The sequence below is a fragment of the Quadrisphaera sp. RL12-1S genome (assembly GCF_014270065.1).
GTDB lineage: Bacteria > Actinomycetota > Actinomycetes > Actinomycetales > Quadrisphaeraceae > Quadrisphaera.
In genome coordinates this window covers 56,230-113,900 of the sequence record NZ_JACNME010000011.1, presented here as the reverse complement: position 1 = coordinate 113,900, position 57,671 = coordinate 56,230, and the positions used below count along the sequence as shown (strand labels likewise).

Below are 57,671 nucleotides of genomic sequence, written 5' to 3'. Positions count from 1 at the left end.
CTGCGGGCGTCGTGGGAGGACGTGCTGCTGGCGGTGATGGCGCCCCGGGCCGGCAAGACGACGACGCTGACGGTGCCGATCGTCCGTAACGCCCCTGGCCCGGTCCTGGCGACCTCGATCAAGCCGGACCTATGGGAGGCCACCGCCGCCGAGCGGGCCGCCTAGACCGGTGAGCGGGTATGGGTCTTCGACCCCCAAGGCGTGATCGGGCAGACGCAGGCGATGTGGTGGGACCCTCTGCGTGGGGTCACCACCGTCGAAGAGGCGACCCGGCTGGCCGGGCACTTCATCACCGAGATCCGCGGTGACAACGACGGGCGCGACCTCTGGTCCAGCGCAGCCCGCGACCTGCTCGCCAACCTCCTGATGGCTGCTGCCCTGTCAGAGCGATCGCTGCCGGAGGTCTACGAGTCACTCACCGAGCCCGCCGTCTTAACGGCGGCCAACCTCCTGCGCGCGCACGGCCACCATGCGGCGGCCGCTGCGGTCGTCGGATGGCAGAACGGCGCCGTCGAGACCCGTGACGGGGTCTATGAGACCGCACGCACCGCTGCCTCCGCGCTGCGGGACCCGGTCATCATGCGCTGGTTGGTGCCACCACGGATTAGCGGCGCCACGGGGGGCGAGGAGTTCAACACCGCTGCGTTCGTCACGTCGCGGCAGACGCTGCATCTATTGTCCAAGAACGGTGCCGGGACCGCGGCGCCGCTGGTGGCCGCGTTGGTGGACCGGCTGATGCACGACGGCATCCGCGCTGCGGAGCGGTCCGCCGGTGCGCGACTCGATCCGCCGCTGGTCGTCGTGCTGGATGAGGCGGCGAACATCTGCAAGATCGCCGACCTGCCGGACCTGTACTCCCACCTCGGGTCGCGCGGCGTGGTGCCACTGACGGTGTTGCAGTCCTACCGCCAGGGCGTCCGCGTCTGGGGCGAGGCCGGCATGGACTCGCTGTGGTCGGCGGCCACGGTGAAGCTCGTTGGTGCAGGGATCGATGACGCCAAGTTCGCCGAGGACGTCAGCCGCCTGGTGGGTGAGCACGACGTCGCGGTGCGCTCCTACGCCGACGGCGGCGGAGACGGACGTCAGCGCGCATCGCGGTCGGTGACGACCTCCCTGCGCCGCCAGCGGCTACTACCTCCTGAGGACCTGCGGGCGATGCCGAAGGGGACGGCGCTCCTGCTGGCCACCGGCCTGCGGGTGGCCCAGGTGCGTCTGGAGCCCTACTACGAGGAGTCGGCTCGCCGAGGCGACCGATGACCGATGTGCACAGTGAGCGGTGGCAGGCCGAAGTCGACTCCCGGCTGGCACGGCTGGAGCTTCGCGCAGACGAGGCCGCACTCACCGACGCCAGTCTCGGCGGCCGCTCAAGCGTTGCCGCAACGGGCGAGCAGGACTACCCCGACCTTGACAGCTGGGTCCATGACTACTTCTGCGCCACCTTCTGGCGCCCGCTGGGTGGAGAGTTTCGATGGTGCTCCAAGTGGCAAGAGCACCGCGAGGCCGTCGTGCGGCTCGATGCTCTGTGGTGCTCGTGGAAGGCTCTCCGCCGCGACCCGGCGCTCGGGCTCTCCACCTGGTTCCACAACTTTCTTGATCCCCAACTGCTTGTCCTGCTCGGAGCAAGAGGGCCGTTCGTGAGTTGCTCACCAGAGCGCCACGAGCTCTAGGGTCCTCGTGCGGTGGTCAGGCGGGCGTCGAGGGCCGCCAGGAAGAGCCACTGGGCCCTCGAAGCCACTCGCGCCCCGGCGCAGTCAGTGCCCGTCGATAGGGTCGCGCCAAACGCTAGGAGGGGAGACATCATGGCGCTGACGACCTCCCTCGCGGGCCGTGTTCGCAACACGAGCCTGCCGAAGAGCCACGCCCTCCTTCCCCTCCAAGAGGCGATCGTGAACGCCATCCAGGCGATCGACGCTCGACCAGAGGGGGCGGCTACACCGGGGCACATTGAGGTCCAGGTGCACCGTGATCTTCAAGACGAGCTCGACCTCGGCCAGACCGGCCCTGGGCGCACCCCGTTGAAGCCGATCACAGGCTTCAGTGTTCAAGACGACGGGGTCGGATTCACAAGAGAGAACATGCTGTCTTTCGAAACACTCGACAGTGACTTCAAATCGAACCTTGGTTGCCGAGGAGTAGGGCGCCTTCTGTGGCTCAAGGCCTTTGATAGGGTTTCAATCCACAGCACTTTCAAAGACGAGAGCGGCAGCCTCAAAGGACGGCGGTTCCGCTTCTCTATTGAGCGGGAGGTGGAACATGACAGTGAGATCGACGCACTCACACAGCCAGGAACGGTCGTAAGTCTTGACGGCTTCAAGAAGTCGTTTCAGCAGCAGGCCCCCAAGGGGGTTGACGCTATCGCGCGCGAAGTCTTCGAGCACTGCATTTGGTACTTCCTGCGGGCTGGCGGTGCGCCTACGATGGTCATCAAGGATGACGACGAGTCGATTGCTCTTGTTGATCTAATGGATGACTTCGTCGATTCAGACTTCTCTCGTTCGAGAATTGAGGTGGGGGAGCGGGCTTTCGAGATGCTCAACCTCCGACTCAAGCCGTCGACTCGAAATGCGCTGCCGCGTCTTTATTGGTGTGCGGGAAGTCGGGTGGTGCTTGATGAGAGTCTCAACGGCAAATTGCCGGGCCTCCATGGAAAGCTCAAGAATTCTAGATCTGGTGACTTTGTCTATGCCTGCTACCTGACTTCTGACTACCTTGACGGGCGCGTACGTTCGGACAGGACGGCCTTCGACATCGCGGACCGCGTCGCCGGTCAGGCTTTTGCGGGCGATCCGACTCTAGAAGAGATTAGGGCCGCCGTTCTTCTTGAGGTTGGCGATATTTTGCAGGAGTCTCTGCGCTTGGCTAAAGAGCAGGGAAAGGAGCGTGTCCATGCTTATGTTAGTCAACGGGCGCCGCGGTATCGGCCAATCTTGAGGCAGATCGAAGAGCGTGGGGTCACCGTAGATCCGGCGATCAAAGATCATGAACTAGAGATGCAGCTGCATGGGCATCTGCAGAGAATTGAATCTGAGGCTTTGGCTCGCGGACAGGAAATTTTCGCTGAGGCGGATGCCGGTGCTAGCGAAGATTATCCGGAACGCTTGGCGGACTATCTCTCGACGGTTAGTGAAATCAATCAGTCGGACTTGGCTGCCTACGTGTCACGACGACGCACGGTTCTTGACCTCCTGGCGAGGTTGATCCGGGCCGATCAAGAGGGTAGGTACAGCCGTGAAGACGCGATCCACTCACTCATCGTTCCCATGCGGAAGGACTCCAGTGAGTTCGCTATGGATGGTTCGAATCTATGGATTGTCGATGAGCGACTGGCCTTTCACGACTACCTCGCGTCAGATAAGACGCTTCGCAGCATGCCCATCACCATGTCGGACTCCACAACCGAACCTGACATTGTGGCCACGAGATTAGTCGATGCGCCAGTATTGGCAGCCGAGGGTCAGAGGCTGCCGCTAACTTCAATTGTAGTCGTTGAGATCAAACGTCCAATGCGCAAGGATGCAACTGAGGACAAGAACCCCATTACGCAGTGCCTGGACTACGTGAAAAGAATTCGAGAGGGTGGAGTAAAGACGGCGGCGGGCAGGCCCATCCCGCCGACGCATGAGCCCCCCGCTTTCTGTTACATCATCGCGGACCTTACCGAGAAAATGATCGAGAGGTGCGACGTGTCAAATCTGCGCCCTACTCATGACAATCTCGGCTACTTCGGATTCAATGATCGCCACCGCGCCTACATTGAAGTGATCAGTTTCGACGGGCTCGTTAACTCAGCGACTGAGAGGAATAGGGCCTTTTTCGACAAGCTGGGCTTGCCTATATTGGCGGCGCTCGTCAACGAGTAGCATTGCAACCTATTTGCTAAACCCCGACGGATAGGGAGTCTCGAGAATGCCGACCGTGCGCGCGGATCAGCAGCTCCGAGAATGGATTCGGCGCGCGCAATTTGCCGACTACTCGGGAGGGAGCGCCAACTGGATTCATCAATTTCAGCGAGAGTTGCAGACTGTTGGCATCAATTCTCTCCCCCCCGGCCTCCGAAGTCGACTGTCACCCCTAGTGAGTCAATCGCATCCCCCCATCCAGGTCGTTTGGCCCAACCCCCTGCGGGCCAAGACGCTTACCTCCGCCCCAGGTGCTGCGGCCAGGTTCCTGAGGCAGGCCCGTGACGAGAGCACCAAGTTGGGTGGGCCGGCTGCCGGATCAAATTATCCAGAGGTGTTATCTGAACACGTCCTCGTGGGTTCCTTGGCTGAGGACGTCGTGCAAGGTTTCATTCGAGGCCAAGACCCAGGGTTCGTGACGGGCCACATTCATCTTGGCGCGGAAATTCAGGGAGATGTTGGCTTGGTCGTCGCAACCGCAAGGGTGGCGTCCGTACTTATCCTGGCCCGGCGCGCTCAGGCGGATGGCGAAGCGGGGCCGCGCGGCTTCGAGCACCTGATTGACAGTCAAGGATTTGACGCGATATTGGAAACGGCAGGAGATGCTTGGCCGGCTGATTCGTATAGTTATGCCGAGGCGGTGATGGCTTGCCATAAGGCACATCAAGAGTCAGCCTTGTCGGACTCGCTTGGCCTGGTTGAGTACGAGCAGAACCTCTGGCTACGTGTACTCATTACCACCCGCAACCAGGTTAGCCATCTACGCAATTTGCTTGCGCAGTATGTCCCTCATCATGTATTGGTCGAGGGTGACCTCGACTACAGGAGTCATGATTCGGCCGAGGATCGCGACTATTGGATCCTTGGCGCGGAGGACCGCGAAATGGTGCCGCCGCCCGGCCAGGGGGGACTTAAGAAATTTTGCGTTGATCATCTCTCGAGGCTTCGTGGCACGCAAGGTCCGGAGCGGGCGGCGGGTCGTCGATTCGATGTTATGCTCGCCTCATATGGAAATGTTTCCAGGGTGCATCTAATTGAGTTTAAGAGCACCAGCGGAAAGGCCTGTCCGGACAAAAAGTACCTATCGCAGATGAAGGCCTATGAGGATTTTCTGAAGCGATATGCAACAAGCGACTATGGCTCGGCCGAGTTGAAGCATGTTAGTTCGATGACAACTCCCTCAGACGTCGCTTGCGCCTGCCAACGTCTAGAGCATTGAATGTTCTGCCGGCCATCTCGGCGGGATGCCTGGTGAGAAAGTTTCTCTTGGTCAGACTCGCCACACCTTCGGCTTTATCGTGTTTCTTGACCGATGAAGGGGTCATCATTGCCGACGACGCAGGGCGCCGGACCTGAGGAGCGCTGTAGCGGCCAGGGCTGAGCCTGCAGCGAGATTGCCACGTTCAGCGCTCGCCACGACCTGCGACGTAAGCTTTAAAACCCTAGCCAGTGATAGGTCGCGACGCTGCAGTGTCGTGGAGACTGTCGGTGTCGTCACTAGCGGGACTGTGTTCCAACTCGAAACAAGACGACGTAGGGAAAGGTGCGGCGCCAGCTTGCCGCCGCCGAACCAGACAAGGTCGCCGGCTGCCGTCTGGTTTCCTGGATCCGCAACGGAGTAGCCCGTGACCGTGGTTGGGTCCAGCCCGCTGTGGCGCAGGCGGACCTGCAGCCCTGCCGCCTCCAGCTGCTGGAGGAAGCCGCCAAGGTCACTGCTGCCCAGCGCCGCCCTCCGGACTTCCCGACGCAGCCGCTGCCGCGGCGTCTCCGCGCGCCCTTGTCTCGCAGCCTTCTCGTTCTCCGCCCGCGTAGGCCGCTTCGGTGCCGTCCGGTCCCGGGCCGGTGTCACCGTCAGCCCGTACCGCTCCTCCACCGTCCGGCACGCCGCGCCGAGCCGCGCGTAGTCATGGGACGCGCGGGCCCGCCGTCCGTCCTGCCGCGCGAGCGTGACGGCGAGGTGGATGTGGTCGTCGGCATGGCGAACAGCCACCCACCGGCATCCGGTGAGGTCACCCCGAGGGGCCAGACCCGTCTGGTGCAGCACCTCGGCAGCCATGTCAGCCCACTCAGCCTCCGTCAGCTCTCGATCTCCCGGGGCCGTGCGCAGAGGGCAGTGCTACACCGCGGGTGAGGGGCGGTTGTCGAGCGCGGCCAGGGGCTGCTCTAGCAGGGCCGTCAGGCGCTTGAGTCGCGGGTCGTTCCCCGGAGTGTGGGCGGCGACCACGCCGTCGTCCCATGCCGCCACGACATGGGGGTTGATGTGCTCGTCGGCCCGGCCGGGACCGAACAGGTAGCGCAGCAGCCCGCCGATGTCGTTGCCGCGGACGACCTTGCCAATCACGCCCCCTCCCGTGCGGTCAGCGCCAGCGGGGGAGCGGTCGCCGAGCGCTGAGAGCGTCGCGCGGCTTGGACCAGCTCGGCAGCCGCCCCATCGAGGCGCTCAACGGCGCGGTCGGTGATGGTGACCGCGGCGGCCAGCCACTCCGGCGCTTCTCCCGTGGCGTTCAGCACCCTGACGGCCTGGTTGACGTTCACCGCGACCCGGCGCACCTGCGTACGGGCGGCCATGAGCTCCACCAGAGCTTCACGGACCGGAGTCAGCGACGGTGCCCGCACACCCCGGGCAGCGGCCAGTGCTGCCTCGGCGGCGTACCCCGATGGCGTCAGTCCCGCCGAGCGAGCGGCCTCGGTCAGCAGCGCGTACTCCTCGGCCGTGGCCCGGAACTTGACCTGCCGGTCGCGGGCGCGGGTGTACCGACGTGCCCGACCAGGACGCTGCAGGTCGGCGCTCACCGCGCGCACCTGCCCCACCCGGCGCTAGCCCATGACGACGACCGCGCCCGGTCGACGTCGCCCCCGCTGGGGCCCGCGAGGCGCGGCGAGCGGACCCCGGCGCGGCAGCGACGACGCATCTGGGTACCAGATGCATATCTTGCTCCCGCCCTTCCGACGCCAGCAGCGGCCGCCGGCTCCGGCCGACAGGGCAGGGCCATGAGCGCTGCCGGGGCGCTCATGAGGCCGCCCGCCGATCGAGGATCTCGCAGGCGCGACGCAGCACCGTGGTGCGCGTCAGCGGCATGCTCTCCTGCGTCAGCTCGGCGCGAGCCTGCTGCTGCAGCGCCATCCGACCACCGTCGAGTGCCTGCAGCCGGGCTTCGAGGGCGTCGACGTCCTCGGCGCTGAGGCCGGAGGCGTGCTCGGGCTTGGACGCCTCGTCCCACCACGGTCCCGCCTCGGCTAGGCGCATGGGGGAACGGGTGGCCGGGTCCGCTGCGACTTTCAGCAGCGCCGTGGCGGCGAAGCGCGCCGGCCACAGCCGCCGTCGCACGGCGAGTTCCAGGGCGGCGAGCAGGTGCGGCGCCTGCCAGCACGCGGTGCCGAGTCCGTGGGCGGTGCGGGACGCTGCGCACATCTCGACGATGACGTCCAGGCCTCCCTGGGGGTCGATGTTGAGGCTGTGGAGGAACTCCACCTCCTCCTCCCGCGCAGCGCGCTGGGAGGCGCTCGGTGCGGGGGATGGAGGGGGAGGAGGAGAACTTCTCTGGGTAGAGATCTCTGGGTCGGGCCGCAGATCTGCGGCCACCCCCGCCGCAGTTTCGCGGCCAGTAGCCGCAGAAGTGCGGCCACCCCCTGCTGTGACCGGCGGGTTCTGCCGCGGGGGAGTGGCCTGATCGCCAGACGTACTGGGAGGAGTGGCCGCAGAAGAGCGGCTACCCCCCTCTCCATCAGGCCCGTCGACGGCAGCAGGGCGAGCGGTGCGCAGGTAGTAGAGGTTGGAGAGGTTGACTCCGCCGCGGCGTCGCCGCTCGATGACGACGAGGCCCTTCTCCTCGAGGTTGCGCAGCGCGCGGTCGACGGCGTCCGTGGAGCGGTGCAGCCGCTCAGCGAGGGTGGCGCGGGAGGGCATGCGGACGCCGCTGCCGTTGCCGTACCGGAGCAGCAGGGCGTAGAGACGGAAGGCGGGGTCGCTGATGTCGGCCTCGATGACCCACTCAGGGACGATCGAGAAGAGCTGGTCCTCGACGACGAGGGCGTCGACGGCGGGCTCGTTCGGTGGGGCTGGTTCGGTCGACCGGTCGGTCATGAGGGCTCCTGGCGCGGTGGGATCGGGGCAGGCGTCATCGCCACCACCGACCGCGGGGGAGGGGCTCGTGCGCTCACACCGCGCCAACATCAGCCGCGGACGTGCGCGCACGAGCCCTCACCAGGTGGACCAGGCGGACGGTGGCGCGAGACGAAACCGCTGCTCAGGAACGTGCGCCATCTGGCCGGACGTGACCGGACACCAGGCGTCATCCCTACGGATCAGAAGGTTGCAGGTTCGAGTCCTGCCGGGCCCGCTCGTTGAGACAGCGACGCACAGGCCCCCGACCAGCTCTACGGCTGGTCGGGGGCCTTTGCGTCATGCGCCAGTCGGTGGCCTCGAGCCACGTCACGACCGCGGCGCCCTACAGCGCGGCCCGGCGCTGCCGATGACAGGTGCGGAGGGCTGGAGCGACAGCCCCGAGCGACGTCGAAGGCAGGGCGGTCACTGTGCGCGGCATCCGGGGACAGCTCGTCATCCGCTTCATGGCGATGACGGTGGTCATGCTGGCGGCGCTGGTCACGGTCGTGGCCCTGCGCAGCACCGCGCTCGGGCGCGAGCAGGCCCAGAGCTACACGGACGCGCTGGCGGCCCAGAGCGCCGCCGGCGTCCAGCGGGACCTGGTCGGTGCGGTGCAGGTGGTCAGCGACCTGGCCGGCACCATGCAGACGCTGCACGCCGACGGCAGCGCCACCCGCCAGGGCCTGTCCCAGGTGCTGGACACCACGCTGGCAGCCCACCCGACGTTCTTCGGGATGGGAACCGGCTGGGAGCCCGGAGCCTTCGACGTGGACGCCCAGCACGTCACGGACCCCCAGAGCGACGCCACGGGCCGGTTCATCCCGTACCGGTTCCGCGACGGCGACAAGATCTCCGTGACGCCGCTGACGGACTACCAGGACCCCAGCAAGTCCAGCTGGTACTGGATCCCCAAGAAGACTCTCAAGCCGTACGTCACCGAGCCCTACAGCTACGCGGTCGGCGGCAAGGACGTCCTCATGATCACCGCTGCAGCTCCCATCCTGCAGGACGGGAAGTTCCTCGGCGTGGTCACCGCGGACCTGGCCCTGACCGACCTCTCTGCGCGGCTGAACGCCATCAAGCCCTACGGCGACGGCTACGCCACGCTCGTCACCGACCAGGGCACCGTGGTCACCAGCCCGCAGGAGGCCGCCGTCAACAAGCCGGCCGCGGGCATGGCCGCCCAGCTGGCGAAGCGCGCCGTCACCACCGGGCGCGCCGCGCAGGGCACCGACACCGACGCGACGCTGGGCACCACCGCCCTGGCCGTGGCGGCCCCGGTGGTCATCACCGAAGGGCAGACGTGGTCGCTGGTGGTAGCGGCTCCGGAGAGCTCCGTCATGGCCGGGGTGACCCGCCTCACCTGGACCATCGTGCTGGTGGGCCTGGTCGCCGTCGCCCTGGCCGGCGCACTGACCTGGTGGATCGGCGGCGGACTGGCCCGCCCCGTGCGCGCCCTGCGCGACAGCCTCGTCGACATCGCCGACGGCGACGGCGACCTCACCCGCCGCGTGGACGCCACCCGCCGCGACGAGCTCGGCCAGCTCGCCGCCGCCTTCAACCGCTTCACCGACACCATCGCCACCACCGTGCGCGACATCACCACCGAAGCCAGCGCCCTGCACCGCGCCGCCAGCGCCCTGGACACCACCAACCGCGCCCTGACCACCGACATCGACGCCTCCGCCACCCGCTGCACCGACGTCGCCGACCAAGCCGGCGCCGCCAGCGCCGAAGTCACCACCATCGCCGCCGCCGCCGAAGAGATGGGCGCCTCCATCGCCGAGATCGCCCGCGGCACCCACGAAGCCGCCCGCATCGCCGGCGAAGCCGTGGAGGTCTCCACCTCCACCGAAGCCGTCTTCGAGGCCCTGTCCACCAGCTCCACCGAGATCGGCGCCATCGTGGCCACCATCACCGGCATCGCCCAGCAGACCAACCTGCTGGCCCTGAACGCCACCATCGAAGCCGCCCGCGCCGGAGAGGCCGGCAAGGGCTTCGCGGTGGTCTCCGGAGAGGTCAAGGACCTGTCGGTGCAGACCTCCCGAGCCACCGACGACATCGAACAGCGCATCACCCGCCTGCTCAGCGACGTCGGCTCCGCCTCCACCTCGGTGACCACCATCGGCACCGTGGTCGGCACCCTGGACGGCATCCAGACCACCGTGGCCAGCGCCGTGGAAGAGCAGACCGCGGTCACCGCCGAGATCGCCACCGGCGTCACCCGCGCCGCCTCAGCCACCCGCGCCATCGCCGACACCATCCAGGAAGTGGCACGCGCCGCCGAGAGCATGCGCGCCAGCGCCGCCCAGACCGCCACCTCCGTCAGCCAGGTCAGCGCCACCGCCGACCGCATGCAGGACCTGGTCGGACGCTTCACGGTCTGACGCCCTGCACGCGTCCTGAGGGCGCCCTGACCGCGTCGCGGTACGGACGACTGTTCTCCAGAACCGGTCAGAACAGACTCTTGTGCTGCGAGACGGGACGCTGCCACAGTGGTCCCCGAGCGCGGCGCACCCCGGTCGCCGCGCGGTGCGCGAGGGGTGTGCGAGGTGGGCGTGCTCGAGGACGAGCCGGCTGGGTCGAGCGCCGGGCTGCCGCTGGACGGCGTGCTCGTCGCGGACTTCTCCCGCGTCCTGGCGGGACCGCTGGCCACGATGCACCTGGCCGACCTCGGCGCCCGCGTCGTCAAGGTGGAGCGCCCGGGCGCCGGTGACGAGACGCGCCGGTGGGGGCCGCCCTTCAGCGCCACGGGCACCACGTACTTCGAGAGCGTCAACCGCAACAAGGAGTCGCTCTGCCTCGACCTGGCCGACCCCGGCGACCAGGGGCTCGCCCGCGAGCTCGCCCTGCGCGCCGACGTCCTGGTCCAGAACTTCACCCCCGGCGCCCTCGACGGGCTCGGCCTGGGCCTGGAGGGCCTCCGTCGCGCCAACCCCCGCCTCGTCACCGTCTCCATCAGCGGGTTCGGGACGGCGGGCGGGGCGGCGGTGCCCGGCTACGACTTCGTGGTCCAGGCGCTCGGCGGCCTCATGCACATCACGGGCGAGGCCGACGGCCCGCCCTCGAAGGTCGGCGTCGCCGTCGTCGACGTCCTGTGCGGCAAGGACGCCGCCCTCGGGGCCCTCGCGGCGCTGGTGCGCCGGGGCGTCACGGGCCGCGGCGGGCACGTCGAGGTCGACCTGCTGTCCAGCCTGCAGGCGGCCCTGGTCAACCAGGTGCAGTCCTTCGTCGGGGCCGGTATCGACCCGGTGCGCAGCGGCAGCCACCACCCCTCCATCGCCCCCTACGAGCTGCTCGACTGCGCCGACGGCCCGCTGGCCGTGGCCTGCGGCACCGACGCGATGTTCAGCAGGATGGCGGCCGAGCTGGGCCTGCCCGGGCTGGCCGACGACCCCCGGTTCACCACCAACGCCGACCGCGTCCGCCACCGCCCGCAGCTGCGGGCGGTGCTCGAGGAGCGGCTCGCGCGGGAGCCCGCCGCCGCTTGGGAGCAGCGCCTCGTGGCGGCCCGCGTCCCCGCGGGCCGGGTGGCCACCGTCGCCGAGGGGCTGCGCCTGGCCGAGCGCCTCGGGCTCGAGCCCGTCCTGGACGTCGTCGACGACGACGGTCGCGTGGTCGGCCGCCAGGTCCGCGCGCCGGTGCGGGTGAGCCCCTCGCCGCCCCAGCCCCGCCGCGCGCCACCCGCGCTCGGCCAGCACGACGCCGCCCTACGGGCGTGGCTCGCGCCACCCGTGCACAGCGTTCCCACCGACCCCCTGGAGCCGTGATGAGCAGCACCCTGGACCGTCCCGCCACCTCGACCACCGGCGCCGCGGCGACGCCGCCCGGGCCGCGCCCGCACCTGCTGGGCCTGGAGGGGCTGCTCTCCCCAGAGGAGCGCGCCGTCAGCGAGCGCGTGGCCGCGTTCGTCGACGCCGAGGTGCGCCCCCACATCGCCGAGTGGTTCGAGAACGCCCACTTCCCCCGCGAGCTCATGCCCCGCCTGGGCGAGCTCGGCCTGCTCGGCATGCACCTGCGCGAGGAGGGCTGCCCCGGGCGCAGCGCGGTCGAGTACGGCCTGGCGGCCCTGGAGCTGGAAGCCGGCGACTCCGGGTTGCGCACCGCCGTCAGCGTGCAGGGCTCCCTGGCCATGAGCGCCATCGCCAAGCACGGCTCGGCCGAGCAGAAGGCCCAGTGGCTGCCCGGCATGGCCGCTGGTCGCCTCATCGGCTGCTTCGGCCTCACCGAGCCCACCGCCGGCTCCGACCCCGGATCCATGAAGACCTCCGCCCGCCGCGACGGCGCCGGCGAGGGGGCTGACTGGGTCCTGAACGGCGCCAAGCGCTGGATCGGCCTGGCCAGCATCGCCGACGTCGCCGTCGTCTGGGCCGCCACCGACGAGGGCGTGCGCGGCTTCCTGGTGCCCACCGACACCCCCGGCTTCACCGCCACCCCGATCCCGGCGAAGCTGTCGATGCGCGCCTCGGTGCAGTGCGACCTCACCTTCGACGACGTCCGCCTGCCCGCGGACGCCCTCCTGCCGGGCGCCCGCGGACTGTCCGGCCCGTTCTCCTGCCTCAACGAGGCCCGCTACGGCATCTCCTGGGGCGTGCTCGGTGCCGCGCGGGACAGCTACCTGGAGGCGCTGCGGTACTCCCTGCAGCGCCAGCAGTTCGGCAAGCCGCTGGCCGGGTACCAGCTCACGCAGAAGAAGCTCGCGGACATGGCCGTCGGCATCGAGAAGGGCTGGCTGCTGGCCCTGCACCTGGGCCGCCTCAAGGACGCCGGCGCCCTGGAGCCGCACCAGATCTCGGTGGGCAAGCTGGACAACACCCGCACCGCCATCGAGGTCTGCCGCGAGGCGCGCACCGTGCTGGGCGGCAACGGCATCACGCTCGACCACGCAGCGCTGCGCCACGCGAACAACCTCGAGAGCGTGCGCACCTACGAGGGCACCGACGAGGTGCACACCCTCGTGCTCGGACAGCGCATCACCGGCATCCCCGCCTTCCGGTGAGCCGGACGGGCGGGGCGGAGGCGCACGGGTGGACCTGCGCTGGCTGAGGACCTTCGTGGCGGTGGTCGAGCAGCAGCACTTCGCCCGCGCCGCCGAGGGCCTGCAGACCGCCACCTCGAACGTCAGCGCCCAGGTCAAGGCCCTGGAGGAGCACCTCGGGGTGCGGCTGCTGGAGCGGGGACGCCGCGCCACCCCGCGGCTGACCGCCGCCGGTGAGGTGTTCCTCCCGGAGGCGCGGCGGGTGCTGCTCGCCGTGGAGCAGGCCGAGGCGGTCGGCCGCGCCGCCGGCGAGGGACGCCTCGGCAGGGTCCGGGTCGGCTACGTCGCCTCCGCCGCGTGCTCGGGCGTGCTCGCCGACACCGTCGCCCACGTCGCCTCCGCGCCCGAGGTGGAGGTCGCCGTCGAGGAGATGGCCACGCCCGAGCAGGTCGAGGCGCTGCAGGTGGGCCGGATCGACGTCGGCCTGCTGCGGGAGCGGCCCGAGCTGCCCGCCGGCCTGGTGGGCCGCGTGGTCCTCACCGAGGACGTGGTGCTCGCCGTCCCGGTGGGGCACCGCGGCACCGGGCCCGTGGCCGCGGCGGCGCTGGCGGGGGAGCGCTTCGCCGTCCCGTCGTTCGGGGAGGCGCACGACGCCCGCGACGAGGTCACCGCGGTGGCCGCGGCCGGGGGCCTGGCGCCGCCGCGCGTGGTCGCCGTGCGCGACTACCTCGCGGCCCTCGCGCTGGTCGGGGCCGGTACCGCCGTGGCCCTCGTGCCGGAGAGCGTCGCGGTCCTCGCGGTGCCCGGCGTCCGCTTCACCAGGCTCGCCGACGTCGCGCTGCAGACCCGGCTGCTGCTCGTCCACAGGTCGGGCGAGCAGGCGCCCGCCGTCCTGCGCGTCCTGGCCGGTGCCCCGGCGGTGGCCGACCGGACGTGAGCCGCCCGCCCGCCGGCGGGCGTCAGCGGGTGTCGGCCGGCGCGGAGCGCCGCGGCTCGTCGTCGAGGAGGACGGCGGTGGTGGGCTGGGCGCGCAGCGCCTCGCGGCGCGCCGCCACCGTGCCCTCCTCCCAGCGGGGCGCGCCGTCGAGCACGCGGTACCCGTCGTGCGCCCCGCCCGACGCGTCCACCCAGCGCACCGCTCCGGTGCCGGCCGTGGGCGTCTCGTGCACGAAGAAGGCGCCGTCCACGAAGGGGTCGGGCGTCGCGAACAGCTCGGTGCTCACCGGCACCCGGTCGCGCAGGCGCACCGCCTCCACCGCGGCGGCGTAGCGCGCCCGGGCCCACCGCAGCCGCGGACCCGCGCCGGGGCCCCGGCCCGGGGCGCCGTCCGCGGCCACCACCTCTCCTGACATGCCCACCCAGTACCGCGGGTGGGAGTGGTCGTCGCGGACGTCCACGAAGTTGGCGCCCGGCGCCCTGGCGTCGGGGTGCGGCTCCAGCGGGGCGTCCGCGGGCACCTCGGGCAGGGCGTGCACCTTGCGCACGGCCTCGGCGGCCATCCGGGCCGAGAGCTCGCGCGGCTCGCGGCCGGTGGTGGGGACGCCGAGGGTGGCCGCGGCGTCGAGGACGGGCTCGGCCGGGTCGCTCACGCCGATCACGGTAGGTGCGGGGCGGTGACCGGGGAAGGGCGGCGCGCGTCCTCCTCCCGGGGGGCCGTGCGGAAGCCGTGCGGGAGCCGTGCGGGAGTCGTGCGGGAGTCGTGCGGTCACGGGGAGTCCACCCCGAGGTCGACCTCAGATCTTGACTCGTTCAGGAACGGTGGCCAGGATCGGTGCTGTGCCGACCGACGGGGATCGCGAGCGTGGGCCGGGTGAGCGCACCCTGCGCGACGCCGGGCTGCGCGTGACGCGGCCGCGGCTGGCCGTGCTCGACGCCGTCGGGGACCACCCCCACGCGACCACCGAGACCCTCATCGCCGCGGCGCGCACGCGGCTGCCGTCGCTGTCGCACCAGGCCGTCTACGACGCGCTGCGCGTGCTGGCCGACGCCGGCGTGGTGCGGCGCCTCCAGCCGCGCGGCTCCGTGGTCCGCTACGAGGCGCGGGTCGCTGACAACCACCACCACCTCGTGTGCCGGACCTGCGGGTCCATCACCGACGTCGACTGCGTCCTCGGCGAGGCCCCCTGCCTCCTGCCGGGGCCCTGCGCGGACGGCACCGACCCGGCCGCCGGCTACCTGCTCGACGAGGCCGAGGTCACCTTCTGGGGGACCTGCCCGACGTGCGCCGCCGCCGGCCGCGCCGAACCGGCGAGCACCCCCACCACCGCGTCCAGGCCACAGCAAGGTCCCGCCACCAGAGAGGCACACCGTGACTGACACCGCGCAGGAGAAGGCGAACACCGCCAGCACCAGCGAGAGCGAGAACCCGGCCATCAAGCCGCCGACGCCGGTGACGGACCACCCGCGCCGCGTGCAGGACTGGTGGCCAGACCAGGTCGACCTGTCCGTGCTCAACCGGACGGCCCGCGAGTCCGACCCGCTCGGCGCGGACTTCGACTACGCCGCCGAGTTCGCGAAGCTCGACGTGGCCGCGGTCAAGCGCGACCTCGCCGAGCTCATGAAGACCTCCCAGGACTGGTGGCCGGCGGACTGGGGCCACTACGGCCCGCTGTTCATCCGCATGTCGTGGCACGCCGCCGGCACGTACCGCATCGCCGACGGGCGCGGCGGCGGCGGCCAGGGCGCGCAGCGCTTCGCCCCGCTCAACAGCTGGCCCGACAACGCCAACCTCGACAAGGCCCGCCGCCTGCTGCTGCCGATCAAGCAGAAGTACGGCCGCAAGCTCTCCTGGGCCGACCTGCTGGTGCTCGCCGGCAACGTCGCCCACGACGACATGGGCCTGCCGACCTTCGGCTTCGCCTTCGGCCGCGCCGACACCTGGCAGCCCGAGGAGACCTTCTGGGGCCCCGAGGACGACTGGCTGACCAACGACCGCTACGCCGGCCCCGACACCCCGCTCGACCTCGAGCAGGGCCCGCTGGCCGCGGTGACCATGGGCCTCATCTACGTCAACCCCGAGGGCCCGCAGGGCCAGCCCGACCCGCTCGGCTCGGCCCACGACATCCGCGTGACGTTCGGTCGCATGGGGATGAACGACACCGAGACCGTCGCGCTCATCGCCGGTGGCCACACCTTCGGCAAGGTGCACGGCGCCGGTGACGCCGCCCTGGTGGGCAAGGAGCCCGAGGGCTGCCCGGTGCACGGGAACGGGCTGGGCTGGAAGAACCAGTTCGGGACCGGCAAGGGCGCCGACACCATCACCAGCGGCCTCGAGGGCGCCTGGACCCCCACGCCCACGCAGTGGGACAACAGCTACGTCGAGACGATGTTCAGCTACGAGTGGGAGCTCACCGAGAGCCCCGCCGGCGCCAAGCAGTGGAAGCCCAAGGACGGCGCCGCGGCGGACCTCGTGCCGGACGCCCACGTCCCGGGCAAGAAGAACAACCCGATCATGCTCACCAGCGACCTCGCGCTCCTGGCCGACCCGGCCTACCACGAGGTCATGGTGAAGTTCCGCGACGACCCGGCCTACTTCGCCGACCAGTACGCCCGCGCCTGGTTCAAGCTGCTCCACCGCGACATGGGCCCGCGCACCCGCTACCTGGGCCCGGACGTCCCCGCCGAGGAGCTGCTCTGGCAGGACCCGGTGCCCGCCGTCGACCACGAGCTGGTCACCGACGCGCAGGTCGCCGACCTCAAGGCCCGCCTGCTCGGCTCCGGGCTGAGCGTCTCCCAGCTCGTGCACACCGCCTGGTCGGCCGCGGCCTCCTACCGGGACACCGACAAGCGCGGCGGTGCGAACGGCGCCCGCATCCGGCTGGAGCCCCAGATCAGCTGGGCCGTCAACGCCGGCGTCGCCGAGGTGCTGCCGGTGCTCGAGCGCGTCAAGGGCGAGTTCGAGCAGGCCACCGGGGCGAAGGTCTCCCTGGCCGACGTCATCGTGCTCGGCGGCACCGCCGCCGTGGAGAAGGCCGCGGCCGACGCCGGCGCGCCGGTGTCGGTGGGCTTCACCCCCGGCCGCACCGACGCCAGCCAGGAGCAGACCGACGTCGAGAACTTCGCGTGGCTCGAGCCCCGGGCCGACGGCTTCCGCAGCTGGATCGACCCCCGCACCAAGGTGCACGCCGAGCACCTCCTCGTGGACAAGGCCTACCTGCTGGGCCTGACCGCCAAGGAGCTGACCGTGCTCGTCGGCGGCCTGCGCGTGCTCGGAGCGAACACCGGTGGCACCCAGCACGGCGTGTTCACCGACCGGGTGGGCGTCCTCTCGCAGGACTTCTTCACCACCCTGCTCGACCTGGGCGTGCAGTGGCGCACCTCGAAGGACGCCGAGGGCGTCTACGAGGGCGTCACCGCCGACGGCTCCGTGGCGCGCACCGCCACCGCCGCCGACCTGGTCTTCGGCTCCCACTCCGTGCTGCGCGGCATGGTCGAGGTGTACTCCTCCGACGACGCCGCGGAGCTGTTCGCCGCGGACTTCGCGAAGGCCTGGCAGAAGGTCATGGAGCTGGACCGCTTCGACCTGCACGCCTGACGGCGAGCCGCTGCGCACCCGCAGCGGCCCACCAGCGCACCGCGCCCCGGCCACCCGGCCGGGGCGCGGTCGTGCTCCACCGGCTCGGTCGACCGCCCGTCAGCGGCCCAGGTCGAGGTCGTCCAGGTCGAGCCGGCCGGCCAGGACGTCGGCGGCGACCTCGTGGATGGTCGTGCCGGCGGCGAAGGCGTAGCCGCGCACCAGCGCGAGGGCGTCGGCCTCGTCGACGGTGAGGCGCACCCGCAGCATGCCGAGCAGCACCGGCAGGTCGTCGGGGGCGACGTCGACGAGCAGGTCCCCGCGCGAGCTGCGGGCCAGCAGCAGCCGCGCCAGCACGTCGGCCAGGCGCTGCAGGACCCCCACCTGCTCGCCGGTGAAGGGCGCCACGCGGTCCCTGCCCACCGACAGCACGCCCAGCGCCACCCGTTCCGGGCCGGGACCCAGCAGCGGCAGGGACGCGGTGGAGCGCACCGGGAAGTCCGCCGGAGCGCAGCTGAGCAGCAGCTGCCAGGGGCTGCCCCCGGCGCGCAGGTCGTCCACCAGCACCGGCGCGCGGCACTGGAGGGCGTCGCTGCACGGACCCTGCGCCAGGCTCTCCTGGAAGTTGTTGAACCGCTGCAGCGCGATGTCCGAGCCCGTCAGGGGGAGCCGGCGCTGGTCGTCGACGACGACGGAGACGGTGACGCGGTCCCACCCGACCACCGGTTCCACCGCGGCGCACAGGGCCAGCTCCGGTGAGGTGGCGCTGCGCTGCACCCCTCCACCCTGGCACCCGTTGTCACCGGGGGCCGACCGGCCTACCGTGGGCCGAGGTCGACGAAACGGCCCAGGACGACCCCCCCCGGCGAGGCCCGCGTGGCGCACCTGGACAGCACACCCCCCGACCGTCCCCGCTCTCTCCCGACCGGTGCCGGTGGAGGTCGCGTCGCCGCGCCCACGGTCGTCCTCCGCTGGTCCGCCGGCCGCCCGGTCGTCGTGCTGAGCGGTGAGGTCGACGTCTCCGCCGCAGCGCAGCTGCGGTCGGTGCACGGCCTGCTCGACCGCCACGGGCAGCGCGCGACCGTCGAGGCCGCCGGCGTGACCTTCGTGGACGTCGCCGGGCTGCGCGCCCTCCTGGAGCTGGCCAGTCCCGCGGGGTCCCTGCTGGTGGTGCACCCGAGCGCCGCGGTGCTGCGCCTGCTCGACCTCCTGCGGTGCAGCGGGCTCGGACCCCAGGAGCTGCGGGCCGGGCCGCGCGAGGAGGCGGTGCTGCTCCGCGAGCCGGGTGTCGCAGCCCCGCCCACCCCCTCGACGCCCGGGCGGCCCGCAGCTCGATGAGGAGCGGCACCGCCCGGGGGACGGGTCAGTCCCGTCGGCCGGCGCCTCGGGCGACCGCCAGACCGTCGAGGCGCGCCAGCGTCTGGGCGTTGCGCGCCCCGATCAACGGGTTCCGCAGGGGCCGGGGCACCAGGCGCCCCGGCCCCTCGACGGCGTCCTCGGACAGCCGCACCAGCGTGCCGCCGTCGCGGGGGAGCAGGCCGAAGACCACCCTCGCCCCGCCCAGCGGCCAGCTGCGCGCGGTGAGCACCAGGCGACGGGGGGCCTCGGCCTCCTCGCTCGTGGTGCGGCCGCGCCGCAGCAGGGGCCAGGCGCCGACCACCGGGTGGATGGAGGCGCCCGGCCGTGGCCAGCCCTGCTCGACCCGTCTCACGTGGGCGCTGCCCACCACGAATTCGGCGTAGCGCCAGCCGTCGGCCAGCTGCGCCCAGACGGCCTCGGGTGCCGCCGCCACCCAGCGCTGCCGCACGCTCACCTCGTCGTCCTCTGCGCCCTCACGACGGTCCTCAGGTCAGCGCGTCCTTGATCTTGGTGGCCACGCCCTTCGTGCCCTGCGCGCGGGCGCCCGCGGCGTCACCGGGCGCGCCCGGGCCCTGGTCGCCGTCGTAGGTGGAGAACAGCGCCGGGTCCGGCGGGGGCAGCAGCCCGTCGTCGTCGGTGAGGAACGGGGGTTCGGCGAGGTGCTCGATCGGCTGCTCGCCCACGAGCGAGGGCCCGGACGCCCAGCGGCCCTCGCCGGCCGCGCTCCCGTCGAGCGCGAAGGACCAGAAGGTGTGGTTGTGCCGCTGGTCCTCCTCGCTGCCGCGGGAGTCCTCCAGCGCGTCGGCCAGACCGTCGTCCACCAGCTGCTGGATGCCGAGCAGCCACTGCTGCTGGTGGAAGGTGTCCCGCGCGAGGTTGAACTGCAGCATCTCCTTGACGCCCGGGTCGTCGGTCATCCCGTACAGGCGGGACGTCTGCAGCCGGCTCTGGGCCTCGGCGGCGACGTTGGAGCGGAAGTCGGTCAGGAGGTTCCCCGAGGCGACGACGTAGCCGGCGTTCCACGGCACGCCCTGGCTGTTGGTGGGCATCGCGCCGCCTCCGGCGACGATGGCCTGCTGGGGGTTCTGCCCGCCGATGACGGCGGCGAGCACCGGGTTGGCGGCCACGGCCTCCTCGGTCACCTCGGCGGGAGCGCCCTCCAGGAGGCGGGCGACCAGGGTGGAGAGCATCTCCACGTGGCCGATCTCCTCGGTCCCGATGTCCATGATCATGTCCTTGTACTTGCCGGGCATGCGGCAGTTGAAGCCCTGGAACAGGTACTGCATCATCACGGTCATCTCACCGAACTGACCGCCGATGAGCTCCTGCACCTTCATCGCGTACAGAGCGTCGGGCTTCTCGGGCTTCGCGGAGAACTGCAGCTGGTGGGAGTAGCGGAACACGGGTCCCCCTCGGGACGGGTGGTCCGCGCAGCGCGCGACGGCGGCGTGCGAGACCCGCGGGAGCGGGCTGCGGCGGACCATGGCGGCCGTGGCGTCGACCGTGCTCGACGGTAGGCGCGGCACGCGGGCCCCGCACCCCGGGCGGGCGGTGCGCCGGCGTCCGCGGCGGTGGTCGGTCCTCCTCTTGCTCCACCCCGGACCGTCAAGACCCGCGCCCCGGCGCCGATGGAGGGAGTGAGCGCCGCACCCCGCGGCGCCACCCGGGGAGGACGGCGATGCGCGGCAGCGAGCAGCGGCAGACCGCCGTCGTCGCGCCCGCCCGGCACCCGGCGCCCGCTCCGGGCGCGGAAGAGCTCCCCGCCCCGCCCCGTCCCCGTCCCGAGGCACTCCCCGCGGGAGCGCCCACCCCCACCCCGGTCTCGCTGCCCGCTGACGAGCGGACCCGCCGCGCGGTGCTCGACGCGAGCCTCGCCTCGACGCGCGCCACGCTCGTCGTGTCGCGCCCGGAGGGCGCCGCCTCCCTGGACCGCGCCGTGGTCGAGTGGGCCAACGGGGCGCTCGGGGACCTGCTGCGCACCGACGTGGCGGAGGTCGTCGGACGCGAGGTCGGCAGCTTCCTCGTGCCCCCGGGCGCCGGCGAGCTCCGACCGGAGGTGCTGCGCCCCACGCGGTCCGCCCGCGCACCGGTGGTGGTGCGGACGGCCGCCGGCGACACCACCGCGGTGGAGCTGCTGAGCATCCCCTCACCCGCCACCGGGCTGTGGACCCTCGTGCTGGTGCGCTCGGGCACGCCCAGCGAGCGCCTCGCCCAGGAGCAGGCCAGCGCCCAGGAGCGCCGCTTCGACACCCTCGTCCGCCACAGCCCGGTCCCCACCATCATCTCGGAGGCGGGGCTGCGCCTCGCCCACGTGAACGACGCCTTCAGCCAGCTCCTCGGCCAGCCGCACGAGCAGCTGCTCGGCCTGGCCTGGACCAGCTCCGTGCGCGGGGACGACCTGCCCGAGGTGCTCGCGTGCGCCGAGAGGGCGCTCGCGGGGGAGCCCGCCCAGGCGGAGGTCCGCCTGGTCCGCTCCGACGGGCAGGAGCGGTGGGTGCTCGTGCGCCTCGCCCCGGCGACCAGCCCGGGGCACGGCGCCGGGTTCGTGGGCACCGTCGAGGACTTCACCGACCGCCGGGCCTTCGAGCAGCAGCTGGCCCACCAGGCCCGCCACGACGCGCTGACGGGACTGCCCAACCGCACCGCCCTGGAGGAGGAGGTCACGGCCCGCCTGCGCGCCGCGGACGGCGCCGGCCCCGACGAGTCGCCGATGACCTGCATGTTCCTCGACCTCGACAACTTCAAGGTGGTCAACGACAGCCTGGGCCACGAGAGCGGCGACCGCCTGCTGGTCGCCGTGGCCGAGAGGCTCCGCTCCGCCGTGCGCCCCGGAGACCTCGTGGCCCGCTGGGGCGGCGACGAGTTCGTGGTGCTCCTGGAGGGCTCCCGGGACGACGCCGCCGCGCTCGCGGTGGGGGAGGCGCTGCTGGCGCGGCTGGGCGAGGCGCTCGTGGTGGACGGGCTGCCGTTCAGCGCGACCGCCAGCATCGGCGTCGCCCGGGCCGCGGCGCACCACGGGGGCGCCGAGCAGCTGCTGCAGGACTGCGACATCGCCATGTACCGGGCCAAGGCCGCGGGCCGCAACCGGGTGGCGCTGTGCGACGCCGCGGCGCGCGACGAGGCCCACGACGCGCTGGCCCTGACCATCGACCTGCAGCGGGCCCTGCGCGACCGTGCTCTGCGCGTGGCCTACCAGCCCGTCGTCGACCTGCGCGACCCCGGCGCCCTGCCCGCGGTGGAGGCGCTGGTGCGCTGGGACCACCCGCTGCGCGGCGCGGTGCCCCCCGAGCAGCTGGTCCGCGTCGCCGAGGCCAACGGCCTCGTGGAGGAGCTGGGCCTGTTCGTGCTGGAGGAGGCCTGCTCGCAGATGGTCCGCTGGTGCGCGGACCTGGGCGCGGCCGCCCCCCTCAAGGTCAACGTCAACCTCTCGGCCATCCAGCTGTCCTCGCGCGGTGTGGTCGACGACGTCGCCCGGGTGCTCGCGCGCACCGGGATGGCCGCCTCCCGGCTGTGCCTGGAGGTCACCGAGACCGCCCTCGTGCACGACCGCGACGCCAGTCGCGACCGGCTGCTGCGGCTGCGCGCGATGGGTGTGGCGGTGGCCCTGGACGACTTCGGCACCGGCTACTCCTCGCTGGCCTACCTGCGCCAGCTCCCCGTGGACTACCTCAAGGTGGACCGCTCGTTCGTGCAGGAGCTCCACGACGGGCACCCCGAGGTGGCCTCGGCGGTGATCGGGCTCGCGCGGAGCCTGGGGCTGACGGCCGTGGCCGAGGGCGTCGAGCACCCCGAGCAGGCGCGCGCCCTGCGCGCCCTGGGTGCCGACCTCGTGCAGGGGTGGCTGTACGCGCACGCCATGACGCCCGAGGAGCTCGTGGTCTGGCGCCGCGACGTCCACCCCGCTCGTCGCGGGCCGGGTGCGCCGTGAGCGACCCCGAGGACGCCCTGGAGCGCACCGAGGCGGCGCTGGCGGCCCTCGTCGACGTCGTCGACGACCTGGCCTCCCGCAGACCGGTGGCTGCTCGCCTGGTGACCATGACCGGTGACAGCTCCGTGGGGTCTGCCGAGCTCGCGGCCGTCCTGGTGGGGGACGTGGCGCTGACCGCCCGCGTCACGCGCCTGGCCAACAGCACCTTCTACGGGCTCAGCGGCCGCGTGCGCACGGTGCCGTTCGCGGTCACGGTGGTCGGCTTCGCCGCGGTGCGCGCGATGGCCGCCACGGCGGCCGCCGGTGCTGACGCCGAGGGGGTCCTGCCCGACGACGCCTGGGCCCGCTCCGAGGCCGCCGCGGTGGCCAGCAGCGAGCTCGCCCCCCTGCTGGGCGTGCCTGCTCCCGACGCGTTCTGCCTGGGGCTGCTGGCGGGCCTGGGCCGGGCGGTGCTGGCGCACCACGACCCGGCCGCCTACCGGTCCCTGCTGGACGACGACGGCGTGCGCCGCGGCGGGCGCCGCGGGCTGCTCGGCGCCGAGCGCGCCGCCTTCGGCGTGTGCCACACCGAGGTCTCGGCGGCCGCGCTGACCGCCTGGCACTTCCCGGCGGAGCTGTCCGAGGCGCTCCACCTCGTGGACGCCCCGGTGGCGTCGGGCGCGCGCTCGACGCCGTGGTCGCGCTGCCTGGCCACGGCCCTGGAGGCCGTGGAGCGGGCCGCGGCGCCGCACGCCGAGCGGCAGGACGCGGCGCACCTGTCCGGGGGAGCCGTGGACGAGCCGCGCCTGGACGCGGTCGCCTCGCGCCTCACCGCCACCGCGCCGCCGTCCTGACAGGCCCCGATCGGGACCCCCGGGGCCCCGCGGAGCGCGCGCAGCGGCCACGATGTCCCCATGACCACCAGGCCGGACGCCGACTCGACCCCCGGGCCCGCGCTGGACGCGCTGCGCCGTGACATCCGCCTCGTGACCACCATGCTGGGCGAGACGCTGGCCCGCCACGAGGGCCCCGAGCTGCTGGAGCTCGTCGAGCGGGTGCGCGCCCACGCCAAGGAGCACACCCTCACCGAGCTGCCCGGGTTCGACCTCGAGACCGTGACGCGGCTGGTGCGGGCCTTCACCGCCTACTTCCACCTGGCCAACACCACCGAGCAGGTGCACCGCGGCCGCGCCCTGCGCGAGGAGCAGGACACCGCCGGCGGCTGGCTCGAGCAGGCGCTCGGGCGCATCGCCGCCGCCGGGGTCGACGCCGCCGAGCTCGGCGCGATCATGGAGGACGTCGCCGTGCGGCCCGTCTTCACCGCCCACCCCACCGAGGTGGCGCGCCGCTCGACCATCGACAAGCTGCGCCGCGTGGCCTCGCTCCTGGAGGAGCCCGACAGCCCCCGCCGCACGCGCCGCCTCGCGGAGGCCGTCGAGCTCCTGTGGCTGACCGACGAGCTGCGCGTGGAGCCGCCGCAGCCCATCGACGAGGCCCGCAACGTCGTCTACTACCTGGAGGGCCTCTCCAGCGCCGCGCTCCCGGACGTGCTGGAGGAGCTGCGCGACCGGCTCGCCGACCACGGGGTCGCCCTGCCGCCGGACGTCAGCCCCCTGCGCTTCGGCTCCTGGGTGGGCGGAGACCGCGACGGCAACCCCTTCGTCACCCCGCAGACCACGCGCGAGGTGCTGGCCCTGCAGGCCCGCCACGGCATCCGCCTGCTGCGCACGAAGGTCGACGAGCTGCGCCGCGACCTGTCGGTGAGCGAGGCGGTGAGCCCCGTCTCCCCGGAGCTGGCCGCGCGCACCAAGGAGCTCATCGAGTCCCTGCCCGAGGTGGAGCCGCGCTACCGCCGGCTGAACGTGCAGGAGCCGTACCGGCTGTTCCTCACCTGCATCGACGTGCGCCTGGCGCTGACCGAGGAGCGCCTCGCGGCGGGCACCGCCCACGTCCCGGGCCGCTGCTACTCCGACGACACCGAGCTGCTGTCCGACCTCATGCTGCTCCACGCCTCGGTGAAGGCCCACCAGGGCGAGCTGGTGGCCTCCGGTGAGGCCGAGCGCCTGGTCCGCACGGTGGCCGCCACGGGCCTGGTGCTGGCCACCCTCGACGTGCGCGAGCACTCCGCCAAGCACCACGCCGCGGTCGGGGCCCTGCTCGACCGGCTGGCGGGCCGCGACGGCGAGCTGGGCTCGCCCTACGCGGGGCTGACCCAGCCCCAGCGCCTGGAGGTGCTCTCCCGCGAGCTCGCGTCGCCGCGCCCGCTGGCCCTCCCGCCGCTGCCGCTGGAGGGGGAGGCGGCGACCACCGCCGGGGCCTTCGACGCCATCCGCTGGGCGCAAGACTCCCTCGGCCGGCGCGTCGTCGAGAGCTACATCATCTCGATGACCCACGACGCCGACGACGTCTTCGCTGCCGTGGTGCTGGCCCGCGAGGCCGGCCTGGTGGACCTCACCGCGGGTGTCGCCCGGCTCGACTTCGTGCCGCTGCTCGAGACCGTGGTGGAGCTGGAGCAGACCGAGCGCATCCTCACCTCGCTGCTGTCCGACCCCTCCTACCGCGAGCTGGTGCGCCTGCGCGGCGACGTGCAGGAGGTCATGCTCGGCTACTCCGACTCCAACAAGGCCGGCGGCATCGCCGCGTCGCAGTGGCAGATCCAGCTGGCCCAGCGCCGGGCCCGGGACGTGGCGCGCCGCTTCGGGGTCAGGCTGCGCTTCTTCCACGGCCGCGGCGGCTCCGTGGGTCGTGGCGGCGGCCCCACCTACGACGCGATCATGGCGCTGCCCTCGGGCACGGTCGACGGCGAGGTGAAGATCACCGAGCAGGGCGAGGTGATCAGCGACAAGTACGCCCTGCCGCAGCTGGCGCGGCAGAACCTCGAGCTGACGCTGGCCGCGACGATCGAGGCGAGCGTGCTGCACCGCACGGACCGGCGCACCCCCGAGCAGGGCGAGCGCTGGGACGCCCTGGTGGACGGCTTCGCCCGCGCCGCGCACGACAGGTACCGGGCGCTGGTGGAGGCCGACGGCGTCACCGAGTACTTCCTCACCGCCACCCCGGTGGACCTGCTCGGGGCCCTCAACGTGGGCTCCCGCCCCTCCAAGCGGCCCGGCGGCGGCGGCATCGAGGACCTGCGGGCCATCCCGTGGGTGTTCGGGTGGACCCAGTCCCGCCAGATCGTGCCGGGCTGGTTCGGCGTGGGGTCGGGCCTCAAGGCCGTCCTCGACGCCGACGAGGGCGCCCGGGACGTGCTGCGCGAGATGTACGAGCAGTGGCGCTTCTTCCGCACCTTCCTCGGCAACGTGTCGATGACGCTGGTCAAGACCGACCTCGACATCGCCGCCGCCTACGTCGACCTCGCGCCCGAGCCGCTGCGCGGCCTGCTCGACGTGGTGCGGGAGGAGTTCGAGCTCACCGTGCAGCAGGTGCTCGCCGTCACCGGCGACAGCGCGCTGCTGGACCGGGAGCCCGCGCTGCGCACCACCCTGGAGGTGCGCGAGAACTACCTGGAGCCGCTGCACCACCTGCAGACCGAGCTGCTGGGCCGCTACCGCCGCGGGGAGACCGACCCGAGCCTGCAGCGGGCGCTCCTGCTCACCATCAACGGCATCGCCGCGGGGATGCGCAACACCGGCTGACCAGCCGGTCGAGCAGCCCTCCGGGCTGGGTCACACCCGCGGCACGGCAGCGCCCGTGCCGCGGGTGTGCTCGAAGATGATGCTGGTGCGGGTGGAGGAGACCTCCGCCCGCGTGGAGAGGCCGTCGGCCACCAGGTCGCGCAGCGCCGCGGAGTCGGCGGTGGCCACGTGCAGCAGGAAGTCCTCCTCGCCGCCGAGGAAGAAGACGCTGAGCACGCCCGGCAGCGCCCTGACGTGCTCGGTGAACTCCCTCAGCCTGCCCCTGGCGCCGCCGTGCAGGCGCACCGCCACCATGGCCTGCAGCGACGCGCCGACGGAGTCCAGGTCGACCGTCGCGTGGTAGCCGGTGATCACCCCTCGGCGCTCGAGGTCGCGCAGGCGCACCGAGGCCGTGGAGGGTGCGACGCCGGCCCGGCGGGCCAGCTCGGCGCCGGGGGTGCGGGCGTCGCGCCGCAGCACCTCGACGATCGTCCTGTCGACGTCGTTCAGTGCGGCCCTGGACCGATGGTCGTTCGCCATGCCGCCCATTGTGCCGACGATGCTTCATGAGTGCTGGTGGTGCTCCGAGGATCCTGCGACCTTCGAGCAGGAGCAGCACCGGAACGTCCGGTGCCTGCGGAGCAGGAGGTCCCGCGTGTCAGCACGGCTCGTGGTCGGCGTTCCGACCGAGGTCAAGGACAACGAGAACCGGGTCGCGCTGCAGCCGGACGGCGCCGCCGAGCTGGTCCACCACGGCCACCGCGTGCTCGTGCAGGCCGGTGCGGGAGCGGGGTCGCGCTTCAGCGACGCCGAGTTCGCCGCCGCCGGGGCCGAGGTGGTGGACGGCGCCGACGCCGTCTTCGCCGCCGCGGACCTCATCGTGAAGGTCAAGGAGCCCGTCGAGTCCGAGTACCACCGGTTCCGCGAGGGCCAGCAGCTCTTCACCTACCTGCACCTCGCGGCCGACCGGCCGCTGACCGACTTCCTCCTCGCGCGCCGCATCGACTCCATCGCCTACGAGACGGTCCAGACCCCCGACGGCCGCCTCCCGCTGCTCACCCCCATGAGCGAGGTCGCCGGCCGCATGGCCGTGCAGGCCGCGGCGCACCACCTCGAGAGCCCCGCGGGCGGGTCGGGGGTGCTGCTGGGGGGCGTCCCCGGCACGCCCGCGGCCAGGGTCACCATCATCGGCGGCGGCGTCTCCGGCACCGAGGCCGCCAAGATCGCCGTCGGGATGCGGGCCATCGTCCGGGTCTTCGACACCAACCCCTCGCGCCTGGCCTACCTGTCCGACGTCTTCGAGGGCCGCCTCGACCTCGTCACGCCCAACCGCACGCGGCTGGCCCAGTACGTGGCCGAGTCCGACGTCCTCATCGGCGCCGTGCTCGTCCCCGGCGCCAAGGCCCCCAAGCTCGTGAGCCGCGAGATGATCGCCTCGATGCGCCCCGGCAGCGTCGCCGTCGACATCGCCATCGACCAGGGCGGCTGCTTCGAGACCAGCCGCCCCACCACGCACGCCCACCCGACGTACGTGGAGGAGGGCGTCGTCCACTACTGCGTGGCCAACATCCCCGGGGCGGTGGCGCGCACGTCCACCCTGGCGCTGACCTCGGCCACGCTGCCCCACCTCGTGCGGGTGGCCGACCTCGGCGTGCGCGGCGCTGCCCAGGCCTCCCCGCCGCTGGCGAAGGGGCTGACCACGCTCGACGGGCAGCTCCTCAGCGCCCCGGTCGCCGCCGCCCACGGCCTCCCGCTGGGAGACGCCGCCGCGCTGCTCGCCTGAGCCCGCGGGCGGTCGGCCGGCACCGTCTCCACGTCGCCGCTGGTGGGAGCCCCCACTAGCCTGACCCGGTGCCGACCGACCGCCCTGGGCTGCGCGCCTGGGCCCAGCGCTGGAGCGTCAGCGCCCCCGCGGTGGAGGCCGTCCTGGAGCGCGTCGACGCCGGCCCCGCCGTCCCCCCCTTCACCGGGCTGCCCGACGAGGTGCGCAAGGAGCTGGTGCGCCTGCCGCTGGCGGCGCTGGCCCAGCTGCGCGACCTCACCGACTCCACCCCGCCGGCCCACCGCACCGCCGCGCGCAGCGCGGTGCCCGGCCGGGCACCGGCCGCGGCGTGGTCGGTGCTGGACGCCGTGGACCAGTCCGTCTGCGTGGCCGACGTCCGGGCGCCGGACTCTCCGATCGTCTACGTCAACCCCGCCTTCACCCGCACCACCGGCTACTCCGAGGAGTCCGTGCTGGGGCGCAACTGCCGGTTCCTGCACGACGGCCTGCTCGAGCCCGCCGCGGACGCTGAGCTCGACGCGCTGGGCACCACCTCCGCGGAGGTCGCGGCCGCCGTCCAGCGCATCCGCGACCTGCTCGCCGCGGGGGAGGCCGGCGAGGTGGTCCTGGTGAACCGGCGCGCCGACGGCCAGCTGTTCGTCAACGAGCTGGCGCTCTCGCCCGTGCTCGGCGCCGACGGGGCCCCGGTGCACTACGTCGCGGTCCAGCGCGACATGACCCCCTACGCCGCGGTGCGGCGCGCCCGGGCCGCCCTCGCCGACGAGCTCGACCAGACCGCCCGCGCCGTGCAGGCCAGCCTCGTCCCCTCCTCCCTCCCGGACCTCCACGGCTGGAGCGTGGCCACCGGCTACCAGCCCGCCACCAGCACCGACGGCCGCCGGGGCGCGGTCAGCGGTGACTTCTTCGACGTCTTCGCCGGCCCTGCCGGCGCCGGCGGGTCCTGGTACGTGGTCATCGGTGACGTCTCGGGGCGGGGGCCCCGCGCGGCCGCCAGCACGAGCGCCCTGCGCTGGGCGCTGCGGGGCGCCGCGACCACCCACGGCGAGCCGGCGGACCTGCTCACGGCGGTCGGCGGTGCGGTGCACGAGGCCCTCGACGACCGGTTCGCGACCGTGGCCGCCGTCGCCCTGCCCGTGGAGGAGCGGGCCGCCTCGGACGCAGCTCGGGCCGTCGTCACCCTGGCGCTGGCGGGTCATCCGCAGCCGGTGCTCCTGCCGGCCCGCGGGGCCCCCCGCCTGGTCGGCAGCCCCGGCACGCTGCTCGGCCCCTTCGCCGAGGTGGAGGTGGCCCAGGTCGAGGTGGAGCTGGGGCCAGGAGACCAGCTCGTCCTCTACACCGACGGCGTCACCGAGGCCACCGACCCCCGCGGCCGGCAGCTCGACGAGCAGGGCCTGCTGGAGCTCCTGGCCGGCCTGGGCGAACAGGACCGGCTCGCTCCCGACGCCGCGCACCGCACCGTGGCCGCTGTGACCGCCGCTGTCACGGACCACGTCGCGGGCGGACCCGTCGACGACCTGACGCTCCTCGTCGTCGCCCGCCCCGCGCCCTGAGGCGACGCGCCACCGGCGGCGGCCGGCGCGGCTAGGGTCCGGACGTGATCAGCGGCCGGTCGCGGGCGCCGGGGCAGCACACCGGCGAGGACGACGTCCACGACCTCGACGAGCACGCCCTCGACGGGGGCTCTCCGGGAGCCCCGGACCAGGACGAGGACGACGACGAGGGCCACCCGGCGGGAGGCGGGCCGCGCCGTCGCCTGCTCGCGGTCGGACTCCTCGGGGTGGTCGCCCTGGTCGGTGCTCTGCTCGGCACGCTGCACGCGGACGCCCGCGCGTCGCAGGCCGAGCGGGAGCTGCGGCTCGACACGGCGCTGCGCACGGGGGCGGTGAGCCTGGACGGTTCCATCTCGTCGAGCGGTGACCTGCAGCTGGCCACGGCCTCGGTGCCGCTGGTCAACACCTCGGGGCAGCCCGTCAGCGCCCGCCTCGTGGCGCTCGAGGCGCCCCACGTCGGCCGGTTCCGCCTGTCGGCGGGCAGCGCTGGCACCCCCGTGCCCGTGACGGTCGCCCCCGGGAGCGCGCTCTCGGTGCAGGCGGCGCTCGAGGTGCGCTGCCAGGACGTGCCCGCGCAGGACCCGGACGGGGCGCCCAGCACCGAGGAGGCCGAGCCCGCGGCGGTCGTGGTGGACGCGGCGCCCGCCCCGGACGGGGACCGGGCCCAGGAGAGCCGCCGCGTGCGGCTGCCACTCGCGGCCGACGAGGCCCGCCGCCTGGCCGCCGAGCTCACCTGGGCCTGCCACCCCGACAGCGGACCCGGCGTGCCGCAGGCCTCCTACACGTGGCTGCCCGACGGGCGGCTCCGCGTCGACCTGGTCAACGGTGCCGCCCCCGGGGCGCCGGTGCGGATCACGGCCCGCGCGTCCGGCGGCGTCTCGGTGACCTCCTCGCCGCAGCTGCCGCTCGTCCTGCAGCCCGGTGGGGCGCAGGAGCTGATGCTCACCGCGCGCATCGACTGCTCCGCGGCGGGAGACGGCTCCCAGAGCGCCGTCGTGCTCAGCAGCGAGGAGCCGGTGGACGGCGGCGCGGCCCAGGGCAGCACGACCTACGACATCAGCAGCGGCAGCAACGGCGACGGGACGCCGTACGGCACCGCGGGGTGGCTCGTGCGGCAGGTCGCCCTCACCTGCGGATGACCCCGCCCACGATCACGGAGGTGGGGGCTCGGTGTGCTCGAAGGGGTCGGCGCCGAGCTCCTCGCCCCACTGCAGGTCCAGCTCCTCCGCTGGCTCGCCGGTGCCGCTGCGCCAGCGCTGGGGCGTGGTGGTGTCGAACCAGTCCAGCGGCTCCACGCCGCCCGGGACGCCTGCGTCCAGCGCCAGGCGCAGCGCGGCGGCGAGGGCGGAGTCCACGGCGTCGGTCCGGGTGGCCGGGTCCACCGAGACGAACAGCGCCGTGCCCGAGCGCGCCACGAGGTCGAGCAGCTGCCGGTTCTGCTCCCACGGCGTGCCGGGTGTGGCGGGCACGCAGTCGGCGTCGACGGTGAACAGCGCGCCGTGCTGCGCCAGCCGGAACGCGAGGGTGTTCACCCCGGTGCGTCGCGTGCGGGACCACGTGAGCCCGGAGGTGTCGTCACCGGTGCGCTGGGCGTGCTCGAGCCCCGCCGCGAGGTGGCCGACGGTGTTGCACCCCAGGACGACGACGTCGCCGGCGGCCTCCCGGACGGCGCGGTAGAAGCCCACCAGCGCCTCCGCCGTCGTCGCCGACGGGTCGGCCAGCGCCGGTCCGTCGGCGGCGGGGGAGGCGCCCATCGCCGGGCCCCAGCGGCCGAGCAGGTCGTAGGTGGAGAAGTCGTGCTTGAGCAGCTCGAACCCCCAGCCGCGGATGCGGGAGACGTCCTCGCGGACCAGGTCGAGCACGGACGCGTGGCTGGGGTCGAGCGCCCAGCCGTCCTGCCGCTGCCCCGGAGCGCCCGTCCCCGCGCCCACCGCCTGGGCCAGCGCACCCGCCAGCGCGCCGTCGGGCCGCTCGCGGCGCAGGAGCGGGCGGTACCAGAGCCCGGGCCGGGCCCCCTGGGCGCGGACCGCCGCGGCCGCCTCGGCGAGGTCGGGGAAGGTCTGCGGGCGCCCGGCGTCCCACGGGCCGCCGGAGGCCTGGCGCCCGTCGGCGACCCCGCCGACCGACCAGCCGTCGTCGATGACGCCGAACGGCCGCACGGGGTGGTCGCCGGCGAGGTCCGAGACGGTGCGCGCGTCGCGGACCACGGCCTCCAGCCCGAAGCCCCGCCCGTACGCGTAGTACCAGTTGTTGGCCCCCACCAGCGGCGTCGTCGGCAGCAGCGGGTCCGGGCACTGCAGGTGCGCCAGCGCCCGCTGCGCGGCGAAGGCGCCACCACCGCCGTCCGGCCGGCCCCCCTCCGCGCGCGCGGACACGACGACGGCGGCCGTCGTCGTCCTGCCGGCCAGCTCCACGGGCGCCCCGCCGCTGCGCAGGTCGAGCCACAGGGTGAGCCCGCCGGGGTCGGCGGTCCAGAACGCCAGCGCGGCGCCGCGCACCCGCACGCCCCACCCCTCGGTGGAGCCGGTGCGCGGGTCGTGCAGCAGCACCGTCCACGGCAGCGGCCGCTCGGGCACGAGGCCCTGCCACGCCAGGTCGCCGTAGGAGCGCTCCCAGGCGTCCCCGAGCACCCGCACGCCCCCGGGCAGCGGCCGGGACCAGCGCAGCGCCACCCGGCTGACGCGGTCGGCGGTGACGTCCACGCGCAGCGCGCGGCCACCGGGCTCGGTGGTGAGGTCGACGCGCACGCCGACGGCGCGCGGCGGGCCGAACCGGTCGCGCACCCCGACCTGGGCGCGCACGAGGTCCGGAGCGGCCACCGCCCGCTCCAGGGCGGCGGCACCCGTCGTCGTCACCGCCCCTCGCCGAGCACGAAGGTGCGGATGGCGGTGACCGCGGCGCCGCGCGCCCACTCGGTGAACCCGGTGACGTGCACCTCCACGGGCAGCGGGGCCGCCCGAGGGGCCCTGCCGGCGGCGATGGCCTCGGCCAGCGGGTGCGCCCCGACCTCGGCCAGGCGCACCCCCTCGCCCGAGATGATGACCTTCTGCGGCATGACGAGGTTGCCGACGAGCGACACCAGCCGCCCCAGCGCGCGGGCGGAGTCGTCGACGACGCGCCGCGCCACCGGGTCTTCGGCCTCGGCGAGGTCGTAGACCTCGTCGCGGTGCAGCTGGCGCCCGTGCGCGAGCGAGGCGCGCGTGGTGATGGCGGCCGTGGAGAGCATCGCGTCGGCGCATCCGGCGTGCCCCAGGCGGCACAGCGGCCCGTTCGGGTCGAGCGGCAGGTGCCCCACCGTCCCCAGCCCGGCTCCGGGGGCGTCGACCACCTGGCCGTGCACCGCGTAGGCGTAGCCGACGCCCTCGCCGACGGTGATGACGGCGAAGTGGTCGCAGCCGCGGGCCGCGCCGAACCACTGCTCGGCGCGGGACAGGGACAGCAGGTCGTTGTCGACGACGACGGGCAGGCCCAGCGCCTCGGCCAGGAGGTCCCCGAGGGCGACCCCGTGCCAGCGCAGGAAGCGGGCGTCCAGCACCACCCCGTCCGGCCCCACCTGCCCGCCCACGCTGATGCCCACGGCGCGCACCGAGCCGTCGACGCCCGCGGCGGCCACCGCGGTCCGCACCAGCCGCGCGACGGTCGCCACCACCTCGGCCGGGTCCGTGGAGAGCAGCAGCGTCTCGTCGGAGGCCACCACGCGGGCGCGCAGGCCCGTGACCGCGACGTGGGCGGTGTGCTCGGTGAGCTTGACGCCCACGAAGCGGTGGGCGTCCTCGTCGACGTCGAGGGGGCGGGTGGGGTGGCCCGACGGGGCGTGGGCGCCCCCGGTCTCCACCAGGAGCCCGCTGTCCAGCAGGGGCTTGGACAGGCGCGTCAGCGTGCCGGCTGACAGGCCGAGGCGACGCGCGATCTCGCTGCGCGGCAGCGGGCCGTCCAGGAGCACCGCCAAGGCCACGTCGTGCGCGGGGCCGGTCAGCGGGGCCCACGCCGGGGCTGCGGCTCCCGCGGTGGTGCTGGTCACGTCACCGAGGCTACTCACTTCGCCGGTGGAACCGAAGAACCTGACCCATGGTCTTCGAACGGTTCGCCACGGGGTCTTGACGGGGTACTTGCTTTCACCGTAGAAACAAGTCACCACCCGAGCGGGCCCGCCCGCCCCACCACACCGCCGTGGAGAGCCCCGTGACCGCAGGCACCACCTCGCCCCCGCGCACCGCGCCGGCCCCCGCTCGCGCCCCGCGGAGCTCACGGGAGGGCCTGGCGGCGGTCGGCTTCATCGCCCCCGCCCTGCTGGGCTTCGTCGTCTTCTACTTCTGGCCCACCCTGCGCGGGCTCTGGTTCTCCCTCACCGAGTACGACTTCTTCAGCCGCCCCCGGTTCGTCGGGCTGGACAACTACGCGCGGATGGCCTCGGACGAGACCTTCTGGAACGCCATGAAGGTGACGGTGCAGTACGTCGCCATCAACATCGTCGTGCAGACGGTGCTCGCCGTCCTCATCGCCGTCCTGCTGCAGCGCGTCACCCGGTCGGTGTTCGTGCGCAGCGTCGTCGTCCTGCCGTTCCTCATCTCCAACGTCGTCGTGGCGCTGCTCTTCTACTGGATGCTCGACGCGCAGATCGGCATCGTGAACGCCGCGATCACCGGCCTGGGGCTCGACGCGATCCCCTTCTTCGGCGAGCAGGACTGGGTGGTGCCGACCATCGCCCTGGTCAACGTGTGGCGGCACATGGGCTACACGGCCCTGCTGGTGTTCGCCGGCCTCATGACCATCCCCGAGGGCCTGTACGAGGCCGGTCGGGTCGACGGCGCCAGCGAGTGGCGCATGTTCTGGTCGATCACGCTGCCGCTGCTGCGCCCCGTGCTCGCCCTGGTGCTGGTCATCACCGTCACCGGCTCGTTCCAGGTGTTCGACACCGTGGCCGTGACCACCTCCGGCGGGCCGGGGGACGCGAGCCGGGTGATCCAGTACTACATCTTCGACCTGGCCTTCCAGCGCCTGGAGTTCGGCTACGCCGCCGCGGTCTCGGTGGTGCTCTTCGCGATCCTCGCCGCGGTCGCGTTCGTCCAGCTGCGCCTCACCCGCGCCAACGAGTCCGACCTCGCCTGAACCCCGAGCCGGAGCAGAGGAGTCCCGTCGTGACCGTCACCACGCCCGTCGAACCGGCCGCCGCCGGCCCCACCCGCGCGAGCGGACCCACCGCCGCGCGCGCCCCGCGCGACCGCCGCGTGGGCGTCGGCCGCGTCGTCGCCTGGGCCACGCTGGTCCTGATCATGCTGGTCACGCTGTTCCCCTTCTACTGGATGCTGCGCACGGCGCTGTCCAACGGGACCGAGCTGGCCACCAACCCCTCCTCGCCGCTGCCGGTCGGGTTCACCTTCGGGGCCTTCGAGCGCGTGCTCGGCCTGTCGACGACGGCGCAGGCGCAGGCCCAGGGCGGCTCCGGCGCGGCCATCGACTTCTGGCTCTACCTGCTGAACTCGCTGCTGGTGGCCACGCTCATCACCGCGGGCCAGGTCTTCTTCGGCGCCCTGGCCGCCTACGCCTTCGCCCGGCTGCGCTGGCCCGGGCGCGACGCGGTGTTCTTCGTCTTCCTCACCGCGCTCATGGTGCCGCCGATCTTCACGCAGCTGCCCAACTTCCTGCTCATGCGGGACCTGGGCCTGCTCAACACCTACGCGGCGATCGTCCTGCCGTTCTTCTTCATGACGCCGTTCGCCATCTTCTTCCTGCGGCAGTTCTTCCTCGGCATCCCGCGCGAGGTGGAGGAGGCCGCCGTGCTCGACGGCGCCGGCACCGTGCGCCGCTTCTTCCGGGTCATCGCCCCCATGGCGTCCGGGCCCCTCATCACGCTGGCGATCCTGCAGTACATCCAGGCCTGGAACGAGTACTTCTGGCCGCTGCTGGTGGCCAGCGACCGCAGCGTCCGCGTGCTGACCGTGGGCCTGGGCGTCTTCAGGTCGCAGACCCCGCAGGGCACGCCTGACTGGGCCGGCCTCATGGCCGCCACGCTGCTGGCGGCGCTGCCCGTCGTCGTCCTCTTCGCCGTCTTCAGCCGGCGCATCGTCGACTCCATCGGCTTCTCCGGGATCAAGTGAGGCACCCGACATGAGCACCTCCGCACCCAGCCCCCGCCGTTCCCGCCGCCGTCCGAGCCGCCTCCGGGCCGGGCTGGCCGCCGCCACCGCCGCGCTCGCGCTGACCGTGAGCGGCTGCGCCTCCTACGGCGTGGACCAGGGAGGGGACGGGGAGAGCGGCACCATCACCTACTGGATGTGGGACTCCGCCCAGCTGCCCGCCTACCAGCAGTGCGCCACCGACTTCCACGCCGCCAACCCCGACGTCGACGTGCAGATCGAGCAGTTCGGGTGGGACGACTACTGGAACAAGCTCTTCACCGGCTTCGTCGCCGGGTCGGCGCCGGACGTCTTCGTCGACCACACCTCGCGCTTCGGGGAGTTCGCCGCGCGCGGCCTCATCGAGCCCCTGGACTCCCAGGTGGCCTCCTCCGGCCTGGACCTCGGCCAGTACGTGCCGGGCAGCGCCGAGCTCTGGGTCGGCCCGGACGGCAAGCGGTACGGCCTCCCGAAGGACTTCGACACCGTCGGGATGTTCTACAACGCCGACATGGCCGCGAAGGCGGGCCTGACGGCGGAGCAGATGAACGCCCTGACGTGGAACCCCACCGACGGCGGCACCTTCGAGAAGGCCGTCGCCCACCTCACCGTCGACACCAACGGCGTGCGCGGCGACGAGCCCGGCTTCGACAGGTCGAAGATCGCCACCTACGGCCTCGGCCTGGAGAACTCCGGCGAGGCGTTCGGGCAGACGCAGTGGTCGTGGTTCACCCAGACCACCGGGTGGTCTCCGATCGACGAGGCGTGGGGGACGACCTTCCACTACGACGACCCCCGCTTCCAGCAGGCCATCGCGTGGTGGACCGGGCTCGTCGACAAGGGCTACATGCCGCCGCTGTCCCTCACCCAGGGCGGCTCGCTGGACCAGCAGCTGCAGGCCGGCAAGTACGCCCTCATCACCAACGGCTCCTGGAACATCGCCAACTACTCCAAGCTCAAGGGCGTCGAGCTCGCCGTGGCCAAGACCCCCGTGGGCCCCGAGGGCCGCAAGACGATGACCAACTCCCTGGGCGACTCCATCTCCACCACGTCCCAGAACAAGGGCGCGGCGTGGAAGTGGGTGCGCTACCTGGCCAGCCCCGCCTGCCAGGACGTCGTCGCCCGCGGCGGGATCGTCTTCCCCGCCATCGCCTCCACGACGCCCGCCGCCGTCGAGACCCTCTCCAAGACCGGCCTCGACGTCACCGCGTTCACCGACCCCATCGCCGACGGCGAGACGTTCCCCTACCCGGAGATCCTCCAGGCCTCCGAGGTCCAGTCGATCATGGGGACGGCGATGGACCAGGTGGTCGGCGGGCAGGCCCCCGCCTCCTCGCTGACCGCCGTCAACGGACGCGTCGAGGCCGTCTTCCAGTAGCCCCTCCCCGCTCGCCGCGGTGAGCGCCCAGAACCCGCAGGCCCCGACCGGGGGCCCCACGACCCGGAGGTCCACCCCCCGTGTTCTCGATCGCCGTCATCGGCGCCGGCCAGTTCGCCGGCTCCTTCACCGAGCTCTTCCGGCGCCACCCCGGCGTCTCCGACGTCCACGTCACCGACGTGCTGCCCGAGCGGGCGGAGGCGCTGGTGGCCGAGCAGGGCCTCGCCGGCACCTTCGCCTCCTTCGAGGACGCGCTCGCCTCCGACGTCGACGCCGTCGCGATCTTCACCCAGCGCTGGACCCACGGCCCGCTGGTCGTGCAGGCGCTGCGCGCCGGCAAGCACGTCTACTCCGCCGTCCCCATGGCCATCACCGAGGACGAGATCGCCGCCATCGTCGACGCCGTGGCCGAGACAGGCCTCACCTACATGATGGGTGAGACCAGCCACTACAACCCGGCCACCGTCTACGCCCGCTCCCACGTGGAGAAGGGGACCTTCGGCCGGGTGTTCTACGCCGAGGGCGACTACGTCCACGACATGGACCTGGGCTTCTACGACGCCTACCGCTACTCCGGCGGCGAGGGCTGGAAGGCCACCGCCTCCTACCCGCCCATGCTCTACCCCACCCACGCCCTCGGCGGCGTGCTCGGTGCGCTCGACACCGACGCCGCGCACGTGGTGTCGGTGAGCTGCCTCGGTGTGGCCGACACCCGCGGCGACGGCGTCTTCGACAGGGACGTGTCGATGTTCGACAACGACGTCTCCAACGCCACCGCGCTGTTCGAGCTGTCCGACGGCGGCGTGGTGCGCACCAACGAGATGCGCCGCGTGGGCTACCCCTCGCACCTGCGCGAGTCGCGGTTCCGGTTCTTCGGCACGGACGCCAGCTTCGAGCAGCTGGCCACGGTGTCGCTGTTCCAGGACAAGCAGGGCGTGCAGGACGTCTCCGCCGACCTCGACTCCGAGGCCTCGGTCTCCGAGGACGACCCCTCGCTCGCCCACGTGGCGCCCGAGCTGCGGGCGGCGTTCGTGTCGGGGCACGCGCCCGTCCACGACGTCGCGCGCCTGCCGCAGGAGTTCGCCGGGGCGCCGAACGGCCACGAGGGCAGCCACCAGCTCCTCGTCGACGACTTCGTCACCGCGGTGAACACCCGCACGCTGCCGCCGGTCAACGCCTGGGTCGCAGCGCGGTACACCCTGCCCGGCGTGGTCGCGCACGAGTCGATGCGCCGCGGCGGGGAGCGCCTGCCGGTCCGCGACCTCGGGAACCCGCCCACCGCCTGACCCGCCAGCTCTCGGCCCGCGACCACGGGGGACGTGCGCAGCGGCTGCGGACGTCCCCCGTGGTCACACGGAGGTGAGGGGGAGTGTCAGCCGCAGGACGGCGCCCGGTCCCTTCCCGTCGGCGCTGCGGCCGGGGTCGGCGGCCACGAGGTTCCCGCCGTGAGCGCGGGCGATGGCGCGGGCGATCGCCAGGCCCAGCCCCGCACCGCCGGAGCGCCGGTCGCGGCCCGCGTCCAGGCGCACCAGCCGCTCGAAGACCCGCTCGCGCTGGTCGGCGGGGATGCCCGGACCGGTGTCGCGCACCTCGAGGACGGCCTCGCCCTCCCGCGCGGCCACCGACACCACCACCGAGCCCGCACCGGCGACGGCGCGGCGCGCGTTGTCGAGCAGGTTGGTGAGCACCTGGCCCACCCGCACCGCGTCGCAGCTCACCACCAGCGGCCCCGCCGCCTCCACGCCCCAGGTCGTCCCGGTGCCGAGGAGCCGCTGTCGCTCCACCTCCTGGCGCGCCAGCTCGACGACGTCGACCTCGGCGCGCTGCAGCTCGACGCCCTCCTCCAGCCGGGCCGCGGTGAGCAGGTCTCCCACCAGCCGCGACGCCCGCGTGCTCTCCCGCACCATCGCCGCGAGCGCCCGCTCGCGGTCCTCGCGGCCCGGGTCGTCGCGCAGGAGGTTCTCCGCGCTGGCCTGGAAGCCGGCCAGCGGGGTGCGCAGCTCGTGGGAGGCGTCGGACAGGAACGCGCGCATCTGCTGCTGGGACCGCTCCGCGGTGGCCACGGCCGACTCCAGCTCGTCGATCATCGCGTCGAACGCCAGCGCGGTGCGCCCCAGCTCGGTGTCCGAGCGCCCGGACCCCAGGCGCCGCCCCCGGTCACCGGCAGCGATGCTGCGCGCCACGGACGTCATCTCGTCCAGCGGCCGCAGCGCCACGCCGACCACCCGGCCCAGCGCGAACCACGCCACCACCAGGCCCGCCGCCCCGCCGAGCACCTCCAGGACGACGAGACCGGTCAGCGCCTCGCCCACGTAGGAGTCGTCCACGGACAGCGTCAGCTGGGCGCCGCTGGCCAGCTGGGTGACCAGGAACAGCTTGCTGCCCTCGCGCTGCACCTGGGCGGCGGCGCCCGGCCCGGCCGGCGGCCCGCCCGCGGGGCCTCGCGACGTCCCGGGCCCCTCGTCGCCTCCACCGGTCCCCGAGCTGCCCGGGGGAGCCGGGGCCACGGGCGTGCTGACGCACCCCTGGTCCTGGGTGCACAGCTCGCCCAGCACCCCGTCGCCCTGCAGCTTGTCCAGCAGCTGCTGCGAGGACAGCGAGCCGTCCAGCTGCTGGGCCAGCGCGGCGCGGTCGGTCAGGCGCGTCTGCAGGTCGGAGCGCAGCCGCACCACCAGCAGGACGTCGACGACGACGAACAGCGCCACCAGCAGCAGCGCCAGCAGCACGAGCACCGACCAGCGGACCCGGCCGGCCAGGGAGGCAGGTCCGGTGCTGAGGCGCTCGCGGCGGGCGAGGGGCTGCAGGGCGCGCATCAGGGCCGCAGCACGTAGCCGAGGCCGCGCACGGTGTGGATCAGACGCGGACCGTGGGCCTCGGTCTTCCGGCGCAGGGCGCTGACGTGCACCTCGACGAGGTTCGGGTCGTAGTCCTCGTACCCCCACACCTGGGTCAGGATCTGGGTCTTGCTCAGCGTGCGGCCCCGGCCGGCCACGAGGTAGGCCAGCAGGCGGTGCTCGGTGCCCGTGAGGTCCAGCACCTGCCCGCCGCGGGTGGCCACCGCCGAGGCCTCGTCCAGCACGAGGTCCCCCACCTGCACCGTGGACGGGACCCGTCCGAGGCGCTGCAGCAGGGCGCGCACGCGGGCCAGCAGCTCCGCCGTCACGTACGGCTTGACCACGTAGTCGTCGGCGCCGGTGGAGAACCCGCGCAGCCTGTCGTCCACGGCGTCGCGCGCGGTGAGGAAGAGCAGGCCAGCGTCGCTGCGCTCGCGCAGCGCGCGCGCCAGCGCGAACCCGTCGCGCGGGCCCGGCAGCATGACGTCCAGCAGGGCGACGTCGGGCCGGAAGGCGTCGACGGCGCTCTCGAAGCCCTCGCCGTCGGCGAGGGCCTCCACCACGAAGCCGTCGCTGCGAAGGGCGTCGACGAGGGCGTCGCGGACGGAGGCGTCGTCCTCCACGACCAGGGCACGAGCAGCGGGAGCGGGCACACGACCATTCTGGTCGGCCCAGCCTGAGGGGCTGCTGAAGACGGCGCGGTGCCCCCTCCGCTTCAGGTCGGCTTCAGACCCGCCGCCCAGCGTTGTCGTCAGGTCCCGCTGAACCGGCGGGCCACGACTCCTCTGGAGGACATCGTGAACCAGCCCACGCAGCCCACCTGGATCCCCACCGACGCCAGCTCCGCCCAGGGCGGGCGCTCGCGCCGCGGCCGTCGCACGGTCCTCGCCATCGCCCTGGCCGGCGGACTGACCGTCGGCGGCGCGGGTCTCGCCCTCGCCGACGGGATGCCGACCTCGCCGTCGGCCTCCACCTCGGCCAGCGCGCCCGCCGCTCCCTCCGGTGACGCCTCCGCCCAGGGCCAGGCGCCCGCTGGCGGTCCCGCCGGCGGCCCCGCCGCTGGTGGCCCGGCTGCCGGTCCCGCGGCGGGCCAGCACGCGCCGCACCTCGACGGCACCGTCAAGGAGGTCACCGACTCGGGCTTCACCCTGGTCGACCAGGACGGCTTCACCCGGACGGTGAGCACCGGCAGCAGCACCACCTACAGCACGGCGCCCACGCCGCCGGCGCCCCCGGCGGCCCCCTCGGGCCAGGAGGGCTCCCAGCCCTCGGCGCCGGCCGCTCCCGCGGCGCCGTCGGCCTCCTCTGCGCCGTCCGCCTCCTCCGCGCCGTCCGCCTCCTCCGCGCCGGTGGCCTCGGGTGACCAGAAGGGCTCCCAGCCCGCCGCCCCCGCCCAGCCGGCGACGTCCGACCGCTCCACCGTCCTCGTGGTGGGCGCCCACGTCGTCGCGGAGGGCTCCGTGGCCGGCGACGGCACCACGCTGGACGCGACCTCGGTCTCCACGGCCCCGACCCCGCCCCAGGGCGGCCCCGCCCAGGGCGGTCCGGCGGCTCCGCCGGCCCCGGCCCAGGAGCAGGGTGGCGCGAAGGCCGACGGCAAGGGCGCTGCCCCGGCTGCCCCGGCCGCCCCGCAGGGCCAGCAGCAGGGCCAGCAGCAGGGCCAGGCGCCCACGGCCCCGGCGGCTCCGTCGGCGCCGGCCGAGGGCGAGCAGCCCCCGGTCGTGGGCTCCTGACAGCCACCCGTCCCCGATGACCGGCGACCCCCGGTGGAGTGCGTGAGGCGCTCCACCGGGGGTCGCCTCGTCGCGTGCCGTCCGCTCGCGCCACCGCGGGGCTGCCCGACTAGATTGGGCGACCGCCCGTCGAGACCAGCGGGGGGCGCCGAGCACCACGGGGAGCCTGCATGTCGGTCGACGTCGCCTACGCCGAGCTGGGAAGGATCCTCCTCGACAGGACGCCGCTGAACGCCGTGCTCCAGCGCGTCGCCGAGCTCGCCCGCGACTCGGTGCCGGGCGTCGACGAGGCCTCGGTGACGCTGGTGCAGGGGCGTCGCGCGACGTCCGTGGCGTTCACCGGCAGCCTGGCCGTGCAGCTGGACGAGCGCCAGTACGAGCTCGGTTTCGGCCCGTGCATGGACGCCGCGATGTCCGGCCAGACCATCGCCATCCGCAACACCTCCCTCGGCGACCAGGCCTACCCCGGGTTCTCCGAGGTGGCGGCCCGCGCCGGGGTGCGCGCCACGCTGTCCGTGGGCCTGGCCGTCCCAGGCCGCACGGTGGGGGCGCTGAACCTCTACGACACCGGCGGCGAGGGCGTCCTGAGCGAGGAGTCCCGCGAGGTGGCCACGGTCTTCGCCGGGCACGCCGCGATCGCCCTCACCAACGCCCTCGCGGTGGAGAGCACCCGCGAGCTCGCGGAGCAGCTGCAGCGGGCCATGGCCTCGCGAGCGGTGATCGAGCAGGCCAAGGGCGTCGTCGCGGTGCAGCGGAGGGTCACCCCCGAGCAGGCCTTCGCGCTGCTGTCCCGGCGCTCCCAGGACTCCAACCGCAAGCTGGCCGAGCTGGCCGGCGAGGTGGTGGAGGCGGTGTCCCAGGGACGCGACACCGGCTGGTGACGGCGGCCTTCCCCGGGCGACGCGGCGGCGGCCCGCACCGGCTCACCGCCGGCGGGGGCGGGCCTCCACGAGCAGCCGGCGCTCGATGAGGTCGAGCAGGAACACGAGCGCCGCGACGAAGGGCAGGAGTCCGAGGGCGAGCAGCACGCGTCCACGCTCCCTCACGCGGTGGGCCCCGCCCGTGCGACACGCCGGGGCGATGACCACGACGCGCCGTCAGCGCGTGGCGCGCGGGACGGGAGCGGCGGACGCCGCGGCACCCGCCCGCACCTCGCCCACCAGCTCCTCGAGCACGTCCTCGAGCGTCGCCACCCCCAGCAGCTGCCCGTGGGCGTCCTCCACGCGCGCCAGGTGCGCGCCGGTCTCCTGCATGCGCCGGAGCACCGGGCGCAGCGCGTCGTCGTCGGAGACGGTCGCCAGGTCGCGCACGTAGCGGGAGGGCACCTGGGCCGCCCGGGCCCGCAGGTCGAGCGTGAGCACGTCCTTGACGTGCACGTAGCCGGACAGGCCGCCCGCGCCGTCGTCGATCGGGAAGCGGGAGAAGCCGGTGCGGGCCGCGGCGTCCTGCACGGCCGCCACGGTGGCCCCGCGCGGCAGCGTGGCCAGCGAGCCGAGCGGCAGCAGCACCGCCGCGGCCGTCCGGTCGGCGAAGCCGAGCGCCGCGGTGGTCAGCTCCTCGACGTCCTCCTCCAGGAGGCCCTCCGAGCGGGCCTCGGCCACCAGGCCGGCCACCTCCTCACGGGTGTACGCGCTGGTCACCTCACCCTTCGGCTCCACCTTGACCAGGCGCAGCGCGAGGTTCGCGATGGCGTTGGAGACCGCGATCACCGGGCGCAGCACCATCGCCAGCGCCCGCAGCGGCGGCGCCAGCACGAGCGCCGCGCGGTCCGGGCCCGCCAGCGCGAGGTTCTTGGGCACCACCTCGCCGAGCACCACGTGCGCCGTCACCACCAGGGCGAGCGCGATCGCGAAGGCCACCGGGTGCACCAGCGCCTCCGGCAGGCCGACGGCGGCGAAGAGCGGCTCCAGCTGGTGGGCCACGGCGGGCTCGCCCACGGCGCCGAGGCCGAGGGAGCACAGGGTGATGCCCAGCTGGGCGCAGGAGAGCATGGAGGTGACGTCCTCCATGGCCTTGAGGGTGGTGCGCGCCGCGCGGCTGCCGCCCGCGGCCAGCAGCTCGACCGAGGAGCGCCGCGCGGAGATCACCGCGAACTCCGCGCCCACGAAGAAGGCGTTGAGGCCCAGCAGCACCAGCGCCAGGACGATGGCCAGCCCGTCGCTCACCGCTGGTCCTCCGCGCCGCCGGGGGGCACCGCGCCCGGCTCGAGCAGGCGCAGGTGCACGCCCTCCAGGCGCAGGCCGTCACGGGCCTCCACGCGCAGCTCGCACCAGCGCTCGACGGGGAGCCCGTCGTCGTCGACGTCGTCGGTGGTGACGGGCACGCGGGTCACCGCACCGACCTCGGGCAGGCGCCCCAGCTCGCGCAGCACCAGGCCTGCCACCGTCTCGTAGTCGGGGTGCTCGGGCAGGTGCACGCCGGTGCCGGCCGCTACCTCGTCGGGGCGCAGCAGCCCGGACACCAGCCAGCCGCCCTCGCCGTCCTCCCGCACCGCGGAGGTCACCACGTCGTGCTCGTCGACCACCTCGCCGACGATCTCCTCCACGAGGTCCTCGAAGGTGACCACGCCCGCGAAGCCCCCGTACTCGTCCACCACCACCGCCAGCTGCAGCGGCGAGTCCTTGAGCTGGTCGAGCAGCTCGTCCAGCTCGAGGGTCTCCGGCACCAGCGCGGGCTCCACCGCCACGTCGCGCAGGAGGACCGACCCGGCCTCCTCCGGTGGCACCAGCAGGGCCTGGCGCGCGTGCACCACGCCCAGCACGTCGTCCTGGTCGGTGCCGGTCACGGGGAAGCGGGAGCGGCCGGAGTCGTGGACGGCGGCCACCAGCTCGGTGAGGTCGTCGTCTCCGGAGAGCGTGCGGACCCTGATCCGCGGGGTCATGACGTCCACGGCACGGCGGTCGGAGAACGCCAGGGTGCGCTGCACGAGGGCCGCGGTCTCCTCCTCCAGCGTCCCCTGCTCCGCCGAGCGGCGGACCAGGGACAGCAGCTCGTCGGCGGAGCGCGCGGACGCCAGCTCCTCGGCCGGCTCGGTGCGGAAGACGCCCCGCAGCACCGCGTCGGCCAGCCCGTTGAGGGCGCGGATGGGCCAGGCCATGCCCCGGGCGAAGCCCCGGCTGAAGCCCTGGACCGCGTAGGCGGTGGCGTAGGGCAGGGAGATGGCGAGGTTCTTCGGCACCAGCTCGCCGAAGACCATGGTGCCGAGCGTCGAGACCGCCAGGGCCAGCGCCAGCGACGTCGCGGTCGCGGCGCCCCCGGTGATGCCGGCGCCCTCGAGCCACGGCGCCACCAGCCGCCCGACGGCCGGCTCGGCGAGGTAGCCGATGGCGAGGTTGGTGATGGTGATGCCCACCTGGGCGCCCGACAGCTGCGTGGACAGGCTGCGCAGCGCGCTCAGCGTGCCCGCCGCGCGGCGGTCTCCGCCCTCGGCGTCCCGCTCGACCGTGGCCCGGTCCACCGTGAGCAGCGAGAACTCGGCGGCCACGAACAGCCCGCAGGCCACGACCAGCGCGGCGGCGGTGAGCAGGAGGAGCAGCTCTGTCACGGTGCTCGCCAGGCTAGGCCCTGGCGAGCACGCACGACGCCTCCAGGTCGTCGTCGTGGACGGCCGTCGCGCTCAGCCCGCCGGCGCGGCAGGCGGCCAGCGTCCCCGCGGCCTGCGGCTCGCTCGTCTCCAGCACCAGCGCCCCGCCGGGCGCGAGCCAGGTCCCCGCACCGGCCGCCACCCGGCGGTGCACGTCCAGGCCGTCCGCCCCGCCGTCCAGGGCGGTCAGGGGCTCGTGGTCGCGGGCCTCCGGCGGCATGAGGGCCACCCGCCCGGTGGGCACGTAGGGCGCGTTGACCAGCAGCAGGTCCACCCGACCGCGCAGCGCGCCGGGCAGCGCCGCGAAGAGGTCCCCGGTGTGCACCTGCGCTCCGGGGACGTCCCGCAGGTTCTGGGCGGCGCAGGCCGTGGCCAGCGGGTCGACGTCGGCGGCGTGCAGCCGCACGGCCACCCCTGCGCGCGCGGCGGCGACCGCCACCGCCAGCCCCACCGCGCCCGTCCCGCAGCACAGGTCGACGACGACGGCGGCGTGCGCGCCGGCGAGGGCCCCGAGGCCCTCGCGCACGAGCAGCTCGCTGCGCCGACGCGGCACGAAGACCCCCGCGGCGGTGCCCACGCGCAGGCCCGCGAAGGCCGCCCACCCCAGGACCAGCTCCAGCGGCTCACCGCCCTCGCGGCGACGCACCAGCGCCTCGAGGCCACCGGCCGAGCTGGCCTGCGCGAGCAGGAGGTCGGCCTCCTCCTCGGCGAAGACGCACCCGGCGGCCCGCAGCCGCCGCACGAGACCTCCGCGGACCTCCAGCACGGGGCCCAGCCTGCCCCCTCGCCCGACGGCCGACAGGCCGTCGGGCCGTCAGGCCGTCAGACCGGCGACCCGGCCAGCCCGGCCGGCTGCTCGGCCTCGGCGGGCGCGGGGGCGGGACGGCGCCGGGTCCAGCCGCGCCGGCCGCGGCGGGCGCCGACCACCCGGCACACCACGTAGATGGCGAACGAGATCGTGGTGACGAAGGGGCTGATGGGCACCGTGCCCCCCAGAGCCAGCAGGATCCCGCCGACGGCCGAGGTGACCGCGAAGGCCACCGAGAGGACGGGGACCCACAGCGGGGAGGCCGACACCCGGGTGGCGGCGGCTGCCGGGGTGATGAGCAGCGAGAGGACCAGCAGCGCGCCCACCACCTGCACCGCCATGGCCACCGAGAGGCCGAGCACCACCATGAAGACCAGCGACAGGGCGCGCACGGGCACGCCGCGCGCCGCCGCGCCGGCGGGGTCGACGCTGGCGAACAGCAGAGGCCGCCACACCACGGCCAGGACCGCCAGCACCACGGCGGCCGTGGCGAGCATGGTGAGCAGCTGCGGGTCGTCCACGGCCACGACCTGGCCGGTGAGCAGGCCGAACTTGTTGGCCGAGCGCCCCGGGTACAGGGCCAGGAAGAGGACGCCCAGCCCCAGCCCGAACGGCATGAGGACGCCGATGATCGAGTTCCTGTCGCGGGCCCTCACGCCCAGGAGCCCGATGAGCACCGCGGCGAGCAGCGAGCCGACCACCGACCCCAGCACCACGTCGACCCCGACCAGCAGCGCGGCCGCCGCCCCCGCGAAGCTCAGCTCGGAGATCCCGTGGACGGCGAAGGCCATGTCGCGGGCGGTCACGAGCACCCCGACGAGCCCGCCCACCAGCCCGAGCGCGGCCGCCGCCCACAGCGAGTTGGTGACCAGCGGCAGCAGCCGCGAGTAGTCGTCGAAGTTGATGACGGCGTCCCAGCTCATGCGGGTCGCTCCTCGTCGTGGGGGTGGTGGGCGTGGTCGGCGGAGGGCCGGGTGCCGTAGCGGCTGACGTGCTCGCCCGTGGCGGCGATGAGCACGCGGCCGGCGTGCCGGAGGACCTCCACGCGGGTGCCGTACAGCTCCGTCAGCGACTCCGAGGTCAGCACCTCGTCGGGCGTGCCGACCCGGTGGCCGGCCGGGGCCAGGTAGAGGACCTTGTCGACGACGTCGAGGACGGGGTTGATCTCGTGGGTCACGAAGAGGACGGCCGTGCCGGTGCGGCGCCGGCTGTCGACCACCCCGACCACCTCGCGCTGGTGGGCCAGGTCGAGGGAGAGCAGGGGCTCGTCGCACAGCAGGAGCGCCGGGTCGGTGGCGACCGCCTGGGCGATGCGGATGCGCTGCTGCTCCCCGCCGGACAGCAGGCCCACGGGCACGTCGCCGTAGGCGGTCGCCCCGACGGAGGCGAGGAGGTCGTCCACGCGGGTCCGCACCTTCCTGCTCGGCAGCGGGACGCCCCACCGGTGGCCGTCGATGCCCTGACGCACCAGGTCGCGCGCGCGCAGCGGCGTCATGGGGTCGATCAGGCGCTGCTGCGGCACGTAGCCGATGGACGCCGAGCCCGCCCGCGGCGCACGGCCCTGCACCTCCACGCTCCCGTCCGTGAGCGGCTGCTGGCCCAGCACCGCGCGCACGAGGCTCGTCTTGCCCGAGCCGTTGGGCCCCAGCACGGCGACCAGCTCCCCGGGGTGGACGTCGAGGTCCAGGTCCCGCCAGACCTCGTGCTCCCCGTAGCGCAGCCCGGCCCCCCGCAGCGAGAGGACCGGGCCGCGGCCGGGCGCCGGACCGGTGCTCACAGCCCGACGGCGGTGCGGATGGCGGAGATGTTGGCGCTCATCCACGCGGTGTAGGTGTCACCGTCGGGCAGCGTCTCGGTGACGGGGACGACCGGGATGCCCGCGGCGGTGGCCGCGGCCTTCACCGCGTCGGTCTCGGCGCCGGTGGTCTGCTCGTTGTAGACCAGCGCCCTCACCTCCTTGTCGGTGTACTGGGCCTCGGTCTGGGCCAGCACGGCGGGGGAGACGTCGGTGCCCTCCTCCACGGCCTCGGAGAACGCCGGGGGCGTGGCGACCTGCAGGCCCATCGCCTCCAGCAGGTAGTCCGGGACGGGCTCCGTGATGCCGACCTTCGTCCCCGCCGCCTTCGAGGCCACCTGCGCCTCCTGCGCCTCGAGCGGGGCCAGTCCGTCGGCGAAGGCCTTGGCGTTGGCGGTGAAGGTCGCCGCCTGCGCCGGGTCGGCCTTCCCCAGCTGCTCGGCGATGGCCTCGGCCACCTTGGCGGTGGTCGGCAGGTCGTACCAGACGTGCTCGTTCAGCTCGTCCCCGGCGGAGGTGGCCTTGCCGGAGACGTCCACGGCGTTGACGACCGGAGCCGTGCTGCCAGCGGCCGAGACGAGCTTCTCCATGAAGTCGTCGTAGCCGCCCCCGTTCTCGACGATCACGGCGGCGGACTTCACAGCGAGCTGGTTGCGCGCGGAGGCCTCGTAGGAGTGCGGGTCCTGGCTGGGGTCGCTGATGAAGGAGGTCACCTGCACGGCGTCGCCCCCGACGGACTTCGCCACGTCGCCCCAGACGTCCGTGGAGGCCACCACCTGGAGGGTCCCCGACGACGCCGTGCTGCCCCCGGCGGAGCTCGTCGGCGCGCCGGCCGCGGTGCTGCTGCTGCCGCACCCGGTCAGGGCGAGGAGAGCGGCGCCGGCGACGAGCGCGGCGCCCGGGCGCAGGGGGAACGACACGGAGGGCCTCCAGGGGGTGCGGAGAAGACTGATAACGCTTCTCATCCTAGAGCGTGCGCGCGGTCCGAGGGTCACGGGTGGCCGCGCGCACGGCGGGTCCACCGCGCTGCACCCGTGAGCCGCGCGGGCCGCTGTCAGGACTGGTCGCGCTGCGCGTGCGCGCAGTCGCTGCAGGTCCCGAAGATCTCCACCACGTGGTCGACGTCGGTGAAGCCGTGGGCCGCGGCCGTGGTGCGGGCCCACGCCTCCACGGCGGAGCCCTCGACCTCCTCCGCGCGCCCGCAGCGGCGGCAGACGAGGTGGTGGTGGTGCCCCGTGCTGCAGCGGCGGTAGACCGCCTCGCCGTCCTCCCCGGTGCGCAGCACGTCCACCTCGCCGTCCTCCACCAGCGCCTGCAGGGCGCGGTAGACGGTGGCCAGGCCGATGGGGTTGCCCTGCTCGCGCAGGCGGGCGTAGAGGTCCTGCGCCGAGGTGAAGCTCGGCTCGGAGTCGAGCATCGCGGCGACCGCCGCCCGCTGGCGTCCGGTGCGGCGCTGAGCAGGGCGGTCGCGGGGTGGTGCTGCCTCGGTCATCACCGTCCATCATCTCACGCGCGAGCAGCGCGACAGGCTCCGGCGACCTGGCGCCGGCCCGATCTCGAGATGCCGGGACCGGCCTGCGGGCCTACCGTCGAGACCGCCAGAAAACGACTCTCCACCAGGGCGGACGCCATGCTCGGAACCATCATCGGCCTCATCATCATCGGCATCATCGCCGGCTACATCGCGCGCCTGGTCGTGCCCGGCCGCTCCGGCCTGGGCGTCGGCGGCACGCTCCTGCTCGGCATCGTCGGCTCCTTCGTCGGCGGCTTCCTCGCCTACCTCCTCTTCCGCGGCGGGACGGGCTTCGTCCAGCCCGCCAGCTGGATCGGCTCGATCATCGGCTCGATCATCGTGCTGGCCATCTACCAGGCCACCCGCGGCCGCAGCCACAGCCGCGCCTGACGGCTCGCGGGGCACCGCCCCGCGCCGCAGCCCTGGAGGGGTCGTCGAGCCGAGCGCGTCCCCTGCCCACCGCAGCCCCACCCGAACGGGTGGGGCTGCGGTCGTGCTCGGGGTCCCCCGGGTGGTTCCCCACCACCTGGGCCGCGGGTGCGCCGATGGATAGCGTGTCGGCCGCGCCGCAGCGGCCGGCGCAGCCGAGCGGGAGGCGTTGGTGGACGTGGTGCAGGTGGGCGGCTCCAGGGACGGGGCCGGCGAGCTCCAGGTGCTCCTGGGCGAGGTCGCCGGTGACGTGCTCGCCGGGCTGTCCGAGGAGCGGCGCCAGCTCTTCTCCCTGCGCGTGGAGCGCTGGTGGCCTGACCTGCGGGCCGGTCTGACGGCCGTCCACGCACCCGAGGTCGCCGCCGCGTCGGAGCGGCGCCTGCTGCGCGCCGCCGCCTCCGCCTACGCCGAGCGCGAGCCGGAGCTGCACCGCCTCGACCTGGCCCGCACCCTGCGACCTGACTGGTTCCAGGAGCCGTCCATGCTCGGGTACGCCGCGTACACCGAGCGGTACGCCCGGGACCTGCGCGGGGTCCGGGGGCGCCTGGAGCACCTGCGCGAGCTGGGCGTCACCTACCTCCACCTCATGCCGGTCCTGCAGCCCCGCGAGGGTGACAGCGACGGCGGCTACGCGGTGGCCGACTACCGGGCGGTGCGCCCCGACCTCGGCGACGTCGAGGACCTGCGCGACCTGGCCCGCGCGCTGCGGGCCCAGGGGACGTCCCTCGTGCTGGACCTCGTGCTCAACCACGTGGCGCGCGAGCACGAGTGGGCCCGCAAGGCCCGCGAGGGCGACCCCCGGTACCGCGCCTACTTCCACGTCCACCCCGACCGCGCCGTCCCCGACGCCTACGAGCGCACGCTGCCGGAGGTCTTCCCCGACTTCGCGCCCGGCAACTTCACCTGGGACGAGGAGCTCCAGGGGTGGGTCTGGACCACCTTCAACAGCTTCCAGTGGGACGTCGACTGGTCCAACCCCGACGTGCTGGTCGAGTACGCCGAGATCGTGCTCTTCCTGGCCAACCTCGGTGTCGAGGTGCTCCGGCTGGACGCCATCGCCTTCATCTGGAAGCGCCTGGGCACCGACTGCCAGAACCAGCCCGAGGTCCACAGCCTCACCCAGGTGCTGCGCGCCCTGACCCGCGTCGTGTGCCCCGGCGTGCTCCTCAAGGCCGAGGCGATCGTCTCGCCGCAGCAGCTGGTCGCCTACCTGGGGCAGGGCGAGCACCACGGCCGGGTCTCCGACCTGGCCTACCACAACACGCTCATGGTCCAGTTCTGGTCGATGATCGCCTCGCAGGACGCCCGCCTGGCCGCGCACGCGCTGCGCTCGCTGCCCCCCGCGCCCACCAGCTCGGCGTGGATCACCTACGTGCGCTGCCACGACGACATCGGCTGGGCCGTCAGCGACGAGGACGCGGCCGCGGTGGGCCTGAACGGGTTCGACCACCGGGCGTTCCTGTCCGACTGGTTCAGCGGCTCCTTCCCCGGGTCGACGGCGCGGGGGCTGGTCTTCCAGGAGAACCCCGTCACCCGCGACCGCCGCATCTCCGGCTCCACGGCGGCCCTGACCGGACTCGTGGACGCGCAGGTCGCCGGTGACCGCGCCGGTGTCGAGGCGGGGATCGCGAAGGTGCTCCTCGGCCACGCGCTGGTCATGGGCTGGGGAGGCATCCCCGTCCTCTGGATGGGTGACGAGCTGGGCCTGCGGGGAGACGACGCGTGGGCGTCCGAGCCCGGTCACGAGGCCGACAACCGCTGGGCGCACCGCCCGTGGATGGACGAGGGCGCCCTGGCCGCCCGCCACGACGAGGCGACCGTGCCCGGGCGGCTCTTCGCCGGGGTGCGCCACCTGGCGCAGGTGCGCGCCTCGCTGCCGCACCTGCACGCCTCGGTGCCCTCGCAGGTGCTGGAGCTGCACGACCCGGGCGTGCTGCCCGTGCTGCGCCGCCACCCCGTGGGCGACCTGCTGTGCCTGTACAACACCACCGACGGCTGGCGGCACTACCCGGGGTGGCGCCTGGCCGAGCTGGGCCTCGACGGGGCCCGCGACGCCCTCATCGGACGCGCCGCGCACGTCGGAGATGACGGGAACGTCTGGCTCGCCCCCTGGTCGGCGGCGTGGCTGCACCGCCCGTGAGGGGTGCGGGCTCCACCATGTGAGGCATGGGGAGCCGCGGCGAGGGCCTCGCGCTCGCGCTGCTGCGCGTGGCGCTCGGCCTGCTGTGGCTGCAGGACCTCGTGCTGCCGCGCCTGGGGGCCCAGACCTGGACCGCCGGCGGCCTCGGCCTGGAGGCCGCCGCCGGCTGGCTGCTGCCCGCCCTCGAGGTGGCGCTCGTCGTCACCCTGCTCACGGGCCTGCTCGTCCGGCCCGCGGCGGCCGTCGGCGCCGCGCTCGCGGTGGCCGGAGCCGTCCAGCTCGGCGTGGGCGACTCGGCGCAGGCCGAGGCCGGAGCGTGGGCCGTGGTGCTGCTCGCCGTCGTCCACGGCGTCCTCGTGGTCGGAGGCGCGGGCAGCTGGGGCGCCCTCGACGTGGTGCGCCGCAGCGGCGACCCGGCCCTGGCGGCGCGCCTCGGCCGCGGCTGGGGCCTGCTGGCCCTGGCGGCCGGCGTGACCGGCGTGGTGCTGGCCTCGCGCGCGCAGCCGCTGTGGACCACCCAGCACGTGGTCGAGCTCCCCCACGGCCTGCTGTCGCTGGGCACGTGGGACCTGCCCGGCGCCCTCGTGGTGGGCGGCGCCGGCCTGGTGCTGCTCCTGGGCACCGCGCCGCGCATGTCGCCGATGGCCCTGGTGGCCCTCCTCGTGGCGGGCGCCGGCGCCGTGCTCGTGGCCATCGGGGTGATGGCGGGCGGCGTCGCCTCGGCGTCGCTGCTGGCCGCCCTCGCCGTCGTCGCCGCGGTGTGCGCACCCCACCTGCGCACCGACGGAGGCGGTGACGAAGGGGAGGAGGGATGACCCGGGGCCCGGGCACCGTGAACGACGGATGAACACCTGTTTCACACAGATGCAGCCTCTTGAAACAAACGACCGTGGACGCCTAGCGTCCACGGCGTGATCCGCTCCACCGCCGCGGCCAGGCCGCTGCTCCTGCTCGACTTCGACGGCACGGTCTGCACCGGCGACGATCCCGTGCTCGCCTACGCCGCCGCCGCCGCCGACCTCGTCGGCGAGCGCCTCCCCGAGGTCGGTGCCACCGCGGGCCGGGAGCTCCACCACCAGCTCGAGAGCTACCTCTCCGGACACCCGGAGGCACCCCGGTACGCCGACGGCTACGCGGCCGTGGCCCACATCGCAGCCCGCCTCGCTCCCGGCTCGTCGGACGACGTGCTCGAGCGCGCTTACGCGAGCAGCCGGGCCGCTCTGGCCGCAGGGCGCCTCGAGGTCGAGGTCCCGCCGGGACTCGTGGACCTCCTCCGCGGCCTCGCAGGCCGCGTCGACCGCGTGCTCGTGACCAACGCCCCCCGCACGGGCGTGGACGAGGCGCTCGTCGCGCTCGGCCTCACCGACGTCCTGGACGAGGTCGTCACCAGCGCCGGCAAGCCCGCCGGGTGGGACGCCCTGCTGCCCCGGCTGCTGGGGGGCCGCCCGGCCGCGAGCGCGCTGTCCGTCGGTGACGTCTGGGCCAACGACCTCGCCGCCCCCCTGCGCGCGGGCTGCTCGACCGCCCTGGTCGACAGGTTCGGCCACGCCGCCGGGCCCGCCCACCTCACCGCGCCCGACCTGCCAGGCCTCTACGCCGGCATCACCACCTGGGCCGAGGACCCCGCCGCCTTCCAGGGGGCCCACCCGCTCGCGGTCACGTCCAGCGCCTGAGGCGCAGCCACCGGCCCACCCGGCTCCGCACCCCTGTCCCCCCTGTCCCCCCTCTGCCTCCCCCTCCTCCCGATCACCCCTGACAGAACGGACTCCGCCATGCCCGCTCGCCCCTCCTGCACCACCCGCTCGCGCGTCCCTGGCCTCGCCGGTGCCGCGGCCCTCGCCCTGGTCGCCACCGCCTCCCTCAGCGGGTGCGGCGCGTCGCAGCAGGCGGCCGACGCAGCCGCGACCAGCCCCGCGGCCGGCGCGTCCTCGGCCGCCGTCTGCACCGGCCGTTCCGACGACAAGGCCTCCGCCCCCACCCAGCTCACCCTCGCCCTGGTGCCCTCCGGTGACGCCAGCAAGCTGGTCGAGACCGTCAAGCCGCTGGAGCAGGCGCTCAGCCAGCGACTGGGCATCCCGGTCAAGGGCGTCATCACGCAGGACTACCAGGCGGCCGTCGAGGCCATCGGCAGCGGCCAGGCGCAGATCGGCATGCTGCCCAGCCTGCAGATGAGCCAGGCCTGCGAGAAGTACGGCGCCGTGCCGGCCCTGCAGTCCGAGCGCAAGGGCAAGAGCACGTACGCGGCGCAGTTCTTCACCAACGACCCCGCGAAGTACTGCGCGGACCAGCCGGTGGCGGGCGCCGACGGGATGCTCTTTTGCAACGGCACGCAGAGCGGTGAGGGTCCCGCCGGGCTCGACGAGCTGCCCAAGATCAAGGGGGCCACCGTCTCGCTGCTGCAGCCCGCCTCGCCCGCCGGCTACATCTTCCCGGTCGCCGCGATGAAGAAGGCCGGCATCGACGTCTCCAGCGACATCAAGGTCACCCAGGTCACCGCCAACGACGCGAGCGTGCTGGCGGTCTACAACGGGGACGCGCAGGTGGGCACGAGCTACTGGGACGCCCGCTCCGTGGTGGCCAAGGACACCCCGGACGTCGGCCAGAAGGTGGTCGTCTTCGCCCTCACCGACGCGATCCCCAACGACGGCGTCTCGCTGTCCAGCGGTCTGAGCCAGGAGTGGCAGACCAAGGTCGCAGCTGCCATGAAGGACTACGCCGCCACCCCCGAGGGCCAGCAGGCCCTCAGCGCGATCTACCAGATCACCGGCCTGCGCGACGCCGACCCGGCGGCGCTGCAGAAGACCTCGGACGTCGCCGCCTCGATCGGACTGGGCTGATGCGACCGGCAGCGCAGCCCGCCGACGGCAGCATCCGCTTCGAGGGGGTCGGTGTCACCTACCCCAACGGCCACGTGGGCCTGCGCGGCGTGGACCTGTCCATCGCCTCCGGGGAGATGGTGGCCGTGGTCGGCCTGTCCGGTGCCGGCAAGTCGACGCTGGTCCGCACCATCAACGGGCTCGTGCCCCTCACCTCCGGTGAGATCACCGTGGGCGGCGCCCGCCTGCGCGGCCTGCGCGGGGCGTCGCTGAGGGCGCTGCGCGCCGACGTCGGCATGGTCTTCCAGGGCTTCAACCTGGCCAAGCGCACCACGGTGCTCAACAACGTCCTCATGGGCAGGCTCCACCACACCTCGGCGTGGCGGTCGCTGCTGGGAGCGTGGGCCGCGGACGACGTCGAGCTGGCCCTGCAGGCCCTCGAGCGCGTCGAGATCGTCCAGAAGGCGTACAGCGGCGCCTCCCAGCTCTCCGGCGGGCAGCAGCAGCGCGTGGCGATCGCCCGGGCCCTGGCCCAGCGGCCGAAGGTGATCCTCGCCGACGAGCCGGTCGCGTCCCTGGACCCGCCGACCTCGCACGTCGTCATGCGCGACCTGCAGCGCATCAACGCCGAGCTCGGCATCACCGTGGTGGTCAACCTCCACTTCCTCGACCTGGCCCGCCGCTACGGCACCCGGCTGGTGGGGATGCGCGACGGCGCCGTCGTCCACGACGGTGCTGGGGCGGACGCAGACGACGCGGCCTTCGCCGCCATCTACGGCCGCTCCCTCACCGCTGACGACCTCCTCGACGCGCCGGCGGGCCGCCGGTGACCACCGCCCCCGCGCCCACCACGGCCGTCGTCAGGGGCCGCCCCGCCCGGGTGCGCAGCGGCTGGAAGGCCGGCCTCGTGCTCGTCGGGGTGGTCGTGGTGACCGCCTGGTCGGCCGTCGTCGTCCAGGTGGACCCCGCGGCCCTGGTCCGCAACGCCGGCAACGCGACGGGCACGCTCGTGCAGCTGGTCCAGCCCGACTACTCCTTCATCCCGCGGACCGTGCCGGCGCTGCTGCAGACCCTGCAGATGGCGGTCATCGCGACGGCGGTGAGCGTGGTCCTGGCGGTGCCCCTGTCGTTCGCCGCCTCCCGCGCCACCGATCCCCACGGCCCGGTGCTGCGCGTCGTGCGGACGGTCATGGACGTCGTGCGGAGCATCCCGGACCTGCTCTTCGCCTCGGTCTTCGTCACCGTGGTGGGCACCGGGGCGCTGTCCGGCGTGCTCGCGCTGGTCCTGTTCAACACCGGCATCCTCGTCAAGCTCGTCTCCGAGGCGCTCGACGGCGTCGACAGGGGGGGCCAGGAGGCGGCGCTGGCGGCGGGTGCCACGTGGCTGCGCGCCAACCGCAGCGCGATGCTGCCGGAGGTCGGACCCACCGTGCTGTCGCAGACCGTCTACGTGCTGGAGCTCAACGTCCGCGCCTCCACGGTCATCGGCCTGGTCGGCGCCGGTGGGCTGGGCATGCTCATCGACCAGGTGCGGACCTTCTACCAGTACCACTACCTGAGCACCGTGATCCTGGAGGTCCTCGTCGTGGTCGTGCTCCTGGAGCTGCTCAGCTCCACCGTCCGGCGGCGGCTGCTGCGGTGAGCGTCGACGCGCACCGGCGCCCGGCGAGCGCCCCCGCCGCCCCGCCGCGCGCGGCGGGGCGTCCACGCAGGCCCCTGCACCTCGTGCGGCGGCTGCTCACGGCGGTCGTCGTGGCCGTCGTGGCCGCCGCGGTGTGGGGGATCGACGTCTCCTGGGACGCGCTGCCCGAGCTGCCGGGTCGGCTCGTGCACCTGCTCGGCCTCATGCTGCTGCCGCCCGCCTGGACGCACCTGCCCGACGCGCTGTCCGCGACGGTGCTGTCCGTCGCCATGGCGTGGTTCGGCACCGTCCTCGGCGTCGTCGTGGCCCTGCCCCTGTCGCTGCTGGCCACCGACGGCCTCGCACCCGCCCTCGTCCGGTGGCCGGTCCGGGCGGTGTTCGCGGTCCTGCGGGCGGTGCCCGAGGTGGTCATCGCCGTCCTCATGCTCTCCGTCACCGGCCTGACCGCCTTCACCGGCGCACTGGCGCTGGCCATCGGCTCCGTCGGCACCCTCGGCAAGTGGGGGTACGAGGCGTTCGAGGCCGCCGACCGCGGACCGGTGGAGGCCGCTCGGGCCGTCGGCGCCTCGCGCTGGCAGGTGGTGCGCTGGGGCGTCTGGCCCGCTGTGCTGCCCGACCTGCTGGCCCTGTGGCTCTACCGGTTCGAGATCAACGTGAGGGCCTCGGCCATCCTCGGGCTCATCGGCGCCGGCGGCATCGGCAAGATGCTCGTCGACAACATCCAGTTCCGGGTGTGGGACGTCGTGGGCGTGCTCATGGTCGTCGTCGTGGTCATCACGATGGCCCTCGACCAGGTCAGCGGCGCTCTGCGGCACCGGGTGACCACCGGTCGCTGGGACCTGCCCCTGGCCGCAGCCGTGCGGACGCGCCGCGAGCGCACGGCGGGGGAGGTCTCGTGACGCTGCGTCTGCTCCACCTCAGTGACACCCACCTGACCGGTGACGGCTCGCTGCACCACGGGCTCGTCGACACCACGGCCGCCCTCGACCGGGTGCTGCAGCGCGCGGTGACCGCGGGCCCCCTCGACGCGGTGGTCCTCGCCGGTGACCTGTCCGACGACGGCAGCCCGGCCAGCTACGCCGCGCTGCGCTCGCGGGTGGACCGCTTCGCCGCGGACCACGGGGCGGTGGTGGTGGCGGTGCCCGGCAACCACGACGACCGCGCCGCCTTCGA

53 protein-coding genes (2 of these 53 only partly in view) are annotated in these 57,671 nt (G+C 73.7%); 33 read left to right on the top strand and 20 right to left on the bottom strand.

Annotated features, from left to right (window positions below; all coding sequences use genetic code 11):
- The 5 genes from H7K62_RS17255 to H7K62_RS17235 form a co-directional block, all read left to right on the top strand.
- Positions 1 to 165, top strand: partial view of a hypothetical protein gene (locus H7K62_RS17255; protein WP_186720735.1) — the 3' end only. It extends 489 nt beyond the left edge of the window; only the last 165 of its 654 coding nucleotides appear in the window; its start codon lies beyond the left edge, outside the window; its stop codon occupies positions 163 to 165.
- Between the two features lie 36 nt (positions 166 to 201).
- Entirely contained in the window at positions 202 to 1,257 is a 1,056-nt protein-coding gene (locus H7K62_RS17250) for a type IV secretory system conjugative DNA transfer family protein (protein ID WP_186720733.1), read from the top strand.
- A complete protein-coding gene (locus tag H7K62_RS17245) occupies positions 1,254 to 1,667 on the top strand; it encodes a DUF4913 domain-containing protein (protein ID WP_186720731.1) in 414 nt (137 codons plus the stop codon). The genes H7K62_RS17250 and H7K62_RS17245 overlap by 4 nt, the downstream gene beginning before the upstream one ends.
- Before the next feature lie 132 nt (positions 1,668 to 1,799).
- Entirely contained in the window at positions 1,800 to 3,860 is a 2,061-nt protein-coding gene (locus tag H7K62_RS17240; protein WP_186720729.1) for an ATP-binding protein, read from the top strand.
- 403 nt (positions 3,861 to 4,263) lie between these two features.
- Entirely contained in the window at positions 4,264 to 5,118 is an 855-nt protein-coding gene (locus H7K62_RS17235) for a hypothetical protein (RefSeq protein WP_186720727.1), read from the top strand.
- A 105-nt stretch (positions 5,119 to 5,223) separates the two neighbouring features.
- Here the strand turns inward: H7K62_RS17235 and H7K62_RS24190 are convergent, their stop codons facing one another.
- The 4 genes from H7K62_RS24190 to H7K62_RS17215 all read right to left on the bottom strand — a co-directional run bounded on the left by H7K62_RS24190 (position 5,224) and on the right by H7K62_RS17215 (position 7,983).
- Positions 5,224 to 6,006 (bottom strand): relaxase/mobilization nuclease domain-containing protein, encoded by a 783-nt coding sequence (locus H7K62_RS24190; protein WP_445500296.1) that lies wholly within the window; start codon positions 6,004 to 6,006, stop codon positions 5,224 to 5,226.
- Positions 6,007 to 6,015: 9 nt separating this feature from the next.
- Entirely contained in the window at positions 6,016 to 6,240 is a 225-nt protein-coding gene (locus H7K62_RS17225; RefSeq protein ID WP_186720723.1) for a hypothetical protein, read from the bottom strand.
- Positions 6,237 to 6,692, bottom strand: a complete 456-nt coding sequence (locus tag H7K62_RS17220) for a plasmid mobilization protein (protein WP_186720721.1) — start codon at positions 6,690 to 6,692, stop codon at positions 6,237 to 6,239. Before H7K62_RS17220 ends, H7K62_RS17225 begins: the two co-directional genes overlap by 4 nt.
- Positions 6,693 to 6,909: 217 nt before the next feature.
- A complete protein-coding gene (locus H7K62_RS17215; RefSeq protein WP_186720719.1) occupies positions 6,910 to 7,983 on the bottom strand; it encodes a helix-turn-helix domain-containing protein in 1,074 nt (357 codons plus the stop codon).
- Between the two features lie 449 nt (positions 7,984 to 8,432).
- Between H7K62_RS17215 and H7K62_RS23320 the strand changes: the two genes are divergently transcribed.
- The 4 genes from H7K62_RS23320 (at position 8,433) to H7K62_RS17195 (ending at position 13,919) form a co-directional block, all read left to right on the top strand.
- On the top strand, positions 8,433 to 10,391 hold the full coding sequence (locus H7K62_RS23320; protein ID WP_186720717.1) for a methyl-accepting chemotaxis protein: 1,959 nt from the start codon (positions 8,433 to 8,435) through the stop codon (positions 10,389 to 10,391).
- Between the two features lie 165 nt (positions 10,392 to 10,556).
- Positions 10,557 to 11,774 (top strand): CaiB/BaiF CoA transferase family protein, encoded by a 1,218-nt coding sequence (locus H7K62_RS17205; RefSeq protein WP_222437771.1) that lies wholly within the window; start codon positions 10,557 to 10,559, stop codon positions 11,772 to 11,774.
- Positions 11,774 to 13,003 (top strand): acyl-CoA dehydrogenase family protein, encoded by a 1,230-nt coding sequence (locus H7K62_RS17200; RefSeq protein WP_186720715.1) that lies wholly within the window; start codon positions 11,774 to 11,776, stop codon positions 13,001 to 13,003. The genes H7K62_RS17205 and H7K62_RS17200 overlap by 1 nt, the downstream gene beginning before the upstream one ends.
- Before the next feature lie 28 nt (positions 13,004 to 13,031).
- A complete protein-coding gene (locus H7K62_RS17195; RefSeq protein ID WP_186720707.1) occupies positions 13,032 to 13,919 on the top strand; it encodes a LysR family transcriptional regulator in 888 nt (295 codons plus the stop codon).
- Positions 13,920 to 13,941: 22 nt separating this feature from the next.
- On the opposite strand, the gene H7K62_RS17190 is transcribed toward H7K62_RS17195, so the two are convergent.
- Complete coding sequence (locus H7K62_RS17190) at positions 13,942 to 14,571, bottom strand: hypothetical protein (protein ID WP_186720705.1); 630 nt, start codon at positions 14,569 to 14,571, stop codon at positions 13,942 to 13,944.
- A 187-nt stretch (positions 14,572 to 14,758) separates the two neighbouring features.
- Between H7K62_RS17190 and H7K62_RS17185 the strand changes: the two genes are divergently transcribed.
- Both H7K62_RS17185 and katG read left to right on the top strand, forming a co-directional pair.
- Positions 14,759 to 15,298, top strand: coding sequence for a Fur family transcriptional regulator (locus H7K62_RS17185; protein WP_186720703.1), 540 nt, complete (start codon positions 14,759 to 14,761; stop codon positions 15,296 to 15,298).
- Positions 15,291 to 17,516, top strand: a complete 2,226-nt coding sequence (gene katG, locus H7K62_RS17180; RefSeq protein ID WP_186720701.1) for a catalase/peroxidase HPI — start codon at positions 15,291 to 15,293, stop codon at positions 17,514 to 17,516. Before H7K62_RS17185 ends, katG begins: the two co-directional genes overlap by 8 nt.
- Positions 17,517 to 17,615: 99 nt before the next feature.
- Here katG and H7K62_RS17175 read toward each other — a convergent pair whose 3' ends face one another.
- A complete protein-coding gene (locus H7K62_RS17175; protein WP_186720694.1) occupies positions 17,616 to 18,272 on the bottom strand; it encodes a GAF and ANTAR domain-containing protein in 657 nt (218 codons plus the stop codon).
- 219 nt (positions 18,273 to 18,491) lie between these two features.
- On the opposite strand from H7K62_RS17175, the gene H7K62_RS17170 reads away from it, so the two are divergent.
- Positions 18,492 to 18,833 carry an STAS domain-containing protein gene (locus H7K62_RS17170; RefSeq protein WP_186720692.1) on the top strand — a complete coding sequence of 114 codons (342 nt, stop codon included), beginning with the start codon at positions 18,492 to 18,494 and terminating at the stop codon, positions 18,831 to 18,833.
- Positions 18,834 to 18,858: 25 nt separating this feature from the next.
- Here the strand turns inward: H7K62_RS17170 and H7K62_RS17165 are convergent, their stop codons facing one another.
- Together H7K62_RS17165 and H7K62_RS17160 are read right to left on the bottom strand one after the other, a co-directional pair.
- Positions 18,859 to 19,308, bottom strand: a complete 450-nt coding sequence (locus H7K62_RS17165) for an SRPBCC family protein (RefSeq protein ID WP_186720690.1) — start codon at positions 19,306 to 19,308, stop codon at positions 18,859 to 18,861.
- Between the two features lie 31 nt (positions 19,309 to 19,339).
- The gene (locus tag H7K62_RS17160) at positions 19,340 to 20,257 is read right to left on the bottom strand and encodes a manganese catalase (protein WP_186720687.1); all 918 of its coding nucleotides are present in this window, start codon (positions 20,255 to 20,257) and stop codon (positions 19,340 to 19,342) included.
- A 275-nt stretch (positions 20,258 to 20,532) separates the two neighbouring features.
- Here H7K62_RS17160 and H7K62_RS17155 point away from each other — a divergent pair, with 275 nt between their 5' ends.
- Genes H7K62_RS17155 through ppc form a run of 3 tightly spaced genes read left to right on the top strand, consistent with a single transcriptional unit; the run spans position 20,533 to position 26,399 of the window.
- The gene (locus H7K62_RS17155) at positions 20,533 to 22,782 is read left to right on the top strand and encodes a putative bifunctional diguanylate cyclase/phosphodiesterase (protein WP_186720685.1); all 2,250 of its coding nucleotides are present in this window, start codon (positions 20,533 to 20,535) and stop codon (positions 22,780 to 22,782) included.
- Positions 22,779 to 23,615: an HDOD domain-containing protein gene (locus H7K62_RS17150; RefSeq protein WP_186720679.1), complete on the top strand. Its 837-nt coding sequence runs from the start codon at positions 22,779 to 22,781 to the stop codon at positions 23,613 to 23,615. Before H7K62_RS17155 ends, H7K62_RS17150 begins: the two co-directional genes overlap by 4 nt.
- A 60-nt stretch (positions 23,616 to 23,675) precedes the next feature.
- Positions 23,676 to 26,399: a phosphoenolpyruvate carboxylase gene (gene ppc, locus H7K62_RS17145; RefSeq protein WP_186720677.1), complete on the top strand. Its 2,724-nt coding sequence runs from the start codon at positions 23,676 to 23,678 to the stop codon at positions 26,397 to 26,399.
- A 30-nt stretch (positions 26,400 to 26,429) separates the two neighbouring features.
- Here ppc and H7K62_RS17140 read toward each other — a convergent pair whose 3' ends face one another.
- Positions 26,430 to 26,918 (bottom strand): Lrp/AsnC family transcriptional regulator, encoded by a 489-nt coding sequence (locus H7K62_RS17140; protein ID WP_186720671.1) that lies wholly within the window; start codon positions 26,916 to 26,918, stop codon positions 26,430 to 26,432.
- Between the two features lie 115 nt (positions 26,919 to 27,033).
- Between H7K62_RS17140 and ald the strand changes: the two genes are divergently transcribed.
- From ald to H7K62_RS17125, 3 genes are all read left to right on the top strand, one after another.
- On the top strand, positions 27,034 to 28,161 hold the full coding sequence (gene ald / locus H7K62_RS17135) for an alanine dehydrogenase (RefSeq protein ID WP_370591831.1): 1,128 nt from the start codon (positions 27,034 to 27,036) through the stop codon (positions 28,159 to 28,161).
- Between the two features lie 68 nt (positions 28,162 to 28,229).
- Positions 28,230 to 29,711 (top strand): PP2C family protein-serine/threonine phosphatase, encoded by a 1,482-nt coding sequence (locus H7K62_RS17130; RefSeq protein ID WP_186720662.1) that lies wholly within the window; start codon positions 28,230 to 28,232, stop codon positions 29,709 to 29,711.
- Between the two features lie 44 nt (positions 29,712 to 29,755).
- Positions 29,756 to 30,850, top strand: coding sequence for a hypothetical protein (locus H7K62_RS17125; RefSeq protein WP_186720649.1), 1,095 nt, complete (start codon positions 29,756 to 29,758; stop codon positions 30,848 to 30,850).
- A 12-nt stretch (positions 30,851 to 30,862) separates the two neighbouring features.
- Here the strand turns inward: H7K62_RS17125 and H7K62_RS17120 are convergent, their stop codons facing one another.
- Both H7K62_RS17120 and H7K62_RS17115 read right to left on the bottom strand, forming a co-directional pair.
- Positions 30,863 to 32,566 (bottom strand): alpha-amylase family protein, encoded by a 1,704-nt coding sequence (locus tag H7K62_RS17120; protein ID WP_222437770.1) that lies wholly within the window; start codon positions 32,564 to 32,566, stop codon positions 30,863 to 30,865.
- Positions 32,563 to 33,732: an ROK family protein gene (locus H7K62_RS17115; RefSeq protein ID WP_186720647.1), complete on the bottom strand. Its 1,170-nt coding sequence runs from the start codon at positions 33,730 to 33,732 to the stop codon at positions 32,563 to 32,565. Before H7K62_RS17115 ends, H7K62_RS17120 begins: the two co-directional genes overlap by 4 nt.
- 161 nt (positions 33,733 to 33,893) lie before the next feature.
- Here H7K62_RS17115 and H7K62_RS17110 point away from each other — a divergent pair, with 161 nt between their 5' ends.
- From H7K62_RS17110 to H7K62_RS17095, 4 genes are all read left to right on the top strand, one after another.
- A complete protein-coding gene (locus tag H7K62_RS17110; RefSeq protein WP_186720645.1) occupies positions 33,894 to 34,820 on the top strand; it encodes a carbohydrate ABC transporter permease in 927 nt (308 codons plus the stop codon).
- 29 nt (positions 34,821 to 34,849) lie between these two features.
- Entirely contained in the window at positions 34,850 to 35,809 is a 960-nt protein-coding gene (locus H7K62_RS17105) for a carbohydrate ABC transporter permease (protein ID WP_222437769.1), read from the top strand.
- A gap of 10 nt (positions 35,810 to 35,819) precedes the next feature.
- Positions 35,820 to 37,205, top strand: a complete 1,386-nt coding sequence (locus H7K62_RS17100; protein ID WP_186720643.1) for an ABC transporter substrate-binding protein — start codon at positions 35,820 to 35,822, stop codon at positions 37,203 to 37,205.
- Between the two features lie 80 nt (positions 37,206 to 37,285).
- The gene (locus H7K62_RS17095) at positions 37,286 to 38,491 is read left to right on the top strand and encodes a Gfo/Idh/MocA family protein (protein ID WP_186720641.1); all 1,206 of its coding nucleotides are present in this window, start codon (positions 37,286 to 37,288) and stop codon (positions 38,489 to 38,491) included.
- A 63-nt stretch (positions 38,492 to 38,554) separates the two neighbouring features.
- Here the strand turns inward: H7K62_RS17095 and H7K62_RS17090 are convergent, their stop codons facing one another.
- Both H7K62_RS17090 and H7K62_RS17085 read right to left on the bottom strand, forming a co-directional pair.
- Positions 38,555 to 40,018, bottom strand: a complete 1,464-nt coding sequence (locus H7K62_RS17090; RefSeq protein ID WP_186720639.1) for a sensor histidine kinase — start codon at positions 40,016 to 40,018, stop codon at positions 38,555 to 38,557.
- Positions 40,018 to 40,692, bottom strand: a complete 675-nt coding sequence (locus tag H7K62_RS17085) for a response regulator transcription factor (RefSeq protein WP_186720637.1) — start codon at positions 40,690 to 40,692, stop codon at positions 40,018 to 40,020. The genes H7K62_RS17090 and H7K62_RS17085 overlap by 1 nt, the downstream gene beginning before the upstream one ends.
- 144 nt (positions 40,693 to 40,836) lie before the next feature.
- Between H7K62_RS17085 and H7K62_RS17080 the strand changes: the two genes are divergently transcribed.
- Positions 40,837 to 41,772, top strand: a complete 936-nt coding sequence (locus H7K62_RS17080; protein WP_186720635.1) for a hypothetical protein — start codon at positions 40,837 to 40,839, stop codon at positions 41,770 to 41,772.
- 170 nt (positions 41,773 to 41,942) lie between these two features.
- Positions 41,943 to 42,653, top strand: coding sequence for a GAF and ANTAR domain-containing protein (locus H7K62_RS17075; RefSeq protein WP_186720633.1), 711 nt, complete (start codon positions 41,943 to 41,945; stop codon positions 42,651 to 42,653).
- 216 nt (positions 42,654 to 42,869) lie between these two features.
- Here H7K62_RS17075 and H7K62_RS17070 read toward each other — a convergent pair whose 3' ends face one another.
- From H7K62_RS17070 to H7K62_RS17040, 7 genes are all read right to left on the bottom strand, one after another.
- A complete protein-coding gene (locus tag H7K62_RS17070; protein WP_186720631.1) occupies positions 42,870 to 43,937 on the bottom strand; it encodes a hemolysin family protein in 1,068 nt (355 codons plus the stop codon).
- Positions 43,934 to 45,316 carry a hemolysin family protein gene (locus H7K62_RS17065; RefSeq protein WP_186720629.1) on the bottom strand — a complete coding sequence of 461 codons (1,383 nt, stop codon included), beginning with the start codon at positions 45,314 to 45,316 and terminating at the stop codon, positions 43,934 to 43,936. The genes H7K62_RS17070 and H7K62_RS17065 overlap by 4 nt, the downstream gene beginning before the upstream one ends.
- A 13-nt stretch (positions 45,317 to 45,329) precedes the next feature.
- Entirely contained in the window at positions 45,330 to 46,130 is an 801-nt protein-coding gene (locus H7K62_RS17060) for a putative protein N(5)-glutamine methyltransferase (protein ID WP_222437791.1), read from the bottom strand.
- A 47-nt stretch (positions 46,131 to 46,177) separates the two neighbouring features.
- Positions 46,178 to 47,086, bottom strand: a complete 909-nt coding sequence (locus H7K62_RS17055; protein WP_186720628.1) for a metal ABC transporter permease — start codon at positions 47,084 to 47,086, stop codon at positions 46,178 to 46,180.
- Positions 47,083 to 47,940, bottom strand: a complete 858-nt coding sequence (locus H7K62_RS17050; protein ID WP_186720620.1) for a metal ABC transporter ATP-binding protein — start codon at positions 47,938 to 47,940, stop codon at positions 47,083 to 47,085. Before H7K62_RS17050 ends, H7K62_RS17055 begins: the two co-directional genes overlap by 4 nt.
- On the bottom strand, positions 47,937 to 48,878 hold the full coding sequence (locus H7K62_RS17045) for a metal ABC transporter solute-binding protein, Zn/Mn family (RefSeq protein ID WP_222437768.1): 942 nt from the start codon (positions 48,876 to 48,878) through the stop codon (positions 47,937 to 47,939). Before H7K62_RS17045 ends, H7K62_RS17050 begins: the two co-directional genes overlap by 4 nt.
- A 134-nt stretch (positions 48,879 to 49,012) precedes the next feature.
- Positions 49,013 to 49,450 (bottom strand): Fur family transcriptional regulator, encoded by a 438-nt coding sequence (locus H7K62_RS17040; RefSeq protein WP_186720610.1) that lies wholly within the window; start codon positions 49,448 to 49,450, stop codon positions 49,013 to 49,015.
- Positions 49,451 to 49,588: 138 nt separating this feature from the next.
- On the opposite strand from H7K62_RS17040, the gene H7K62_RS17035 reads away from it, so the two are divergent.
- The 9 genes from H7K62_RS17035 to H7K62_RS16995 form a co-directional block, all read left to right on the top strand.
- The gene (locus H7K62_RS17035) at positions 49,589 to 49,861 is read left to right on the top strand and encodes a GlsB/YeaQ/YmgE family stress response membrane protein (RefSeq protein WP_186720608.1); all 273 of its coding nucleotides are present in this window, start codon (positions 49,589 to 49,591) and stop codon (positions 49,859 to 49,861) included.
- Between the two features lie 262 nt (positions 49,862 to 50,123).
- Entirely contained in the window at positions 50,124 to 52,040 is a 1,917-nt protein-coding gene (locus H7K62_RS17030; protein ID WP_186720789.1) for an alpha-amylase family protein, read from the top strand.
- A gap of 26 nt (positions 52,041 to 52,066) precedes the next feature.
- The gene (locus H7K62_RS17025) at positions 52,067 to 52,855 is read left to right on the top strand and encodes a hypothetical protein (RefSeq protein ID WP_186720606.1); all 789 of its coding nucleotides are present in this window, start codon (positions 52,067 to 52,069) and stop codon (positions 52,853 to 52,855) included.
- Between the two features lie 96 nt (positions 52,856 to 52,951).
- Positions 52,952 to 53,713 carry an HAD family hydrolase gene (locus H7K62_RS17020; RefSeq protein ID WP_186720604.1) on the top strand — a complete coding sequence of 254 codons (762 nt, stop codon included), beginning with the start codon at positions 52,952 to 52,954 and terminating at the stop codon, positions 53,711 to 53,713.
- Between the two features lie 99 nt (positions 53,714 to 53,812).
- Positions 53,813 to 54,877 (top strand): phosphate/phosphite/phosphonate ABC transporter substrate-binding protein, encoded by a 1,065-nt coding sequence (gene phnD / locus H7K62_RS17015; RefSeq protein WP_186720602.1) that lies wholly within the window; start codon positions 53,813 to 53,815, stop codon positions 54,875 to 54,877.
- Positions 54,877 to 55,686, top strand: coding sequence for a phosphonate ABC transporter ATP-binding protein (phnC, locus tag H7K62_RS17010; protein ID WP_186720589.1), 810 nt, complete (start codon positions 54,877 to 54,879; stop codon positions 55,684 to 55,686). The genes phnD and phnC overlap by 1 nt, the downstream gene beginning before the upstream one ends.
- Complete coding sequence (phnE, locus tag H7K62_RS17005) at positions 55,683 to 56,498, top strand: phosphonate ABC transporter, permease protein PhnE (protein ID WP_186720587.1); 816 nt, start codon at positions 55,683 to 55,685, stop codon at positions 56,496 to 56,498. Before phnC ends, phnE (H7K62_RS17005) begins: the two co-directional genes overlap by 4 nt.
- Positions 56,495 to 57,397, top strand: coding sequence for a phosphonate ABC transporter, permease protein PhnE (gene phnE, locus H7K62_RS17000; protein WP_186720586.1), 903 nt, complete (start codon positions 56,495 to 56,497; stop codon positions 57,395 to 57,397). The genes phnE (H7K62_RS17005) and phnE (H7K62_RS17000) overlap by 4 nt, the downstream gene beginning before the upstream one ends.
- On the top strand, positions 57,394 to 57,671 hold the beginning of the coding sequence (locus H7K62_RS16995; RefSeq protein ID WP_186720584.1) for a metallophosphoesterase family protein. The gene runs 571 nt beyond the window's last position; the window shows 278 of its 849 coding nt (coding positions 1-278); the start codon lies at positions 57,394 to 57,396; the stop codon falls past the right edge of the window. Before phnE (H7K62_RS17000) ends, H7K62_RS16995 begins: the two co-directional genes overlap by 4 nt.

Excerpts from the sequence above, each read along its gene's own strand:
- H7K62_RS17245 (WP_186720731.1), top strand. The coding sequence starts at position 1,254 with ATGACCGATGTGCACAGTGAGCGGTGGCAGGCCGAAGTCGACTCCCGG.
- H7K62_RS17240 (WP_186720729.1), top strand. The coding sequence starts at position 1,800 with ATGGCGCTGACGACCTCCCTCGCGGGCCGTGTTCGCAACACGAGCCTG.
- H7K62_RS17215 (WP_186720719.1), bottom strand. The coding sequence starts at position 7,983 with ATGACCGACCGGTCGACCGAACCAGCCCCACCGAACGAGCCCGCCGTC.
- H7K62_RS17200 (WP_186720715.1), top strand. The coding sequence starts at position 11,774 with ATGAGCAGCACCCTGGACCGTCCCGCCACCTCGACCACCGGCGCCGCG.
- H7K62_RS17155 (WP_186720685.1), top strand. The coding sequence starts at position 20,533 with ATGCGCGGCAGCGAGCAGCGGCAGACCGCCGTCGTCGCGCCCGCCCGG.
- ppc (WP_186720677.1), top strand. The coding sequence starts at position 23,676 with ATGACCACCAGGCCGGACGCCGACTCGACCCCCGGGCCCGCGCTGGAC.
- H7K62_RS17140 (WP_186720671.1), bottom strand. The coding sequence starts at position 26,918 with ATGGCGAACGACCATCGGTCCAGGGCCGCACTGAACGACGTCGACAGG.
- H7K62_RS17100 (WP_186720643.1), top strand. The coding sequence starts at position 35,820 with ATGAGCACCTCCGCACCCAGCCCCCGCCGTTCCCGCCGCCGTCCGAGC.
- H7K62_RS17090 (WP_186720639.1), bottom strand. The coding sequence starts at position 40,018 with ATGCGCGCCCTGCAGCCCCTCGCCCGCCGCGAGCGCCTCAGCACCGGA.
- H7K62_RS17075 (WP_186720633.1), top strand. The coding sequence starts at position 41,943 with ATGTCGGTCGACGTCGCCTACGCCGAGCTGGGAAGGATCCTCCTCGAC.
- H7K62_RS17055 (WP_186720628.1), bottom strand. The coding sequence starts at position 47,086 with ATGAGCTGGGACGCCGTCATCAACTTCGACGACTACTCGCGGCTGCTG.
- H7K62_RS17040 (WP_186720610.1), bottom strand. The coding sequence starts at position 49,450 with ATGACCGAGGCAGCACCACCCCGCGACCGCCCTGCTCAGCGCCGCACC.
- H7K62_RS17035 (WP_186720608.1), top strand. The coding sequence starts at position 49,589 with ATGCTCGGAACCATCATCGGCCTCATCATCATCGGCATCATCGCCGGC.
- H7K62_RS17025 (WP_186720606.1), top strand. The coding sequence starts at position 52,067 with ATGGGGAGCCGCGGCGAGGGCCTCGCGCTCGCGCTGCTGCGCGTGGCG.
- phnD (WP_186720602.1), top strand. The coding sequence starts at position 53,813 with ATGCCCGCTCGCCCCTCCTGCACCACCCGCTCGCGCGTCCCTGGCCTC.
- phnC (WP_186720589.1), top strand. The coding sequence starts at position 54,877 with ATGCGACCGGCAGCGCAGCCCGCCGACGGCAGCATCCGCTTCGAGGGG.